The organism is Streptomyces sp. NPDC050509, from assembly GCF_044457965.1.
Lineage (GTDB): Bacteria > Actinomycetota > Actinomycetes > Streptomycetales > Streptomycetaceae > Streptomyces.
Map to the genome: position 1 here is coordinate 165,980 of NZ_JBITHL010000012.1, position 57,671 is coordinate 223,650.

Annotated in this window: 44 protein-coding genes and 1 pseudogene (2 of these 45 running past the window's edge); 18 read left to right on the top strand and 27 right to left on the bottom strand. The window is 71.5% G+C overall.

The window, feature by feature from the left end:
• From whiA to ACIBJC_RS30970, 6 genes are all read right to left on the bottom strand, one after another.
• On the bottom strand, window positions 1-58 hold the 5' portion of the coding sequence (whiA, locus tag ACIBJC_RS30945; protein WP_329826148.1) for a DNA-binding protein WhiA. Its footprint begins 932 nt before the window's first position; 58 of the gene's 990 nt are visible here — the first part of the coding sequence; its start codon is at window positions 56-58; the stop codon falls past the left edge of the window.
• A complete protein-coding gene (yvcK, locus tag ACIBJC_RS30950) occupies window positions 49-1,083 on the bottom strand; it encodes a uridine diphosphate-N-acetylglucosamine-binding protein YvcK (protein WP_399298126.1) in 1,035 nt (344 codons plus the stop codon). Before yvcK ends, whiA begins: the two co-directional genes overlap by 10 nt.
• Window positions 1,080-2,018 (bottom strand): RNase adapter RapZ, encoded by a 939-nt coding sequence (gene rapZ, locus ACIBJC_RS30955; RefSeq protein WP_399298128.1) that lies wholly within the window; start codon window positions 2,016-2,018, stop codon window positions 1,080-1,082. The genes yvcK and rapZ overlap by 4 nt, the downstream gene beginning before the upstream one ends.
• The gene (gene uvrC, locus ACIBJC_RS30960) at window positions 2,011-4,131 is read right to left on the bottom strand and encodes an excinuclease ABC subunit UvrC (RefSeq protein ID WP_399298130.1); all 2,121 of its coding nucleotides are present in this window, start codon (window positions 4,129-4,131) and stop codon (window positions 2,011-2,013) included. Before uvrC ends, rapZ begins: the two co-directional genes overlap by 8 nt.
• A 153-nt stretch (window positions 4,132-4,284) precedes the next feature.
• Window positions 4,285-4,713 carry a Rieske (2Fe-2S) protein gene (locus tag ACIBJC_RS30965; RefSeq protein WP_399298132.1) on the bottom strand — a complete coding sequence of 143 codons (429 nt, stop codon included), beginning with the start codon at window positions 4,711-4,713 and terminating at the stop codon, window positions 4,285-4,287.
• A gap of 116 nt (window positions 4,714-4,829) precedes the next feature.
• The gene (locus ACIBJC_RS30970) at window positions 4,830-5,423 is read right to left on the bottom strand and encodes a MarR family winged helix-turn-helix transcriptional regulator (RefSeq protein ID WP_399298134.1); all 594 of its coding nucleotides are present in this window, start codon (window positions 5,421-5,423) and stop codon (window positions 4,830-4,832) included.
• Window positions 5,424-5,647: 224 nt separating this feature from the next.
• Between ACIBJC_RS30970 and ACIBJC_RS30975 the strand changes: the two genes are divergently transcribed.
• Window positions 5,648-6,877 (top strand): cytochrome P450, encoded by a 1,230-nt coding sequence (locus tag ACIBJC_RS30975; RefSeq protein ID WP_399298136.1) that lies wholly within the window; start codon window positions 5,648-5,650, stop codon window positions 6,875-6,877.
• 86 nt (window positions 6,878-6,963) lie between these two features.
• Here ACIBJC_RS30975 and uvrA read toward each other — a convergent pair whose 3' ends face one another.
• Window positions 6,964-9,996: an excinuclease ABC subunit UvrA gene (gene uvrA, locus ACIBJC_RS30980; protein ID WP_399298138.1), complete on the bottom strand. Its 3,033-nt coding sequence runs from the start codon at window positions 9,994-9,996 to the stop codon at window positions 6,964-6,966.
• A 229-nt stretch (window positions 9,997-10,225) separates the two neighbouring features.
• Between uvrA and ACIBJC_RS30985 the strand changes: the two genes are divergently transcribed.
• Entirely contained in the window at window positions 10,226-10,912 is a 687-nt protein-coding gene (locus ACIBJC_RS30985) for a maleylpyruvate isomerase family mycothiol-dependent enzyme (RefSeq protein WP_399298140.1), read from the top strand.
• A gap of 271 nt (window positions 10,913-11,183) precedes the next feature.
• Window positions 11,184-11,837 (top strand): MBL fold metallo-hydrolase, encoded by a 654-nt coding sequence (locus tag ACIBJC_RS30990; RefSeq protein WP_399298142.1) that lies wholly within the window; start codon window positions 11,184-11,186, stop codon window positions 11,835-11,837.
• A gap of 104 nt (window positions 11,838-11,941) precedes the next feature.
• On the opposite strand, the gene ACIBJC_RS30995 is transcribed toward ACIBJC_RS30990, so the two are convergent.
• The 5 genes from ACIBJC_RS30995 to ACIBJC_RS31015 form a co-directional block, all read right to left on the bottom strand.
• Window positions 11,942-12,940 carry a TerC/Alx family metal homeostasis membrane protein gene (locus ACIBJC_RS30995; RefSeq protein ID WP_399298144.1) on the bottom strand — a complete coding sequence of 333 codons (999 nt, stop codon included), beginning with the start codon at window positions 12,938-12,940 and terminating at the stop codon, window positions 11,942-11,944.
• Window positions 12,941-13,193: 253 nt separating this feature from the next.
• Entirely contained in the window at window positions 13,194-15,119 is a 1,926-nt protein-coding gene (locus tag ACIBJC_RS31000; RefSeq protein WP_399298234.1) for a TerD family protein, read from the bottom strand.
• Between the two features lie 291 nt (window positions 15,120-15,410).
• On the bottom strand, window positions 15,411-15,977 hold the full coding sequence (locus ACIBJC_RS31005) for a TerD family protein (RefSeq protein WP_329826330.1): 567 nt from the start codon (window positions 15,975-15,977) through the stop codon (window positions 15,411-15,413).
• 191 nt (window positions 15,978-16,168) lie between these two features.
• On the bottom strand, window positions 16,169-18,295 hold the full coding sequence (gene uvrB, locus ACIBJC_RS31010) for an excinuclease ABC subunit UvrB (protein ID WP_399298146.1): 2,127 nt from the start codon (window positions 18,293-18,295) through the stop codon (window positions 16,169-16,171).
• A gap of 86 nt (window positions 18,296-18,381) precedes the next feature.
• Window positions 18,382-19,272: an MHYT domain-containing protein gene (locus ACIBJC_RS31015; protein WP_399298148.1), complete on the bottom strand. Its 891-nt coding sequence runs from the start codon at window positions 19,270-19,272 to the stop codon at window positions 18,382-18,384.
• A gap of 302 nt (window positions 19,273-19,574) precedes the next feature.
• Here ACIBJC_RS31015 and ACIBJC_RS31020 point away from each other — a divergent pair, with 302 nt between their 5' ends.
• From ACIBJC_RS31020 to ACIBJC_RS31035, 4 genes are all read left to right on the top strand, one after another.
• The gene (locus tag ACIBJC_RS31020; protein WP_399298150.1) at window positions 19,575-20,480 is read left to right on the top strand and encodes a glycerophosphodiester phosphodiesterase; all 906 of its coding nucleotides are present in this window, start codon (window positions 19,575-19,577) and stop codon (window positions 20,478-20,480) included.
• A 65-nt stretch (window positions 20,481-20,545) separates the two neighbouring features.
• A complete protein-coding gene (locus tag ACIBJC_RS31025) occupies window positions 20,546-21,100 on the top strand; it encodes a methylated-DNA--[protein]-cysteine S-methyltransferase (protein WP_399298152.1) in 555 nt (184 codons plus the stop codon).
• Window positions 21,101-21,229: 129 nt separating this feature from the next.
• Window positions 21,230-22,210 carry a pseudouridine-5'-phosphate glycosidase gene (locus ACIBJC_RS31030; RefSeq protein ID WP_399298154.1) on the top strand — a complete coding sequence of 327 codons (981 nt, stop codon included), beginning with the start codon at window positions 21,230-21,232 and terminating at the stop codon, window positions 22,208-22,210.
• Window positions 22,207-23,121, top strand: coding sequence for a carbohydrate kinase family protein (locus ACIBJC_RS31035; RefSeq protein ID WP_399298156.1), 915 nt, complete (start codon window positions 22,207-22,209; stop codon window positions 23,119-23,121). The genes ACIBJC_RS31030 and ACIBJC_RS31035 overlap by 4 nt, the downstream gene beginning before the upstream one ends.
• 45 nt (window positions 23,122-23,166) lie before the next feature.
• On the opposite strand, the gene ACIBJC_RS31040 is transcribed toward ACIBJC_RS31035, so the two are convergent.
• Window positions 23,167-23,811, bottom strand: coding sequence for a uridine kinase (locus ACIBJC_RS31040; RefSeq protein ID WP_399298158.1), 645 nt, complete (start codon window positions 23,809-23,811; stop codon window positions 23,167-23,169).
• Between the two features lie 122 nt (window positions 23,812-23,933).
• A complete protein-coding gene (locus ACIBJC_RS31045; protein WP_399298160.1) occupies window positions 23,934-24,614 on the bottom strand; it encodes a winged helix-turn-helix transcriptional regulator in 681 nt (226 codons plus the stop codon).
• A gap of 69 nt (window positions 24,615-24,683) precedes the next feature.
• Here ACIBJC_RS31045 and ACIBJC_RS31050 point away from each other — a divergent pair, with 69 nt between their 5' ends.
• Entirely contained in the window at window positions 24,684-25,895 is a 1,212-nt protein-coding gene (locus tag ACIBJC_RS31050) for a pyridoxal phosphate-dependent aminotransferase (protein WP_399298162.1), read from the top strand.
• A gap of 538 nt (window positions 25,896-26,433) precedes the next feature.
• Here ACIBJC_RS31050 and ACIBJC_RS31055 read toward each other — a convergent pair.
• Window positions 26,434-27,165, bottom strand: a complete 732-nt coding sequence (locus tag ACIBJC_RS31055) for a hypothetical protein (RefSeq protein ID WP_399298164.1) — start codon at window positions 27,163-27,165, stop codon at window positions 26,434-26,436.
• Between the two features lie 215 nt (window positions 27,166-27,380).
• Here ACIBJC_RS31055 and ACIBJC_RS31060 point away from each other — a divergent pair, with 215 nt between their 5' ends.
• Window positions 27,381-28,538, top strand: coding sequence for a S1 family peptidase (locus tag ACIBJC_RS31060; protein ID WP_399298166.1), 1,158 nt, complete (start codon window positions 27,381-27,383; stop codon window positions 28,536-28,538).
• Window positions 28,539-28,631: 93 nt separating this feature from the next.
• Here ACIBJC_RS31060 and ACIBJC_RS31065 read toward each other — a convergent pair whose 3' ends face one another.
• From ACIBJC_RS31065 to ACIBJC_RS31085, 5 genes are all read right to left on the bottom strand, one after another.
• Window positions 28,632-29,075, bottom strand: coding sequence for a hypothetical protein (locus ACIBJC_RS31065; RefSeq protein ID WP_399298168.1), 444 nt, complete (start codon window positions 29,073-29,075; stop codon window positions 28,632-28,634).
• 67 nt (window positions 29,076-29,142) lie between these two features.
• Window positions 29,143-30,390 (bottom strand): SWIM zinc finger family protein, encoded by a 1,248-nt coding sequence (locus ACIBJC_RS31070; RefSeq protein WP_399298169.1) that lies wholly within the window; start codon window positions 30,388-30,390, stop codon window positions 29,143-29,145.
• On the bottom strand, window positions 30,387-33,335 hold the full coding sequence (locus ACIBJC_RS31075) for a DEAD/DEAH box helicase (RefSeq protein ID WP_399298171.1): 2,949 nt from the start codon (window positions 33,333-33,335) through the stop codon (window positions 30,387-30,389). Before ACIBJC_RS31075 ends, ACIBJC_RS31070 begins: the two co-directional genes overlap by 4 nt.
• A gap of 101 nt (window positions 33,336-33,436) precedes the next feature.
• Window positions 33,437-34,912 (bottom strand): carboxylesterase/lipase family protein, encoded by a 1,476-nt coding sequence (locus ACIBJC_RS31080; protein WP_399298173.1) that lies wholly within the window; start codon window positions 34,910-34,912, stop codon window positions 33,437-33,439.
• Window positions 34,913-34,922: 10 nt separating this feature from the next.
• Window positions 34,923-36,008, bottom strand: a complete 1,086-nt coding sequence (locus ACIBJC_RS31085) for a slipin family protein (RefSeq protein ID WP_399298175.1) — start codon at window positions 36,006-36,008, stop codon at window positions 34,923-34,925.
• A gap of 283 nt (window positions 36,009-36,291) precedes the next feature.
• Between ACIBJC_RS31085 and ACIBJC_RS31090 the strand changes: the two genes are divergently transcribed.
• Window positions 36,292-36,633 carry a hypothetical protein gene (locus tag ACIBJC_RS31090; RefSeq protein ID WP_399298177.1) on the top strand — a complete coding sequence of 114 codons (342 nt, stop codon included), beginning with the start codon at window positions 36,292-36,294 and terminating at the stop codon, window positions 36,631-36,633.
• A 102-nt stretch (window positions 36,634-36,735) separates the two neighbouring features.
• Window positions 36,736-36,987, top strand: a pseudogene (locus ACIBJC_RS31095) (DUF6343 family protein); the annotation flags it as partial.
• A gap of 165 nt (window positions 36,988-37,152) precedes the next feature.
• Here ACIBJC_RS31095 and ACIBJC_RS31100 read toward each other — a convergent pair.
• From ACIBJC_RS31100 to rpsA, 5 genes are all read right to left on the bottom strand, one after another.
• Window positions 37,153-37,527 carry a tetratricopeptide repeat protein gene (locus ACIBJC_RS31100; RefSeq protein ID WP_329826119.1) on the bottom strand — a complete coding sequence of 125 codons (375 nt, stop codon included), beginning with the start codon at window positions 37,525-37,527 and terminating at the stop codon, window positions 37,153-37,155.
• 107 nt (window positions 37,528-37,634) lie between these two features.
• Entirely contained in the window at window positions 37,635-38,240 is a 606-nt protein-coding gene (gene coaE, locus ACIBJC_RS31105; RefSeq protein WP_399298180.1) for a dephospho-CoA kinase, read from the bottom strand.
• A 113-nt stretch (window positions 38,241-38,353) separates the two neighbouring features.
• Window positions 38,354-39,298: a PAC2 family protein gene (locus tag ACIBJC_RS31110; protein WP_399298182.1), complete on the bottom strand. Its 945-nt coding sequence runs from the start codon at window positions 39,296-39,298 to the stop codon at window positions 38,354-38,356.
• Window positions 39,299-39,429: 131 nt separating this feature from the next.
• Window positions 39,430-40,953 (bottom strand): flavin monoamine oxidase family protein, encoded by a 1,524-nt coding sequence (locus tag ACIBJC_RS31115; RefSeq protein ID WP_399298236.1) that lies wholly within the window; start codon window positions 40,951-40,953, stop codon window positions 39,430-39,432.
• 299 nt (window positions 40,954-41,252) lie between these two features.
• Window positions 41,253-42,764, bottom strand: a complete 1,512-nt coding sequence (rpsA, locus tag ACIBJC_RS31120; RefSeq protein ID WP_399298184.1) for a 30S ribosomal protein S1 — start codon at window positions 42,762-42,764, stop codon at window positions 41,253-41,255.
• A gap of 337 nt (window positions 42,765-43,101) precedes the next feature.
• On the opposite strand from rpsA, the gene ACIBJC_RS31125 reads away from it, so the two are divergent.
• Window positions 43,102-44,004, top strand: a complete 903-nt coding sequence (locus ACIBJC_RS31125; RefSeq protein WP_399298238.1) for a class I SAM-dependent methyltransferase — start codon at window positions 43,102-43,104, stop codon at window positions 44,002-44,004.
• A gap of 78 nt (window positions 44,005-44,082) precedes the next feature.
• Complete coding sequence (hrpB, locus tag ACIBJC_RS31130) at window positions 44,083-46,620, top strand: ATP-dependent helicase HrpB (RefSeq protein WP_399298186.1); 2,538 nt, start codon at window positions 44,083-44,085, stop codon at window positions 46,618-46,620.
• Window positions 46,621-46,697: 77 nt separating this feature from the next.
• On the opposite strand, the gene ACIBJC_RS31135 is transcribed toward hrpB, so the two are convergent.
• Together ACIBJC_RS31135 and polA are read right to left on the bottom strand one after the other, a co-directional pair.
• The gene (locus tag ACIBJC_RS31135; protein ID WP_399298188.1) at window positions 46,698-48,443 is read right to left on the bottom strand and encodes a lytic murein transglycosylase; all 1,746 of its coding nucleotides are present in this window, start codon (window positions 48,441-48,443) and stop codon (window positions 46,698-46,700) included.
• A gap of 213 nt (window positions 48,444-48,656) precedes the next feature.
• Window positions 48,657-51,365 carry a DNA polymerase I gene (gene polA, locus ACIBJC_RS31140; RefSeq protein WP_399298190.1) on the bottom strand — a complete coding sequence of 903 codons (2,709 nt, stop codon included), beginning with the start codon at window positions 51,363-51,365 and terminating at the stop codon, window positions 48,657-48,659.
• A 235-nt stretch (window positions 51,366-51,600) separates the two neighbouring features.
• Between polA and ACIBJC_RS31145 the strand changes: the two genes are divergently transcribed.
• From ACIBJC_RS31145 to ACIBJC_RS31165, 5 genes are all read left to right on the top strand, one after another.
• Window positions 51,601-53,880, top strand: a complete 2,280-nt coding sequence (locus ACIBJC_RS31145; RefSeq protein ID WP_399298192.1) for an FdhF/YdeP family oxidoreductase — start codon at window positions 51,601-51,603, stop codon at window positions 53,878-53,880.
• Window positions 53,881-54,039: 159 nt separating this feature from the next.
• Window positions 54,040-54,558, top strand: a complete 519-nt coding sequence (locus tag ACIBJC_RS31150) for a PaaI family thioesterase (RefSeq protein ID WP_399298194.1) — start codon at window positions 54,040-54,042, stop codon at window positions 54,556-54,558.
• 50 nt (window positions 54,559-54,608) lie between these two features.
• Window positions 54,609-55,085: a hypothetical protein gene (locus ACIBJC_RS31155; RefSeq protein ID WP_399298196.1), complete on the top strand. Its 477-nt coding sequence runs from the start codon at window positions 54,609-54,611 to the stop codon at window positions 55,083-55,085.
• 447 nt (window positions 55,086-55,532) lie between these two features.
• On the top strand, window positions 55,533-56,762 hold the full coding sequence (locus ACIBJC_RS31160; RefSeq protein ID WP_399298198.1) for a branched-chain amino acid ABC transporter substrate-binding protein: 1,230 nt from the start codon (window positions 55,533-55,535) through the stop codon (window positions 56,760-56,762).
• Window positions 56,763-56,858: 96 nt separating this feature from the next.
• On the top strand, window positions 56,859-57,671 hold the 5' portion of the coding sequence (locus ACIBJC_RS31165) for a branched-chain amino acid ABC transporter permease (RefSeq protein WP_399298201.1). 120 nt of this gene lie beyond the right edge of the window; the window shows 813 of its 933 coding nt (coding positions 1-813); its start codon is at window positions 56,859-56,861; its stop codon lies beyond the right edge, outside the window.

A 57,671-nucleotide genomic window follows, 5' to 3' on the forward strand; every position in this document is an offset into this window, starting at 1 on the left:
ACGTCCGGGTGACGGGGAGGCGGGCGATCTCGTCCTTCACCGCTGGCGTCATCGCCATGGGCCGATCCTTCCATGCATCCGAAAAATACGGTCGTACGCGGCTGCCAGCAGCTCCGGGTCATGCTTGGGGGAACTGCCGGTCGCTGCCACCGGCGCCAGCTCGACGGCGGCACCGAACCGTTTGGCGGCATCGGAGAGAGAATCGCTGTCGGGCACGGCGGCCTCGTCGGCCAGCACCACGTCCAAGGCGAGTTTAGGGGCGTGTCGCCCCAAAACCTCCAAATGACGCTGCGGTGAGAAGCCATCGGTTTCGCCGGGTTGCGGTACGAGGTTCAGCGAGAGGACCCGGCGGGCCTTCGTCTCGACGAGCGCGTCGAGCAGTTCGGGCACCAGGAGATGCGGGATCACGGAGGAGAACCAGGACCCCGGGCCGAGCACCACCCAGTCGGCGTCCAGGACGGCGGCGACCGCCTCCGGGACGGCCGGCGGATCGTTGGGCACGAGGTGGACGGACTGCACCTCGCCGCGGGTGAGCGCGACGGTCGCCTGGCCGCGCACCGTGGAGATCTCGTCCGGGCGCGCCGGGTCGTGGCCCCGTACGAGGGCCTGGAGCTCCAGCGGTACGGCGGACATCGGCAGCACCCTGCCGTGTGCGCCGAGGAGCTTGCCGACCAGGTCCAGGGCCTGGACATGGTCGCCGAGCTGCTCCCAGAGCGCGACGATCAGCAGATTGCCGACCGCGTGCTCGTGCAGGTCGCCCTGGGACTGGAAGCGGTGCTGGATCACCCTGGCCCAGGTCTGGCCCCAGTCGTCGTCGCCGCAGAGTGCGGCGAGGGCCTTGCGCAGGTCGCCCGGGGGCAGGACACCCAGCTCATCGCGGAGCCGGCCGCTGGAGCCGCCGTCGTCGGCCACCGTGACGACCGCCGTGAGGTCGCCGGTGATCCGGCGGAGCGCGGCGAGGGAGGCGGAGAGCCCCATGCCGCCGCCGAGCGCGACGACCTTGGGCTGGGCGGCCGGTCCGCGCCCCGACAGCGGGGGGATGCCCCGGCGCAGCCGGCGCATCCGGAAGGTGCGTCCGGTCACTCGCGCCCCATGTCCCGGTGGACGACGACGGTCTCCATGCCCTCGGAGACGAGACGGGCGGCGAGCTTCTCGGACATGGCGACCGAGCGGTGCTTGCCGCCGGTACAGCCCACGGCGACCGTCACGTAGCGCTTGCCCTCGCGCCGGTATCCGGCGGCGATGAGCTGGAGCAGCTCGGTGTAGCGGTCGAGGAACTCCTTGGCGCCCGGCTGGTTGAAGACGTACGCGGAGACCTCGTCGTTGAGCCCGGTGAAGGGGCGCAGCTCGGGGACCCAGTGCGGATTGGGCAGGAAGCGGCAGTCCACCACGAGGTCGGCGTCGACCGGCAGGCCGTACTTGTAGCCGAACGACATGACGGTGGCCCGCAGCTCCGGCTTCTCGTCGCCGGCGAACTGGGCGTCCATCTTGGCGCGCAGCTCGTGGACGTTGAGGCTGGAGGTGTCGATCACGAGGTCGGCGTCGCCGCGCAACTCCCTGAGCAGGTCGCGCTCCGCCTCGATGCCGTCGACGATCCGGCCGTCGCCCTGGAGGGGGTGCGGGCGGCGTACGGACTCGAAGCGGCGCACCAGCGCCTCGTCGGAGGACTCCAGGAAGACGATCCGCCGGGTGACCTCCTTCGCGTCGAGGTCCGCCAGCGACTCGCGGAGGTTGTCGAAGAAGCGCCGGCCGCGGACGTCCACGACGACCGCGATCCGTGCCACATTGCCCTGCGAGCGGGCGCCCAGCTCCACCATGGTGGGGATCAGCGCGGGCGGCAGGTTGTCCACGACGAACCAGCCGAGGTCCTCCAGGCACTTCGCCGCGGTACTGCGGCCCGCGCCCGACATGCCGGAGATGATCACCAGCTCGGGGATGGCCGCCTCGCCGGCCTCGCCGTTCTCCTTCGTGGTGCCCGTACTCACGTGCCCTGCTCCGTCCCGGTCGTGCTCAGTCATGCGTGGTGCCCCCGTTGTCTTCCATGATCTCTCCTGTCGCCGTGTTCACGGCGGGTGCCGCCGGAGCCGCCGCGGCCAGGGCCACGGCGACGGACTCGGCCGTCTTGCGGCCCACTCCCGGCACCTCGCAGATCTGGTCGATTGTCGCCTGCCGGAGCCGCTTCACCGAGCCGAAATGCTTGATGAGTGCCTGTTTACGGGACTCGCCGAGGCCCGCGACCTCGTCCAGCGGGCTCGCCCGGACCCGTTTGGCCCGCTTCGCCCGCTGATAGGTGATGGCGAAGCGGTGCGCCTCGTCCCGTACCCGCTGGAGCAGGTACAGGCCCTCACTGGAGCGGGGCAGCACCACGGGGTCGCTCTCGTCGGGCAGCCAGACCTCTTCGAGGCGCTTGGCGAGCCCGCAGACGGCGACGTCGTCGATGCCCAGCTCGTCCAGGGCCCGCTTGGCCGCCGCGACCTGGGGCTGCCCTCCGTCGACCACCAGAAGCTGGGGCGGGTAGGCGAAGCGCTTGGGCCTGCCGTCGTCCTCGCCCAGGGGTTCCGGCTGTTCCCCGGGCTGCGGGGGGCCTGGCCGCTCGCCGGACGGCGGCTGTCCCGGCTGCTCCGGTCCCGACCGCTCCGGTCCCGGCTGCTCCCCGGACTGCTGTTCGGCCTGTTCCGCCCACTCCCCGGTCTTCTCCTTCTCCAGGAGATAGCGGCGGAAGCGACGGCTGATCACCTCGTGCATGGACCGGACGTCGTCCTGGCCCTCGCCGTGCCAGACCTGGGTGTCCCCGACCCGGCCCTTGATCTGGAAGCGGCGGTATTCGCTCTTACGGGCGAGGCCGTCCTCGAAGACCACCATGGAGGCCACGACGTCGTCGCCCTGGAAGTGGGAGATGTCGTAGCACTCGATACGCAGCGGCGCACTGTCCAGGCCGAGCGCCTCGGAGATCTCCTCCAGGGCGCGGGAGCGGGTGGTGAGATCGCTGGCCCGCTTGGTCTTGTGCAGGACGAGGGACTGCTGGGCGTTGCGCCCGACGGTCGCCATCAGGTCCTTCTTGTCGCCGCGCTGCGGGATCCGCAGCGAGACCTGGGCGCCGCGGCGCTCGCTCAGCCACTGGGCGAGGGCCTCGGTGTCGGTGGGGTCAGCGGGCAGCGCGGGAACCAGCACCTCCTTGGGGACGGCGTCGCCGCGCTCCTCCCCGTAGAGCTGCTGGAGGGCGTGTTCGACGAGGCCCGCGGTGTCCACGGCCTCGACCTTGTCGGTGACCCAGCCGCGCTGGCCTCGGACCCGGCCGCCGCGTACGTGGAAGATCTGGACAGCGGCCTCCAGCTCGTCCTCGGCGACCGCGATCAGATCGGCGTCGGTGGCGTCGGCGAGCACGACGGCGTTCTTCTCCATCGCGCGGCGCAGCGCGCCTATGTCGTCACGGAGCCGGGCCGCCCGCTCGTACTCCATCTCCTCGGCCGCGTCCGTCATCCGCTGCTCCAGGCGGCGGATGTACGTGCCGGTACGGCCGGCCATGAAGTCGCAGAACTCCTCGGCCAGTTCGCGGTGCTCCTCGGGGGTGACCCGGCCGACGCAGGGCGCCGAGCACTTGCCGATGTAGCCGAGGAGGCAGGGGCGGCCGGTGCGCGCCGCGTTCTTGAACACCCCGGCGGAGCACGTCCGTACGGGAAAGACACGGAGCATCAGGTCGACGGTCTCGCGGATGGCCCAGGCGTGTCCGTACGGGCCGAAGTAGCGCACGCCCTTCTTCTTGGCGCCCCGCATCACCTGGACGCGCGGGAACTCCTCGTTGAGCGTGACGGCGAGCGACGGATAGCTCTTGTCGTCGCGGTACTTGACGTTGAAGCGGGGGTCGAACTCCTTGATCCAGGAGTATTCGAGCTGAAGCGCCTCGACCTCGGTGGAGACGACGGTCCACTCGACGGAGGCCGCGGTGGTGACCATCGTGCGGGTACGCGGATGCAGACCCGCCAGGTCCTGGAAGTAGCTGGCGAGCCGCTGCCGGAGGCTCTTCGCCTTCCCGACGTAGATCACCCGGCGGTGGTCGTCGCGGAATTTGTAGACCCCCGGCGAGTCGGGGATCTGTCCCGGCTTGGGGCGGTAGCTGGAGGGGTCGGCCATGCACTCCACCCTACTGTCGGGCACCGACAGCGGACCTCGGCGCGGCCTCCCGACCCGTCCCGGTGCGGCCGTCCCGACCCTTCCCGGTGCGGCCCTCCCGAACCGTCCCGGCACGGCCCTCCCGAGCCTCCCGCCCCGGGGCCGGAGGGCGGCTCAGGCCTTGGGGCCCGCGACGAGCTTTCCGCCCTGCTCCGCGACGGGCACCTCGGACAGCGGCACGGTGGCCGGGCCGTGCAGCACCTGGCCCGTCGTGACGTCGAACTTGCTGCCGTGGCACGGGCAGTCACCCACGGTGCCCTCCAGTGAGCCCAGCAGACAGCCCGCGTGGGTGCACTGCGCGCTGAACGCCTTGTACTGCCCCTTCGCCGGGCAGCTCACCACGACGCGCTCCTCCTTGTAGAGCTTGGCGCCGCCGACCGGCACGTCGGACGCCGCGCCCAGCTCGACCGGGGTGGTGGGCGTGGGGGTCTCGGCGTGGCCGAGCTTCGAATCGGTGGAGCAGGCCGCCGCTCCCAGCCCGGCGACACCGGCGAGCGCGGCGCCCTTCAGCACGGTACGGCGAGGGGCGGGCGAGCCGGCCATGGTGTCTCCACTGGTCTGGGGGTCCGACGATCCGGGGGTCCGAACAGGCTGCCGACGACATCCGGACGAGGGGTCGGCGACATACGTGACGATACCGGGGCCGTTCCGGCGGCCGTTCAGGGGCCGTCGTACGGTCTCCCGGCGCTGCCCGGCACTCCTCGGGCGTCCGCCGCCCCCGACGTTCCGCGGCTTCCCGGCCCTCCGCCGCTCACCGTTCCTCCTCCGCCCCCGGACAGCTCGCCCTGGCGACGGGCGCCGGAGATCCGGCGCAGCACCTCGATCGCGTGACCGATCCGGTCGGCGGCCACGCCCTCCAGGTTCTGGGCGAGCAGCGCCTGGGCCGCCCGGTCGAGCCGTGCGAGGGTGTCGAACCCCTTGCCGGTGGGCGCGACCCGCTGCGCCCTGCGGTCGGCCGCCTCCTCCACCCGTACGACGAGACCCTGCCGCTCCAACTCCCTGACCTGCCGCGTGACATGCGGGGCGCGGACGCCCAGCCGCTCCGCGATCCGGCCGATGCGCAGCGGCTCCCGCTCGTCCGCCAGCACGCGCAGCAGTGCGACGCCCGCCCGGTCGATCGGGGCTCCGGCCATGCTCACGAGCAGTTCGTGGGAGCGGGGCCGGGTGATGTCGTACGCGAGGGCGCTCAGCAGAACCTGCAGTTCGGCGATGCGGGCAGCGGCATCGCGCTCGCGGGCAGGGGAACCGTCCATCCGCCCCATCATGCCGGTTCCGGATGGCCGAAGAAGCACTTGCCCCATACACGCATCCGGACTAGAAAATACTTCGGGTAACTAACATCCAAGAGATGCGGGCCCCGCCCCCGGGCCCGCGAGGAGGGTTCCATGCCCATCCAGACCATCCAGATCGACCAGACCGACCGGACCGACCGGAGCGGCCGGAACAGGTGCCGCACCAGCGCTCCGGAGGACGCCTCATGACCGGGACCGCCGTTCCCGCCGCCGTCCCCGCCTTTCCGTACCGCCGTGCGACCGGCTGTCCCTTCGACCCGCCGCCGCAGTACGCGGAGCTGCGTGAGGAAGCGCCCGTCTCCCCGATCCGGCTGTGGAACGGCGCCGTGGCCTGGCTCCTCACCCGTTACGAGGACCAGCGCGCCGTGCTCGCCGACCCGCGGTTCAGCGCGGACGTCACCCGGCCGGGCCACCCCGTCCAGAGCGCGGGTGTCCACGCCCGGCGCGACCCCGCGCACCTGCCCTTCCTCGTCCAGGACGACCCCGAGCACCACCACACGCGGCGCATGTTCACCGCCCACTTCACCGTCAAACGCGTCGCGACCATGAAGCCCCGTATCCAGGAGGTCATCGACCACCTGCTGGACGCCATGGAAGCGGCCGGTCCGCCGGCCGACCTGGTCAGCGCGTTCGCCCTGCCCATGCCCTCGCTCGTCATCGGCGAACTCCTCGGGGTCCCCCACGGGGATCACGCCCTCTTCCAGCGCGCCGCGCGCACCCTGGTCACGCTCGACAGCACACCGGAACAGGCCAGGGCCGCCGCCGGGGAGCTCGCCGGGTATCTCGACGACCTGATCACCGTCAAGGACCGCGATCCGGCCGATGATCTGCTCAGCACTCTGGTCGTGGAGCGGGTACGCACCGGTGAGCTCGACCGGGCGCAGCTCGTCGAGAACGCGGTCCTGCTGCTCGCCGCCGGGCACGAGACCACCGCGAACATGACCGCCCTGGGCGCCCTCGCCCTGCTCCACCACCCCGAACAGCTCGCCACGGTCCGGGACAGCGACGACCCCGCCCGTGTGGCCAACGCCGTGGAGGAGCTGCTGCGCTACCTCACCATCACCCACAGCGGGCGCCGCCGCGTGGCCACCGAGGACGTGGAGATCGCGGGCACGCTCGTCCGCGCGGGCGAGGGTGTCGTCCTGGCCAACGACGCCGGGAACCGGGACGGGACCGTCTTCCCCGACCCGGACCGGCTCGACATCGACCGCGTGGGGGTACGGCGCCACATCGCGTTCGGCCACGGCACCCACCAGTGCCTGGGCCAGAACCTGGCCCGCGCCGAGCTGCAACTCGCCTATCCGGCGCTGCTGCGGCGCTTCCCCGGTCTGCGCACCACCGTCCCCGACAGCGAGATCCGCTTCAAGGAGGACATGCTCGTGTACGGCGTCCACGAACTGCCCGTCGCCTGGTGAGGGCCGGCCGGCCGGTGACGGGGGACGGGGGCGCGGCTCGGCCGGCGCCTCCGCCGCCCGTCACCGGCCGGCCGGCGGACCGCCCGTCAGGAGCGGCGCGAGCCGGTGGCGGACTTCTTGGCCGGCGCCTTCTTGGCCGCCGCTGTCGTCTTGGCCGCCGTAGTCTTGGCTGTGGCCGTCTTGGCTGTGGCCGTCTTCTTGGCGGGCGTCGCCTTCTTCGCGGCCGTCTTCCTCGCCGGGGCCTTCGTCGCCGGGGCCGACGCGTCGCTGATCCGCTCGGCGTCCAGGATCTCCCGCAGGAACTTGCCGGTGTGGCTGGCCGGGACCCCTGCCACCTGCTCCGGGGTGCCCTCCGCGATGACCAGCCCGCCGCCGTTGCCCCCCTCGGGGCCCATGTCCACCACCCAGTCCGCCGTCTTGATGACGTCCAGGTTGTGCTCGATGACGATCACCGTGTTGCCCTTCTCGACCAGACCCGAGAGCACGGTGATCAGCTTGCTGATGTCCTCGAAGTGCAGACCCGTCGTGGGCTCGTCCAGGACGTAGACCGTACGGCCCGTGGAACGCTTCTGCAGTTCGCTCGACAGCTTCACCCGCTGCGCCTCACCGCCGGAGAGGGTCGGCGCGGACTGACCGAGCCGGACATAGCCGAGGCCGACCTCGTTGAGGGTCTTGAGGTGGCGCGAGATCGTCGGCACGGCCTCGAAGAAGTCCAGCGCCTCCTCGATCGGCATGTTCAGCACCTCGGCGATGGACTTGCCCTTGTAGTGGACCTCCAGCGTCTCCCGGTTGTAGCGGTCGCCGTGGCAGACCTCGCAGGGGACGTAGACGTCCGGCAGGAAGTTCATCTCGATCTTGATCGTGCCGTCGCCCGAGCAGTTCTCGCAGCGACCGCCCTTGACGTTGAAGGAGAAACGGCCCGGGAGGTAGCCGCGGACCTTCGCCTCCATCGTCTCCGCGAAGAGCCTGCGGACATGGTCGAAGACGCCGGTGTACGTGGCCGGGTTGGAGCGGGGCGTACGGCCGATGGGCGACTGGTCGACATGGACGACCTTGTCGACCAGATCGTCACCGTCGACCCGGGTGTGCCGTCCGGGCACCGACTTCGCGCCGTTCAGCTCACGCGCGAGATGCGTGTACAGGATGTCGTTGACCAGCGTCGACTTGCCGGAGCCCGAGACACCGGTGACCGCCGTGAACACGCCCAGCGGGAACGACACGTCGATGTCCCGGAGGTTGTTCTCCCGGGCGCCGTGCACCGTGAGCCGCCGTCCCGGGGCGACGGGCCGGCGCACGTCCGGGGTCGGGATGACCCGCTTGCCCGAGAGGTATTGGCCGGTCACCGACTCCTTGTTGGCCAGCATCCCCTTCAACGGCCCCGAGTGCACGACCTTGCCGCCGTGCTCGCCCGCGCCGGGGCCGATGTCGACCACCCAGTCGGCCACCTTGATCGTGTCCTCGTCGTGCTCCACGACGATCAGGGTGTTGCCCATGTCGCGCAGCCGGACCAGGGTCTCGATCAGCCGGTGGTTGTCCCGCTGGTGCAGTCCGATGGACGGCTCGTCCAGCACGTACAGCACACCGACCAGACCGGAGCCGATCTGGGTGGCGAGCCGGATGCGCTGCGCCTCACCGCCGGAGAGGGTCCCCGCGGCGCGGTTCAGCGAGAGATAGTCGAGGCCGACGTCGACCAGGAACCTCAGCCGTTCGTTGACCTCCTTGAGGACCCGCTCGGCGATCTGCTTGTCGCGCGCGTTGAGCGTGAGCCGGGCCAGGAAGTCGGCGCAGTCGCTGATCGACAGGGCGGAGACCTCGGCGATGGACTTGTCCATGACCGTGACGGCCAGGACGATCGGCTTGAGCCGGGTGCCCTCGCAGGTCGGGCAGGGCACCTCGCGCATGTAGCCCTCGAAGCGCTCCCTGCTGGTGTCGCTCTCGGCCTCGGTGTGACGCCGCTTGACGAAGGAGACGGCCCCTTCGAAGGCGGGGGTGGTGTAGGCGCGCTCCCGGCCGTACCGGTTGCGGTAGCGGACCTCGACCTGGGTCTTGTGGCCGTGGAGCAGGGCCTTCTTGGCGCGCTGCGGCAGGCCGGCCCAGGGGATGTCCGTACGGAACCCGACGGCCTTGGCGAGGCCGCCGATCATCCGGCCGAAGTACTCCTTGGTGTGGCCGTGGGACCAGGGGTGGATCGCGCCCTCGTCGAGGGACTTGTCCTCGTCGGGGACGATCAGCTCCGGGTCGACCTCCATGCGCGTACCGATGCCGGTGCAGTCGGGGCAGGCGCCGAAGGGCGAGTTGAAGGAGAAGGAGCGGGGCTCCAGCTCCTCGAAGGACAGATCGTCGTACGGGCAGTACAGGTGCTCCGAGTACATCCGCTCGCGCTCGGGGTCGTCCTCGGGGAGGTCCACGAAGTCGAGCACGACCATGCCGCCGGAGAGCCCGAGCGCGGTCTCGACCGAGTCGGTCAGGCGGCGCTTGGCGCTGTCCTTCACCGTGAGGCGGTCGACGACCACCTCGATGGTGTGCTTCTCCTGCTTCTTGAGCGTGGGCGGCTCGGTGAGCTGGATCGTCCGCCCGTCGACCCTGGCCCTGCTGTACCCCTTGGTCTGGAGGTCCGCGAAGAGGTCCACGAACTCGCCCTTGCGCTCACGCACGAGCGGGGAGAGGACCTGGAAGCGGCTGCCCTCGGGCAGTTCGAGCACCCGGTCCACGATGGCCTGCGGCGACTGCCGGGAGATCGGCCGGGAGCACTCGGGGCAGTGCGGCTTGCCGATCCGGGCGAAGAGCAGCCGGAGGTAGTCGTAGACCTCGGTGATCGTGCCGACCGTCGAGCGCGGGTTGCGCGAGGTCGACTTCTGGTCGATGGAGACGGCCGGGGAGAGACCCTCGATGAAGTCGACGTCCGGCTTGTCCATCTGGCCGAGGAACTGCCGGGCGTACGAGGAGAGCGACTCCACGTACCGGCGCTGCCCCTCGGCGAAGATCGTGTCGAACGCGAGGGAGGACTTACCCGATCCCGAGAGCCCGGTGAAGACGATGAGTGAGTCACGGGGCAGGTCGAGCGAGACGTTCTTGAGATTGTGCTCGCGCGCGCCACGGACGATGAGACGGTCGGCCACGCCGGTCCGCACCTTTCTGGAGAGAAGCAGGGGCTGAGCCCCCGACCCAGGGTACGGGGGGCCGCCAAAACGGTGAATTCTGCGAGATACGGAACACCGGGCGCGGTCGTGCCACGCGGGGATTCCTCTTGGCCAGGATGCCTCTACCGAGCTTATAGCACGCGCATTCGATTTACGGCGGGTCTCGGCCGTCTTCACCCGATCGAGTGGCGACGCTATCGTCGGCGCCATGATCGACCACGTGCGCGACCTGGAAGCAGTACGCGAAGCGACCGAACGGCTCCTCAGCGCAGCCGCCGCACTGGACAACGCGGCGCTCGCCGCGCCGTCACGGCTCCCGGAGTGGAGCCGCGGTCACGTCCTGGCGCATATCGCCAGGAACGCGGACGCACTGGTCAATGTCCTCGAAGGCCGGCCCATGTACCGGGACGCCGCGACCCGGGACGCGGACATCGGGCGGGACGCCCCGAGGCCGCTCGCCGTCCAGCTCGCCGACGTACGGGACTCGGGCGACCGCTTCCTGCGGGCCGCCGAGGGCCCCGCCGACTGGACGCGCGTGATCACGATGCGCAACGGCGTCACGGACGTGGCGGCCCGGGTGCCGTTCCGGCGGCTGGGCGAGGTCGAGCTGCACCATGTCGACCTGGGTCTCGGCCGGGCGCTCGAAGACCTGCCCGAGGAGTTCACCGAGCGGGAGACCGACTTCCTGGTGGAGCGCTTCGCCGGCCATGCCGAGGTTCCGCCGCTGGCCCTGAGCACGCCGGACGGACGCCGCTGGCGCACCGGGCGCCAGGAGGGCACCCCGCTCCCCGTGACCGGCCCGGCTCCGGAGCTGATGGGCTGGCTCGCGGGCCGCCGCGACGGCGCGGCCCTGACCTGCCCGGCCGGCGCCCTGCCCGTACTGCCGCCGCTCTAGACGAGTCATTCCGAAGTCCCGTCTGCGGGGAGGTGCCATGCACGCACATCCGCGGCGTTGTCGTCGGTCAACGACGCTCCGCGTCGCTTCCCTCCTCCGCCTTGCGGCTGCACGCACCTGACACCTCCCCGCCCGCCCCAAGGGGCGGACGACGCTACTTCGGAATGACTCGTCTAGGTCCAGGTCCCGACCCAGGCCCGGGCCCGGACTCAGATCCTGCCCAGGCCCAGATCCTGTCCGACACCGCCCGCCGGGCCCTAGGGTGATCCGTATGACATACAGCGGAACCGTGACGGTCGGCGGACCGGCGGACGTGCATGAACTGCCCGCCCTGATGATCTCCAAGGTCGCCGTCGGGCCGATGGAGAACAACGCCTATCTGCTGCGCTGCCGGGCCACCGGCGAGCAGCTCCTGATCGACGCGGCCAACGATGCCGCGACCCTGCTGACGCTGGTGGGTGACGGGGGCATCACCTCCGTCGTCACCACCCACCGGCACGGCGACCACTGGCAGGCCCTCGCGGAGGTCGTGGCGGCCACCGGGGCGCGGACGTACGCGGGCCGGTACGACGCGGAGGGCATCCCCGTACCGACCGATGTGCTCGTCGACGACGGGGCCACGGTCCGGGTCGGCGAGATCACGCTCACCGCCGTCCATCTCGTGGGGCACACCCCGGGCTCGATCGCCCTCGTGTACGACGACCCGCACGACCACGCGCATGTCTTCACCGGCGACTGCCTCTTCCCCGGCGGCCCCGGCAGGACCGCGGAGCCGGCGGACTTCGCCTCGTTGATGGACGGCCTCGAAACGAAGATCTTCGGGAAGCTGTCCGACGAGACCTGGATCTACCCCGGCCACGGCGACGACTCCACCCTGGGCGCGGAGCGCCCGCATCTCGCGGAGTGGCGGGCGCGGGGCTGGTAGCCGCAGGCGGCGCCCCGGCGCGGGGCGGGGCGCACCGTACACAGCAGTGAGCGGGGCGGGTGGCAGTATCGCCACCCGCCCCGCTGCCGCGCCGACGCGCGGGATCAGGCTTCTATGCTGTCCTTCGCCTTGCCGTCGCCCGCCTCGGCGGCCTCGCGCTCCGCCTGCTTCTTGGAGGCGATGAGGCTGGTGATCGTGGTGATGATCAGGACACCGCAGATGACGCCCAGCGAGACCGGGATGGAGATCACGGGGACGTGCACCCCGAGCTCGTGCAGGGCGTGCAGCACGAGCTTCACGCCGATGAAGCCCAGGATGGCCGACAGGCCGTAGCTGAGGTGCACCAGCTTCTTCAGCAGACCGCCGAGGAGGAAGTAGAGCTGGCGCAGCCCCATCAGGGCGAAGGCGTTGGCCGTGAAGACGATGTACGGGTCCTGGGTCAGGCCGAAGATCGCGGGGATGGAGTCCAGCGCGAACAGCACATCGGTGGTGCCGATGGCGAGCATGACCACCATGAGCGGGGTCAGGATCCGCTTGCCGTTCTGACGGATGAAGAGCTTCGTGCCGTGGTAGCGGTCAGCGACCCCGAAGCGCTCCTCGACGGACTTGAGGAGACGGTTCTCCTCCCACTCCTCCTCGTCGTCGTCCGAGCGCGCCTCCTGGATGAGCTTCCAGGCGGTGTAGATCAGGAACGCGCCGAAGATGAAGAAGACCCACGAGAAGCTGGAGATGATCGCGGCGCCCGCCGCGATGAAGATCGCGCGGAGCACCAGCGCTATCAGCACACCGATGAGCAGCACGCGCTGCTGGAGGTGTGAGGGCACCGAGAACTTCGCCATGATCAGGATGAAGACGAAGAGATTGTCGACACTGAGCGACTTCTCGGTGACGAACCCGGCGAAGAACTCACCGGACGCCTGGGCCGAGCCGAACCACAGCAGGCCGACACCGAACAACGCGGCGAGGGCGATCCAGACGATCGTCCATATGCCGGCTTCCTTCGTCGACACGTCATGGGGCTTGCGCCCGATGAAGAAATCGACGGCGATGAGGGCGCTGAGACCAAGAATGGTCAGCACCCACAGGTTCATGGAGACGTCCACTGTTCCTCCGGCTTCGTACGGCTACTGATCAGCGTCGTCGCTGCCGGAGGTCTCTTCCACCCGGGCGGCACTGCCGCTCCACGGGCCGACGCCCCGGGACCGATGGCGGTCCGTATTGACGGGCACGTCGCGATGTGGGAGTACTCCCCTCCGCTGCCAGGAACAGTACAGGAAAGACCAAGGAAAGGTAAAGAGAGCTCCAAGTGATCTTCAAGTGTGCTGCTCGGGGCCCTCTCCCCCGGCTGGACGCCGGTCAGCGTCCTCCCGTCCGCCGGGCCTCCGCGACCTGATCCAGCACCCGGCGCAGCACCCGGCTGCCCGGCGGGACCGCCGGGGGCTCGTACGTCCAGGCGTGGCCGACCCAGGGGTCGGCGAGATGGTCGTCGGGCACCGGGCTGATCCGGAGCAGCGAGCGCCAGAGCGGGTCGAGGACCGGTCCGTACGCGCTCGCGTCCTCGCGGTTCGCGACCATCAGCAGATGCACGCCGACCGCCGGGCCCTCGTCGGCGAGGTAGCGGAGCTGGGTCACGGCGCGGTCGTCGAAGCCGTGCGGGAAATCGTTGACGATCAGAAGCTGCTCGGCGGTGTCCAGGTCCGGCGGCAGTGACTCGGCGGCCCCGCCCCGTACCGCCATCTGGACGAGGTCCACCCGCTGGGTGAGGCGCGCGAGGACTGCGGAGACTCCCCCGGCTCCGGCGGCGGGCGGTTGGTCGAGCACGCCGGACGTGACCAGCGGGGCGAGCGGGACAGCGGCGGAACCGGCCGGGTCGATCACCTGGACGGTGAACTCGCCGGGCGGATGGACCGCGAGGAGCCGGGCGGCGAGGGTCACCGCGGTGTCCATGGCCGCTCCGCGGAGCCGCGCGTCGTCCATCATCAGGGCGGCGTCGGAGCCGGTCCTGCCGCTGTCGATCCACAGCCCGCGCTCCAGCGGCAGCCGGACGAGCATCGGGATCCGCAGATCGGGGCGCTCGGGCAGATGGACGTCACCGAGGCGCAGCGCCATCGGGATCTCCATCGGGACGCGGTAGGCGTGCCAGACGGGGCTGTCCCAGCGGGCGTACGCGGGCGGCAGCGCGGGCTCGACCACCTCGCACTCCGCGGCAAGTTGGGTGAGGTCGCGGTCGAGGACCTCGCGGGCCTGGGCGGCGAGCCCGTCGTGCTTGGCGCGGGCCGCCGCGCGGGCGGCGTCACCCGCGCCGCCGATGCGCTGCCGGGGGTCGGAGAGGACGCGGTCGAGCTCCTGGTCCATCCGGGACTCCGCGAAGTCCATGGCGCTGCGGTAGGCGGCCACGGTGCGGGCCAGGTCCTCGAACATCCCCCAGACCTGGTTGTAGAGGCGCTCGTCCAGGGACCAGCCCGTGGCGTCCCCGGCGACCGGTCGGGGCGGCTGTCCCGGCGGGGTGGGCGGCGCGGCCGGTGGCGGGGTGGGCGGCGCGGCGGTCCCACGGCCCGGATGCGTGTAGTTGACCGCGCCGGCGGCGCCTCCCGTACCGCCCGTGCCGCCCGAAGCGGGTGCGGCTGCTCCTCCGGGTACGGCGGGCGGGTCGGTGGGGTGCGGCTGCGGGGCGGCGGACGGCGGACGGCTCTCGCCGCCAGGGGTGAGGGGGGTTTGTACGGCGCCGGCGAGATGCCGGGCCACGGCCTCCTGGACGGCTGCGGCGAACCCCGCGGCCTGCGGCAAACCACGGTCGCCGAGGAGCTCCGCGAGGCCGCCCGCGTACCCCTGGCCGACGGCGCGGACCTTCCAGGCGCCCTGGCGGCGGTAGAGCTCCAGCGCCACCACGGCGGACTCGGTGTCCAGTCCGGTGAGGGTGAAGCTGGCGATCTCGGTGCCGTCGGTCGCGGTGACGGCGGCGAAGGGCGCCGCGGTGGCGCCGAACCGGTCGGGGCCGCCGACGCCCTCGGGGAGCGCGAGCAGCACCTGCACGAGGTGCGCCTGCTCGGACAGGGCTCCCAGATCGATGTGGAAGCGGAGCGAGACCGCGGCCTGGCGGGACACCTCGATGCCGGGGAGGCGGGGCGAGCCGGGGTGGACGATCCACTCGGGGCCGCGTACGGCGCCCTGGGCGTCGCCCAGCGTGGCACAGGCCATCACCGGGGCGCCGGCCGTCACCCGGATCTCCAGTCGAGTGTGGGGCAAGGGGTGGTTCTGCCCCCGGACCAGCTCGGCCGTCATCGCCTCTGTCCCCTCGTCGGTCACGCGTCGTTCTTCAGGTGTGGGTGGTACGGGCGCGGTCCTCGGGCCCGTACGTCCGGCGCGGATCCCCGGACGCGCCCTTCGAAGCGCCCTTCGGGTACGCCGGAGCAGCCGCGCAGCCCCCGGCGGCCCGGACGATGCCGGGCCTCCGGGAGCTGCGCGTACGTCGGCGGTCCGCCGTGGTCACGGATCCGTCATGATCACGGATCCGCAGTGGTCACGGATCCGTCGTGGTCACAGGGCCCGCCATGGTCGCGGGACCCGTCGTGGTCACAGGTGCGGCAGGATCGACGGCATCAGGTCCTGGAACGTACGGCCGTTGGCCGGGTTGCCGAGGGCCGTCATCTGCCAGCCGGCGCCCACCCGGTGGACCTTCGCCATGATCTGGGCGGTGTACTGCCCGCCGCCGTCGAGCGTGTAGCGCGCCAGTTCCTGGCCGTTGGTCTCGTCGACGATGCGGCAGAAGGCGTTCTGAACCTCCTGGAACGTCTGGCCGGTGAACGAGTTCACCGTGAAGACGATCTGGTCGATGTGGACCGGCACCCGCGCCAGATCGACGAGGACCGCCTCGTCGTCGCCGCCCTGTCCCGCGCCGCCGACCAGATTGTCCCCGGTGTGCCGGACCGAGCCGTCGTCGCTGACGAGGTGGCGGAAGAAGACCACGTCGACCGGCTGCTTGTCGGCGAAGAGCACCGCCGAGGCGTCCAGGTCGATCTCGCGCGTACGGGAGCCGAACAGACCGCGGCGCGGGGCGGCCTGCCAGCCGAGGCCCATGCGCACCGCGGTCAGCGAGCCGCCGTCCTTCTTCTGCAGGCTGATGGCCTGTCCCTTGGTCAGATTGACCCCAGGGCCCCCGGGCGCGCCGCCCTTGGATACGTCCACCACGCGCTGTCCCCTCTCGAATGGTTTCCCCCGCAACCGTCCGAATACGGTTACGCGTACGCGGCACCCTACGCAGTCACCCGGACGGCGCAGGAGGCTTGGACCGTTTTTGTGTCGGTCTTGCAACACACCAGGTGTCCGGCGTGTCAGGCGAGTCCCGCCTCCCTCATCTGCCGCAATTCCTTCTTCAGTTCGCCCACTTCGTCGCGGAGCCGGGCGGCGATCTCGAACTGCAGCTCGGCCGCCGCCGCCCGCATCCGCTCGGTCATCTCCTCGATGATTCCGGCGAGTTCGGCGGCGGGCCGGTCGGTGACCACCGCGCCGGTGGCGCCCGCCTTGCCGCGCTTCGCCGGCTGCGCGCCGAGCGAGGGCACCGGTGCCTTCGCCTTGCCGTCCTTGGACTGCCGGAACCCCGTGCCGAGCAGGGCCTCGGTGTCGACCTCCTCGCGCGCGATGGTCGCGACGATGTCGTTGATCTTCTTGCGGAGCGGCTGCGGGTCGATACCGCGCTCGGTGTTGTACGCGGTCTGCTTCTCCCGGCGGCGGTTCGTCTCGTCGATGGCCTTCTCCATCGCCGGGGTGACCTTGTCCGCGTACATGTGGACCTGGCCGGACACGTTGCGCGCCGCCCGGCCGATGGTCTGGATGAGCGAGGTGCCGGAGCGCAGGAAGCCCTGCTTGTCGGCGTCGAGGATCGCCACGAGGGAGACCTCCGGCAGGTCGAGCCCCTCACGCAGCAGGTTGATGCCGACGAGGACGTCGTACTCCCCGGCGCGCAGCTCGCGCAGCAGCTCGACGCGGCGGAGCGTGTCCACGTCGCTGTGCAGATACCGCACCTGGATGCCCAGCTCCAGGAAGTAGTCGGTGAGGTCCTCCGCCATCTTCTTGGTGAGGGTGGTCACCAGGACGCGCTCGTCCTTCGCGGTGCGCTCGCGGATCTCGTGCACCAGGTCGTCGATCTGGCCCTCGGTGGGCTTGACGACGACCTCCGGGTCGACGAGTCCGGTGGGGCGGATGATCTGTTCCACGAACCCGTCGGAGCGGGAGAGTTCGTACGCGCCGGGCGTGGCCGAGAGGTAGACCGTCTGGTCGATCCGCTCCTGGAACTCCTCCCACTTCAGCGGCCGGTTGTCGAGCGCGGACGGGAGCCGGAACCCGTGGTCGACCAGGGTGCGCTTGCGGGACGCGTCGCCCTCGTACATCGCGCCGATCTGCGGCACGGTGACATGCGACTCGTCGATGACCAGCAGGAAATCCTCGGGGAAGTAGTCGAGGAGGGTGTTGGGCGCGCTGCCGGGGCCCCGGTCGTCGAAGTGCATCGAGTAGTTCTCGATACCGGAGCAGGAGCCGATCTGGCGCATCATCTCGATGTCGTACGTCGTCCGCATCCGCAAGCGCTGGGACTCCAGGAGCTTGCCCTGCTTGTCCAGCTCGGCCAGGCGCGTCTCCAGCTCCCGCTCGATGCCGTTGACCGCCTTCTCCATGCGCTCGGGTCCCGCCACGTAGTGGCTGGCCGGGAAGATGTACAGCTCCTCGTCGTCGCTGATGACCTCGCCGGTGAGCGGGTGCAGCGTGGAGAGCGCCTCGATCTCGTCGCCGAACATCTCGATGCGGACGGCCAGTTCCTCGTAGACCGGGAAGATCTCGATGGTGTCGCCGCGGACACGGAAGGTGCCGCGGGTGAACGCCAGGTCGTTGCGCGTGTACTGGATGTCGACGAAGCGGCGCAGGAGCTGGTCGCGGTCCAGCTCCTCGCCGACCTTCAGCGGCACCATGCGGTCCACGTACTCCTGGGGCGTGCCGAGGCCGTAGATGCAGGAGACGGAGGCGACCACGACCACGTCGCGCCGGGTGAGGAGGGAGTTGGTCGCGGAGTGCCGCAGCCGCTCGACCTCCTCGTTGACCGAGGAGTCCTTCTCGATGTAGGTGTCCGACTGGGGGACGTACGCCTCGGGCTGGTAGTAGTCGTAGTACGAGACGAAGTACTCGACGGCGTTGTTGGGCAGCAGCTCGCGGAATTCGTTGGCGAGCTGGGCGGCGAGGGTCTTGTTCGGCGCCATCACCAGGGTGGGGCGCTGAAGCTTCTCGATCATCCAGGCGGTGGTCGCCGACTTTCCCGTGCCGGTCGCGCCGAGGAGGACGACGTCCTTCTCCCCCGCGCGCACACGCCGCTCCAGGTCGGCGATGGCCGTGGGCTGGTCGCCGCTGGGCTGGTAGGAGCTGACGACCTCGAAAGGCGCCACCGTACGTTCGATCTTGGAAACGGGCCGCATGAATCCACCGTACGACCCCGCACTGACAGTGGGGTCCCGAGCGGCTCCCGGGACCGCGGTGGATCATGCGCGCGGCGTGGCCGGGGTCACCAGTCGTGGAGGTCCGGGGGGCTGCGGCGCGGGGACCGGGCGGCGGTCCTCCCGGCCGGGTCACGGTAGGCCGGGCGCGGCCGGATGCGCTGCGCCGGCACCCCGGAGTGTCCGCACGGCCCGCCCGCGGAGCCCGTGGGCCGCTCCCGGCCGCCGCCCGTCACCAGCAGCGGGTCGACCACGACCGCCACGCTCGCCAGCAGCAGGAAGACCGCGGGGCCGATCAGCATCGGGACGAGCAGCTCGGTGGCCCGCTCGCCGGTCGCGAGGCCGGCGGTGTCCTCCAGATGGACATGGACGGCGGCCATCGCCGTGTAGTGCATCCCGGTCGACGCGGCGCCCATGATCAGGCTGGCGGCCAGACTGGCCAGGAACCCCCGGCGCGAGACGACGACCCACAGGGCGCCCGTGGCGGCGATGACGGCGATCAGCACGGAGAGGGCGACCGTCACGGTGTCGTAGTCGATGTTCCCCCCGTCGAGCCGCAGCCCCGCCATGCCGAGGTAGTGCATGGTGGCGAAGCCCAGTCCGGTGATGGTCCCGCCGGTGAGCAGGGCCATCGGGGTCGACGCGCGGTAGCCCACGATGAAGATCCCGACGCCGACCATGAGGATGCCCACCACCAGGCTGGCGAAGGTCGTCAGCCTGTCGTAGCCGACCGGCGCCTCGATGACGACGAACCCCGTCATCGCGATGAAGTGCATGGTCCATACACCGGAGCCGATCGAGGCGGCGCCGAGCGCCAGCCCGCCCGGTTTCCAGGCGCGCCGGGTCCGCAGGCATCTCATGGTGCAGCGCAGGCCCAGCGCCGAGCCGAGGCAGGCCATGAGAAAGGCCACCACGGGTGTGACGAGACCGTAGCTGAATCCATCGATGGTGCCCCGCATGTTGGTTTGCCCTTCGCCCCTTCTGCTCACTGTACGGATGCGCTGGTTACGGGAGGGTAGGACGGTCGGCTTGGATTCAAACAGGTACTCGGTGATTTATCGACAGGGGTCGTCCCGAACCGACACATCCACAACTCCCGGACAGCTCTCCCCCGGCGTGTCTTCACGATGCCACCCCACGCTGTGACTTCATGTTGTGGCCAGCCTTCGCCTGTCTCCCGTTGGCCCAAGGCTGTCACCCTCGGGCAGACCGTCCCACCGCACACCCCCTTCACGACCACCTCACGACGCGAGGAGTCCACGTGTACGCACGCACCTCAGTCACCACGGCCGCCGCTCTGCTCGGGGTCTCGGCGCTGATCCTCCCGGGCACCGCCACCGCCGCCACCTCCTCCGCCGCCGCCACCTCCGCCGCGGCCCCGGCGGCACGGTGCGCCGGCCCGCTCGTGATCGCGCACCGCGGCGCCTCCGCCTACGCACCGGAGAACACCCTCCCGGCCGTCGACGCGGCCGAGGCCCTGGGCATCGACTGGGTGGAGAACGACGTCCAGCGGACCAAGGACGGACGGCTCGTCGTGATCCACGACGACAACCTCGTGCGCACCACGGACGCGGAGCAGGTCTTCCCGGACCGCGCGCCCTGGAAGGTCAAGGACTTCACCGCCGCGGAGATCGCCCGGCTGGACGCGGGAAGCTGGTTCGGCGAGCGGTGGGCGGGCGCCCGCGTACCGACCCTGGAGCAGTATCTGCGCGCGGTCGAGGCCAACCAGCAGAAGCTGCTCCTGGAGATCAAGGCCCCTGAGCTGTATCCGGACATCGAGAAGGACATCCTGCGGGTGCTGCGGCACGAAGGGTGGCTGGACCGGGAGCACGTCAGGAACAAGCTGGTGATCCAGAGCTTCGGCGCGGACAGCGTCCGTGCGGTGCATCAGGGGCGGCCCGACATCACGACGGGCTTCCTCGGCACGCCCCCGGTGGCCGAACTGCCGTCGTACGCGGCGTTCACGGACCAGATCAACCCGACACACACCTCGCTGACCAGCGAGTACGTGGCGGCCGTGCACCGTTTGAAGGGCCCGCACGGCAAGCCGCTGACGGTGAGCACATGGACGGTCAACGACGCGGCGGGCGCCGTACGGGTCAGGGACCTGGGCGTGGACGGGATCATCACCAACAACCCCGACGTGGTGCGGGACGCGGTCGGCTGAGCCCGGCCCGGCTCCGTCGTCGCAGGTGAGGCCCGTTGTCAGTGGTGGCCCGTACCGTGGTTCACATGAACGAGTACGGGCGGTCGCCGGTGTCGCCGGTGGAGTGGACCGTCATGGAGAGCGGCATCGGGCCGCTGCTGCTGGTCGCGACGGACCAGGGGCTGGTGAGCGTCGTCTTCCACGCGGGGCCGCGCGTACGGGAGAGGGCGCTCGCCCGGATCGGGGACCGGCTGGGCGTCGAGCCGGTCGAGTCCGCCTCCGGGCTGCTCACCGGGGCGATACGCGAGCTGTCGGCGTACTTCGCCGGTGAGCTGCGGGAGTTCGGCCTGCCCCTGGACTGGACGCTCTCCTCCGGCTTCAACCGGCAGGTGCTGCGCGAACTGGCGACGGGTGTCCCGTACGGCACGGTGGTCGGTTACGGGGACCTGGCCGGGCGGGTGGGACAGCCGGCGGCGGCGCAGGCCGTCGGCGCGGCGATGGGCTCCAACCCGCTGCCGGTGGTCGTGCCGTGCCATCGCGTGGTGGAGAGCCATGGCGGGCTGGGCGGTTTCGGAGGCGGGCTGGAGACGAAGCGCCGACTGCTGGCCCTGGAGGGCGTGCTTCCCGAGCCGCTGTTCTAGGGCCTCTCGGCAGGCTTTGCCCCGACGCGGCACCAGCCTGGCGGCAGAGGGGCGTGTTCCGGCCGTCGGGGCCGCCGGTGGGCGTGCCCGCACGTTTGCGTGAGCCTCGCACGTGCCAGGGATGGGGACATGCCAGACAGAGCAGGCACCACACCGCAGGTCTCCCCCGAGGTAGGGGAGGCGCTGGCCACGGGCCGTCCCGTGGTCGCCCTGGAATCGACGATCATCGCGCACGGTCTGCCGCGGCCCCGGAATCTCGCGGTCGCGCAGGAGCTGGAAGGGCTCGTACGGTCCGGCGGCGCCGTCCCCGCGACCGTGGCCGTCCTGGACGGCCGGCCCCGTCTCGGCCTGGACAGGGGCGAGTTGGAGCGGGTCGCGCGGGACGACTCCGTACGGAAGCTGGGCCATCGCGATCTCGCGCCGGCGATCGCGGCGGGCGCCAGCGGGGCGACGACCGTGTCCGCCACCGCGTTTCTCGCCGCGCGCGCCGGGATCCGGGTCTTCGCGACCGGCGGCCTGGGCGGGGTGCATCGCGGCTGGACCGAGACCCAGGACGAGTCGGCCGATCTGCGGCTGCTGGCCAGGACCCGGATCACGGTGGTCTGCGCGGGGGTCAAGTCGATCCTGGACGTCCCGGCGACCCTCCAGCGGCTGGAGACGCTGGGCGTCTCCCTCCTCGGCTACGGGACGGATCGTTTCCCCGGCTTCTGGCTGTCCTCCTCCGGCGAGCCGGTCGACTGGACGGTGCGTACACCCGAGGAGGTCGCCGCGGTGATGGGCGCGCAGGACGCGCTGGGCGGCCCGGAGGCCGCGCTCGTCGTGGCCAACCCCGTACCGGAGGCGGACCAGCTCGATCCGGAGCTGCACGACCGGGTGGTCGCGGAGGCGCTCGCCGCCTGCGCCGAGCGGGGCATCGGCGGCCAGGCCGTCACCCCGTTCCTGCTGGACCTGCTGACGCGGCGGACCGGAGGCGCCTCGCTGGAGGCCAATCTCGCGGCGGTACGGGGCAATGTGCGGCTCGCGGCACGGATCGCGGCGGCGTGGACGGCCGCGCCCGCGCCGAGCGCGCCCGGGGAGCCGGCGGCCTCGCGGAAGAAAGCGGCCGAGTGACGGCCCGCCACGGTCGCCCGGGGCCGGGGCTGCTGGTGATCGGTGACGTGGTCACCGATGTGGTGGCGCGGTACCGCACCCCGCTCGCCCACGGGACCGACACCGCCGCCGAGATCCGTACGCTCCCCGGCGGAGCCGGGGCGAACGCGGCCTGCTGGGCGGCGCACACCGGCTGCGCGGATGTCCGGCTGCTGGCCGGGGTGGGCGCGGACGCCCGTGACTGGCACGCGGAGCGGCTGCGGCTCGCGGGGGTACGGGCCCGCCTCGTGGTCGACGCGCGGGCGCCGACGGCCACGGTCATCTGCCTGGTCGACGCGTCCACCGAGCGCACGCTGCTCACCGACAGCGGCGCCGCGCTGCGCATGTCACCCGCCGAGTGGTCGCCGGATCTGCTCGACGGGGTCGGCCGGCTCCATCTCTCCGGCTATCTCTTCTTCGCCGACACCAGCCGTCCGCTGGCTCTCGCCGCCTTGGGCTCGGCAGTGGAACGAGGCGTTCCGGTGAGTGTGGACCCCGCCTCCGCCGGGTTCCTCAAGGAGTGGGGGGCGGATCGTTTCCTCGCGGCGGTCGAGGGCGCCGAGACCCTGCTCCCCAACGCGGACGAGGCCCGGCTGCTCACCGGTCTGCCGAACCCGGCGGACGCCGCGGCCGAACTGAGCAGGCGCGTACCGGTCGCGGTGGTGACCCTGGGCGGCGACGGCGCGCTGGTGGCCGAGCGGGGCGCGGTGACGGCCCGGGTACCGCCGCTCCCCGCGCGGGCCGTGGACTCGACGGGCGCGGGGGACGCCTTCACCGGCGCCTTCCTGGCGGCGCGCCTCAGAGGAGCGGGGCCGGCGCGGGCGGCGGAGGCCGGCTGCCGGGCGGGCGCGCGGGCGGTGGAGATCCCGGGCGGACGACCGGCGGCGGGGTGAGTGCCGGAGGCGGGGTGAGTGCCACAGCAGCGGGCCGGGCGTCGGTCAGCCAGAAGTCAGGCCGCTCCAGGCCGGGTGGCGCGGGTCGTCGGCCCGTACGACCACGTCGGCGGTCTCGGCCGGGTCCACCTCCGCCTCGTACCGTTCGAAGGCGGGGAGCGTCCAGCGCTCGCCCGGGTCCGTACGGCGCCGGAGCGCGCCCGGTGACAGCCGCAGATGCACCGTGAGGTCGAACGGGAACCAGTGCCCCATCAGCAGGGGCCCGTGCACCACCAGCACCCCGCCCGGGGCGAGTTCGCGGTGCGGGGAGCGGGTGGCCCGGTCGGTGGCCGGGTCCCAGAGGTCGGGCAGGACCCGCCCCGTACCGCCGGGGTCCAGCGGCCCGAGTACCTCGCGCCAGAGCGCCCCGGTGTCGAACCATCCGCTGTAGTACGTGTCGGGGTCCTCGCGCCCGTACTCGTACCGCAGCGACGCCGGGCGCAGAAAGCCGCCGGCCCCGACCACCAGCACCGCGCGGCCGCGTACGCGCAGCGCCTGGGCGAGCGCGGCGGCCGGCTGGTCCGGGCGGGCGGCCGGGGCGCCGTCGAAGGCGACGCGCAGCCAGGGGCCGCCGTCGGCCGGCGGGGTCTCCAGGAGCCGGTCGGCGAGGGCCTCGGTCAGCCGTTCCCAGGTGATCGCTTCGAGTCGCACCGGTCCATCATCGTCCAGCGGCCGGGGTAGCGGAGCGGCACGGTGTTGACGTGGAGCACTCACCTCCGGGCCCATCAGCCACCTCCGCCGCAACACCCCCGCCGCAACAGCCCGGCCGTAACTCACTCGCCGCGCAGGATCTTCGCGAGCGTCCCCTCCCCCGTCACCGCGATCCGTCCGTCCCGCACCCCGTCAGCGACCGTCAGCGCGCCCGCGCTCAGCGCGCGGCAGGTGTCGGAGTCCAGGGTGAGGCAGGCGTCAGGGCCGGGCGCTGGACCGTCGCCGTACGCCGGACGGTCGGCGTCCCGTAGCGCTCCGTCGCCCCCGAGCCGCAGGTGGAACACGCCCTCGTCGAGCCGGACTTCCACCACCCCCTCGGTGCCTGGGGCACCGGACGGCCCCGACAGCGCCCGCAGCAGCGGTACCGCGAACCAGTGGGCCCGTACCGCGTCCGTCGGCCGACGCTCGTCCAGCGCCGGAGCGCCCCATTCCGCCAGCGCGGTGAGGACCGGCAGCAGCCCTTGTCCACGCTCCGTCAGTTCGTAGACGTACGCGGCGGCCGGCGGGGGCAGCCTGCGCCGCGTGGCCAGTTCGTCGCGCTCCATGTCCTTCAGCCGGGACGCGAGCACATCCGTGCTGACGCCGGGCAGATCCGCGTGCAGGTCGGTGTAGCGGCGCGGACCCGCCAGCAGTTCACGGACGATCAGCAGGGTCCAGCGGTCGCCCACGGCATCGAGGGCGCGGGCGGCGGCACAGTACTGGTCATAGCTTCGGCGACGTGGCATGCGACGCAGTCTAGACATGTCGTTGGACTTTCCAAGCTCACACTTGGTAAAACCAAGTATCGCATTCAAGGTCGGGGAGGCCACCGCATGGAATTCCGGCAGTCGAGCAAGCTCAGTGAGGTCTGCTACGAGATCCGCGGCCCGGTGATCGAACACGCGGACGCGCTGGAGGAGGCGGGCCACAGCGTGCTGCGCCTCAACACCGGCAACCCCGCGCTCTTCGGGTTCGAGGCGCCGGACGAGATCCTCCAGGACATGATCCGGATGCTGCCGCAGGCGCACGGCTACACGGACTCGCGGGGCATCCTCTCCGCGCGCCGCGCCGTGGCCCAGCGCTACCAGGCCCTCGGGCTGAACGATGTCACGGTCGATGACGTCTTCCTCGGCAACGGCGTCTCGGAGCTGGTCTCCATGGCCGTACAGGCTCTGCTGGAGAACGGCGACGAAGTCCTGATCCCGGCCCCCGACTTCCCGCTCTGGACCGCCGTCACCACCCTGGCGGGCGGGCGGCCCGTGCACTATCTCTGCGACGAGTCCGCGGAGTGGTACCCGGATCTGGACGACATGGCGTCGAAGATCACCGACCGCACCAAGGCCGTGGTGATCATCAACCCCAACAACCCCACCGGCGCGGTCTATCCGCGGGAGATCGTCGAGGGCATCCTCGATCTCGCCCGCCGCCATCAGCTCATGGTGTTCGCCGACGAGATCTACGACCAGATCGTCTACGACGACGCGGTCCACCACACCGCCGCCTCCCTCGCCCCCGACCTGGTCGTCCTCACCTTCAGCGGGCTCTCGAAGACGTACCGCGTGGCCGGTTTCCGCTCCGGCTGGCTCCTCGTCACCGGTCCGAAGCAGCACGCGCGCAGCTATCTCGAAGGGCTCACGATGCTCGCCTCGATGCGCCTGTGCCCCAACGCGCCCGCCCAGTACGCCATTCAGGCCGCCCTCGGCGGGCGGCAGTCCATCAAGGAGCTGACCGCGCCGGGAGGCAGGCTGTACGAGCAGCGCGACCGCGCGTGGGAGAAGCTCAACGAGATCCCCGGTGTGTCGTGCGTCAGGCCGAAGGGCGCGCTGTACGCGTTCCCCCGGCTCGACCCCAAGGTGCACAAGATCCACGACGACGAGCGCTTCGTCCTCGATCTGCTGCTGCGCGAGAAGATCCAGGTCGTCCAGGGGACGGGCTTCAACTGGCCGCGCCCCGACCACTTCCGGATCCTCACCCTCCCGTACGCCGACGATCTCGACGCGGCCATCAGCCGTATCGGACGCTTCCTGGGCGGATACCGCCAGTAACGGAGCCCCGCGTACACGGAAAGCCGGTAACGGAGACCCGCGTCCACGGAAAACCGGTGACGGAGGCCCGCGCACGCGGAAAAAGGAGCGGACCCGGGGGCATAGCCAACCTCCCGGGCCCTGAGATGCCACCCATCTGGCACGCCGGCACGTTTAAGAACCCAGGTCATTCATGAAGTCGCCGCGTCCTGCCTTTGGACCACCGCGCATCGAGCTGCGCAGGCCGGAGTTGAACCGGCATTTCGACGTCCGGGGCCTGGGCCCGTTCGATCCGGCGATCGGCGGCGAATGCTGAGTCTGGAGCAATAGTCTGAGATTGATCGCGGTCTGCCTCTGCCTGTTGGGCTACCGCGGCCCGTCCATCCGTACGGATGTGCCGCGGGGAGGACTCGAACCTCCACTGGAACCGCGCCGTCACGACAAGCTTCAGTTTCAGCTTGCGCTCCTCGCGCACCCCGGCACACACCGGAACAGGGCTCAAGCCCTGCCCCGACGGCCGGGGAATCATGGGGAACTGCTCTGCTTTACCCGAGCGAGACTACCCGAACAGGTAGCCGAATACGGTGTCACCCACCCGCTCGTCGGTGACCTCGGCGCCGTTGGCCTCCTCGCGGGCGAACTTCACCGCCTGCTGAAGCTTCTCCACCCGGTCGAGCAGTTCGTTGACCCGGCGGGCCGGCAGTGACCCGCTGAATTTCACCGTGGTCCAGTAACCGACGGGAATGTCCTCGTAGTACACCTCGACCTGCGCCGGGTGCTTCTCCGTGGCCTCGGCCTTCACATGGTTGCGCGGCACCTTCTTCGTACGGAGGGTGCGCACCGCCTCCGTCTTCCACGCGTCCGTGGACGGGTCCTGGCTCCAGGACTCCGCCGCGTCCAGCACGGGCAGCTTGCGCACAAAGGTGTTGAGGTCGGTGAGCTGCTTCTCCAGGAAGAGCAGGTACGACACCGGCGCGTCGCTCACCAGCACCCGTCCGTCGACGGTGACATCGGCGCGCGCCACGCAGTTCGCCCAGTCCTTGGTGGCGGTCACGTCGAACAGGCGCGTCAGGGTCTTCGCGGTCTCGCGCAGGACGTCCTCGGCCTTGACCTGGACCCGGGTGGACTCGGGCGGAAGCTGCTCGCCCTCCTCGTCCTTCGGCTGGTAGGTACGGGAGATGCCGGCCAGCAGCGCCGGCTTCTGGAGACCGTGATGAGCCGCCGTCAGGTCCTGGTGCGCCTTGGACTTAACACCCTTTTCGACCGCGATTATCTGATTGAGTTTCGCCACGTCGTCGACCCTAACAAGCCAACAACCCGCGATCGAAGGATTAAACGACCGGGCGGAGAGGTGACAGGGAGACCGGTGGAGTGGTGGCCGACGGACAACCGTTGGTATGGACCTGTCACGCATCCTCGGTTACGCTCCGGCTGGCATCGCCTGGAAGCGCTCTCAGGCGCTGCTGTTCCACCCCCACGCTGCTGGAACACAGAAGGGCAACTCCCTTGAGACGTACGACAGTTGTTCGCACCGGTCTCTCCGCGCTCCTCATCCTCGGAACCTGGGTGACCGCCGGGATCTCCCCCGCCGCCGCCACCCCCTCCCCCGCCTCCGATGCCAAGGCCCCGGCCTCCTCGGGCATGCTCACGGCGATGCAGAAGGACCTCGGCCTGACGAAGAGCCAGGCCGTGGCCCGGCTGGCCGCGGAGAAGACCGCGACCGCCGTCGAGACCAAGGCGAAGCGCGCCGCGGGAGCGTCGTACGGCGGCTCCTGGTTCAACCCGGACAGCGGCACGCTGACCGTCGCTGTCACCGACACGGGCAAGGCCGAAGCGATACGGGCGACCGGCGCGACCGTACGCCTGGTCAAGCACAGCGAGCGGCAGCTCGACGCGGCGAAGGACCGCATCGACGCGCTCGCCGACGACGCGCCGGCGGGTGTCAGTGGCTGGCGCGTCGACACCAAGTCCAACCAGGTCGTGGTGGACGTCGTGACCGCGCGGAAGAACGACAACGATGTCCGATCCTTCGTGGCCCAGGCCCGCGAGGCCGGCCCCGTCACGGTCGAGGAGACCGCCGAGGGCGCGAAGACCTTCGCGGCGGGCACGGTCGGCGGCGACCCGTACTACACGGGCAACGTCCGCTGTTCCATCGGCTTCTCGGTGCACGGCGGCTTCGTCACCGCCGGCCACTGCGGCGGGACCGGCTCCCAGGTCAGGGGCTGGGACAACTCGTACATCGGCAACTTCCAGGGCTCGACCTTCCCCGGCAACGACTACGCGTGGGTGAACGTCGGCAGCGGCTGGTGGACCGTTCCGGTCGTCCTCGGCTGGGGCACCGTCTCCGACCAGCTCGTCCGCGGCTCCAACGAGGCCCCCATCGGCGCCTCGATCTGCCGCTCCGGCTCCACGACACACTGGCGCTGCGGCAACGTCCAGGCCAAGAACGTCACGGTCAACTACGCCCAGGGCGCCGTGTACTCCATGACCCAGACCAGCGTCTGCGCCGAGGGCGGCGACTCCGGCGGCTCGTACATCAGCGGTGACCAGGCCCAGGGTGTCACCTCGGGCGGTTCGGGCAACTGCACCAGCGGCGGTACGACCTTCTACCAGCCGATCAAGCCGATCCTCAACCGTTACGGCCTCACCCTGCACACCGCCTGACGTTCCTCGTAAGGCACACGGAAGCCTGTCGCACGGACCGGGCCGGGAAGACCACCCCGGCCCCCGGGCGGCAGGCTTTCCGGCGCGCTCCCATCACGGCGCGCCTTCCCGTCCACCGGAGCCGAAGTGCAGGCTGCCGATCGTGCCGCTCTGGACGACCGCACCGTGATGTGTGCCGCCAGTGACGTTGTTGTGGACCCCGCCGACCTGCTGGGTCGGCAGCCTCGGGTTCAACTCATCCAGCAGCGCCCGCAGTTCAGCCGCCGCCTCCGGGTCCGCGCGCAGGGTGCGGCGCAGTCGGCCGCGCCATTCCGCGTGGAGGTCGTCGACGGCTTCCGTGTCGTCCTCCCGCTGGGCCGCCGTCAGTTCGGCCCGGGTCGCCTCCAGGTCGGCGCCGACGGACTCCGCGGATCCCCAGCCGCGCGCGACGAGGAATCCGGCCACCCGGTCGCGCGCCGCGGTCCAGCCGTCCGTCGCCATCTGCTGGACGAGTGCTGTCGCCCCTGCCGTCGCCAGTGCCACCAACTCGGCTTCCACCGGTCCCCCTTCAACCGCTACGAAATGTGTCCGCTTACCGAAGTACGGGAGTGAACGAGCTTACCGGTCACCGCCCCAGCAGGGCGGTGAGCGCGCCCACCGGGTCGGTGTCCGGGGTGCCACGCGGCCACCAGTCCTCCCGGTCCCGGTCCGACTCGTAGCCGTACCAGAGGCCGTCGCGGCCGAAGCGGAGTTGCAGGGTGCCGGTGGAGAGCTGGTTGCGCCGGGGGCGGAAGTGCGGGAAGTCCGCGGCTATGAGGGCGGGGCGGGCCCGGTCGAAGGGGCCGGCCGGCGGGTCCCAGGGCTCTTCCAGTACGGCCAGTCCCGCCAGGCCGCCCTGGCGCCAGGCGGCGACGGCGCGCGCCAGGTCGGTGGGCGTGCGCGTGAGCGCGGCGGCCAGGTCCCGGTAGAGGGCGCGGGTGGAGGCCGTCAGCCCCGAGCCGGGGTGGGCGGCGGCCAGGCGCACCGCGTCCTGCCAGGGGGTGAGGGCGCCGATCGGGTCGAGGCCCGTGGTAAGGAAGGTGTGCGCGCGGGCCGCGGCCTCGGTGGCGAGGAGGTCGAGGGCGAGCGGATCGGGCGCGCCGGGTGACTGGGGATAGACGGGCGGGCGGCCGGGGTGCGCGGGGACGGGGAACGGCGGCGGGAGCGGTGGGAGCGTGCGCGGGGCGAGGGCGGTCCGCGCGTCGACCGTGGGCATCGGCGGTGCGGTCGTGGTCCGTTCGGCCGCGGAGCGGGCGGCGTTCCGGCGGGTCAGATCGGCGAGGACTTCCTGTTCGCCGCGGCCTCGGAGCAGGAAGAGGACGAACGGGTCCTCGTCCAGGAGCCGGGCCGTCTGGTAGCAGAGGGCCGCCGCGTGTTTGCAGGGGTAGCCGTCGTCGGGGCAGGAGCAGTCCGGGGTGAGGTCGCCCGCGGTGGGCAGCAGATCGGCGGAGGCCGCGAGGGTGTGCGGCATGGCCTTGTCGAGCAGGGCGGCGATGTGGTCGGGGCGGGCCGCGGCGGCGTCGAGAAGGTCCTCCCAGTCGGTGTCGCCGAGGGTGCGGAGCCGGATCTCCGTACGGTACGGGCGCGGCCGGGAGCCGTGGACGTACGCCATGACCCGGCCGGGGGTGACGGTGATCGCGTCGACCTGGCCGCTGCCCGCGTACGTACGGCCGCGCTGGAGCCTGGCGGTGTCGAGGGCGGTGTCCTCCATGGACTCCACCCAGGCGTTGCCCCACCAGGTCTCGGCGAAGTCGCCGTGGTTGCCGGGGCGAGCGGGCAGGGCGGGGAACGTGCGGCGGCGGTCGTCGTGCCGGGGCGGTCGCGTGGGGGTCATGACGGCCTCCGCAGGGAGACCAGATCGCCCAGCTCACGGTCGGTCAGCTCGGTGAGCGCCGTCTCGCCGGAGCCGAGGACGGCGTCGGCCAGGGCCTTCTTGGAGGCGATCATCTCGGCGATCCGGTCCTCGACCGTGCCCTCGGCGATGAGCCGGTGGACCTGTACGGGCTGGGTCTGGCCGATGCGGTAGGCGCGGTCGGTGGCCTGTTCCTCCACGGCCGGGTTCCACCAGCGGTCGAAGTGGACGACGTGGCCGGCCCTGGTCAGGTTGAGCCCCGTGCCCGCCGCCTTCAGCGAGAGGACGAAGACGGGCACCTCACCGGACTGGAACCGGTCGACCATGCGCTCGCGCTCCGGGACGGGCGTACCGCCGTGGAGCAACTGGGACGGGATCGCGCGGGCCGCGAGATGGGCGGAGAGCAGCCGCGCCATCGACACGTACTGGGTGAAGATCAGGACCGAGCCGTCCTCCGTGAGGATGGTGTCGAGCAGTTCGTCGAGCAGGGCGAGCTTGCCGGAGCGGCCGGTCAGCCGGGCGGCGTCCTCCTTCAGGAACTGCGCCGGGTGGTTGCAGATCTGTTTGAGGGAGGTGAGCAGCTTCATCACGAGGCCGCGGCGCGCGATGCCCTCGGAAGCCTCGATCGCGGCCATCGTCTCGCGCACGACCGCCTCGTACAGCGACGCCTGTTCCCGGGTGAGGGCGACGGGGTGGTCGCTCTCGGTCTTGGGCGGCAGTTCGGGCACGATCCCCGGGTCGGACTTCTTCCTGCGCAGCAGGAACGGCCGGACCAGCCGGGCCAGTCGCTCCACCGCCTCCTCGTTGGCGACGTCCTTGAGGTCGGCGCTCTTCGCGTTCTCCACGTTCTCCACGATCCGCGCGTGGCGTGCTCGGAACGCCTTGAGGGGCCCGAGCAGCCCGGGGGTGGTCCAGTCGAGGAGGGCCCACAGCTCGGAGAGGTTGTTCTCCACGGGGGTGCCGGTCAGCGCGACCCTGGCGGGCGCGGGGATCGTACGGAGCGCCTTGGCGGTGGACGAGAAGGGGTTCTTGACGTGCTGCGCCTCGTCGGCGACGACCATGCCCCAGGGGTGCGCGGCCAGGGTCTCGGCGCTGCCGCGCATCGTGCCGTACGTGGTGAGGACGAAGCCGTCCGTCACCTCGTCCAGGGTGCGGCCCGCGCCGTGGAAGCGGTGTACGGGGACGCCGGGGGCGAAGCGGGTGATCTCGCGCTGCCAGTTGCCGAGGAGCGAGGCGGGGCAGACGACCAGCGTCGGGAGGGGGCGGGCGCGGTGCAGATGGAGGGCGATGACCGTGACGGTCTTGCCGAGGCCCATGTCGTCAGCGAGACAGCCGCCGAGACCGAGCGAGGTCATCAGGTCCAGCCAGGCCAGGCCGCGCAGTTGGTAGTCGCGCAGGGTGGCGGCGAGCGCCGCGGGCTGGGGGACCGTCCCCGGTCCTGAGAGGAGCCGGTCGCGCAGCGCCGCCAGCGCGCCCGTGGGAACGGCCTCCACCGTCTCGCCGTCCACGTCGGCCGTGCCGGTGAGGGCGACGGCCAGCGCGTCGACGGGCTCCAGCAGGCCCAGCTCCCGCTTGCGCGCCTTCCGTACGAGGGTGGGATCGATGACCACCCACTGGTCGCGCAGGCGGACGATCGGCCGGTGCGACTCCGCGAGAGCGTCCATCTCCTGCTCGGAGAGCGGGTCGCCGTCGAGCGCCAACTGCCAGTTGAACTTGAGCAGTTCCACACTGTCGAAGAACGGGGTGCCGTCGGTGGCCGAGCCGGGCGCGGGGCGGACGACCGCCGCCGCCGTGAGCGTGCGCGCCAGCTCCCGGGGCCAGTGCACCGCGACGCCCGCTTCCGCGAGGCGGGTCGCCCCGGGCCCGAGCAGCTCGTACAGCTCGTCCTCGGAGAGCGGCAGCGCGTCGGGGACGTCGCGCTCCAGGAGCCGGGCGAGCGGCGTCCAGACGCGGGCGGCGCGGCGCAGCGCCAGCATGGCGTCGATCCGGGCGCGCGGTCCGAAGCTCTCGGCGCCGTCGCCCGCCCAGAGTCCGGCCGCGTCGATGACCAGGGTCGGGTCGGCGAGGCTGTGGATCTGGACGAGCGCGGTCCCGGCGCGGCGCATGTCGGCACCGGTGGTGTCACGGTCACCCGTGATGACGCGGTCCGTGGTGGTGCCGTGGTCGGCCCGGACGGCGGGCGCCGGCTCCGTGTGGTCGAACAGCTCGTACGCCGAGAGGTCGAGGCGCAGCGAGACCCGCACCCCCGCGTCCATGCCGGCCGCCGCCTCGGCCGCCCAGGTCCTGGCGCCCGGCAGGTGCTGCGCGGCCCGCGCGGCGAACGGCGCCCCCGCCGCGTACGCGGCCGCCGGGGTACGGGGCAGGGAGTCGGCCACCGCGTCGAGGAACGCCCGCACCAGCGCTTCCGGTTCGGGCAGCAGGAGCGGTCCGCCGCCCGGCAGCGGTACGGGGTGCGCCTCGGGCGGCATGGCCGCGGCGATGGCGCGCAACTGCGCGATGTCGTCGGCGTCGAGCGGGCCGGCCCGCCAGGCGTCGTGGTCGGAGGCGGTGAGCCCGGGGAGCAGCCGGCCGCGCGCGGCCAACTGGAGCGCGTGGAGCGCGGCGGCGCCCCAGCAGGCCGACGCCGGGTGGGCCGTCCTGTCGCGCCGGGCACGGACCAGCAGCGGGACCGCGTCGGCGACGGACATCAGCACCACGGGAACCGTGACCGTACGGACACCGGCACCGCCGGCCTCGTCCCCGCCGCCACCCAGGCCACCGGCGTCCCCGTCCCCGCCGTCGCGCCGTACGACCGTCAGCTCGTCCCCCGGCGCTTCGGGCAGCTCCCCGTCCGGGGCCCAGAAGGCGACCCGGCCCTCACGCGGCAGCCCCGCGGGCAGGAATACGGCCGCGTAGCGCACCAGCCCCGCAGTCCCGTGCACGGTCATGGTCCTTCCCCCTCCCGCTCCGCATCGGCCAGGATCCGATTTACTTCTGCGAGTCTAGGCGGGGGGTCTGACACTGCCCCTCGGCAGAGCCTTTCCGCAGGTCAGCGCAGCCCGTCCCAGAGTTCGCGCTCCCGCGCCCGGGGGTCGCACACGGGCGCGGAGACGGCGCCGGGACCACCGCCGAACACCATCGTCGTCCGGGTGTCCCGGTCGTACGGCTCCCAGCCCGGGTCGCCGGTCCGCGCGAACGCCACCCACGCCCGGTGCATCGCGTCCGCGAGGTGCCCGGGCGGCCGGTCGCCGAGCATCGGGGCGTACGCCGGGTGGCCGGGGCGGTCGAAGACGAACCCCAGCTCCGCGCCGTGGCAGGCGCCGAGCAGGCCGCCGTGGCGCGGGGAGCGCCAGGCGAACTCGTACAGATACGAGCCGGGCACGGACTCGGCGAGGCGGATCGCGGGGATCCGGTAGAACCAGTCCGTGGCCAGGGCGTCGAACACCTCGCCCGGGCCCGCGCCGGGCCGTGCCGCCCGGTAGAGGTCCAACGCCGGGCCGGGGTCGAGCCCGTACGCGGCGGCGGTCGCGCGCAGCTTGGCCTCCGGAAGCGCGTCCAGCCGCCCGGTGGGCACGAGGAAGAGCCGGTACTCCTCGCGGTTGCTGCCGGCCAGCAGCCGGACACCGTTTCCGGGGCCCGGCAGGGGCAGCTCCGTGAGGACCGGTTCGAACGGCATCATGTTGAGCGCCGCCTCACCCCACAGCGCGGGGTCGGAACGCGCGCCGATCTCCGCGCGCAACTCGCTCTGCGCGGACAGCAGCCGGGCCTGGGGGACGGCGGCGAAGGCGTCGGCGGTGGGCGGTACGGAGAGTTTCCGGGCCAGCCGGGCCGTGATCAGCCGTGCCGACGCGGGGCGCAGGAAGTGATGGGCCGCGCCGCTCTGAAGGATCGCGCCGTGGAAGAGCCCTCGCGCGCGCTCCATGGTGAGCAGGACACCGATGCTCATCGCTCCGGCCGACTGTCCGAAGAGGGTGACCCGGTCCGGGTCACCTCCGAAGGAGGCGATGTTCTCCCGTACCCACTCCAGAGCGGCGATCTGGTCGAGCAGCCCCCTGTTGTCCGGTACGCCGTCGAGATGGAGGAAGCCTTCGACGCCGAGCCGGTAGTTGATCGTCACGCACACCACGCCGTCGCGGGCGAACGTTCCGCCGTCGTACCCGGGCAGCGACCCCGAACCGTTCACGAAGGCCCCGCCGTGCACCCACACCATGACCGGAAGCCGGGCCTCCGGGTCGGGCGCGGGGGTCCAGACATTCAGATTGAGGCAGCTCTCCCCCGGCCCGCCCGGGACGGTGTGCTGCGGCAGGAGGGCGTCGAGGGGCGGCGCGTACGGGGCCTGCGGCGCCGTCGGACCGTAGGTGAGCGCCGACCGGATGCCCTCCCAGGGTTCGACGGCCACCGGCGGGCCGAAGCGCGGGGCGCTCGCGTACGGCATCCCCAGGAAGGCCACCACCGGCGGAGTCGGGGCCGGGCGCCCGCGCACCCTGCCCTGCCGGGTCGCGCGGACCGGACCCTGGAGCACCATGCCCCGCGGGTCAGACGTGCGGCTGGACGTGGGGCCTGGCCGGTGGCGACGTGTCGGGGGCGGCAAGACGCTCCCTCAGCGCGTCCGGCTCCGGATCGTCCACCGGTCCCGGTCCAGGTCCCGGTCCAGGTCCCGGTCCCGGTCCAGGTCCAGGTCCAGGTCCAGGTTCCGGATCCTCGACGGCCTCGTACGGCTCGGTCGAAGGCGTTGGAGGCTCCGGCGCGGCAGGGGTGACAGGCGCGGCAGGGGTCTCCGGGGCGGCGGGGGCGGCGGTCTCTGCGGCTCCGGAAGCCTCGGCGACCCCGGAGACCGCCTGTACCGCCTGTACGGCCTCGGCGGGCGTGGCGCGCTCCAGGAAGCGCAGCAGTTCGACGGGGAAGGGCAGGACGAGGGTGGAGTTCTTCTCCGCGGCGACGGCCACGACCGTCTGGAGCAGCCTGAGCTGCAGCGCCGCGGGCTGCCCGGACATCTGCTTGGCGGCCTCGGAGAGCTTCTTGGACGCCTGGAGCTCCGCGTCCGCGTTGATGACCCGCGCCCGCCGCTCCCGGTCGGCCTCCGCCTGGCGTGCCATCGACCGCTTCATCGTCTCCGGCAGCGACACGTCCTTGATCTCGACCCGGTCGATCTGGACGCCCCAGCCGATCGAAGGGCTGTCGATCATCAGCTCCAGGCCCTGGTTGAGCTTCTCCCGGTTCGACAGCAGGTCGTCCAGGTCGCTCTTGCCGATGATCGAGCGGAGCGAGGTCTGGGCCATCTGCGAGACCGCGAACCGGTAGTCCTCGACCCTGATCACCGCGTCGGCCGCGTCGACCACCTTGAAATAGATCACGGCGTCCACGCGCACGGTGACGTTGTCGCGGGTGATGCCGTCCTGGGCGGGCACCGGCATCGTCACGATCTGCATGTTGACCTTGTGGAGCTTGTCCACGAAGGGGACGACCGTGGTGAATCCGGGGCCCCTGATTCCTTCTCTCAGCCGGCCGAGACGGAGGACCACACCCCGTTCGTACTGTTTGACGACCCGGGCCGCCGCCATGGCGTACAGCCCGCACGCGCAGATGACGGCTATGACCGCGATGACCAGTTCCTCGACCATGATGGGCCCCCTGACGCCAGACGCCGGACCGAGGTGCTAATAACCACGGTATGCCCTGTATGACCCGGTGGTCGAGACACGCGGAGCAGGAAGATACCGGCGCGTAGCCCGACCGGCCGCGCTCACGGTGCCGCGGCGGCGTCCATCCGGCAGGGTGACCAGCACATGCCCGCTTCCGGTCGGTCTCCCGCCCGTTTCCCGCCTTCCCTCCGCCCGCTTCCCGCCGCCCGCTTCCCGCCCTCTTCCGCCCTCCTTCCGCAGCTTCCGAGACGAGGACCCGCCCATGTCCGTGACCGATCACCGGCGCCTCGGCATCGCCGCCGGGGCCGCGCTCCTGACCCTCGCCGTCGCGGGCTGTTCCGGTTTCGGCCGGGCGGCGGTGGGGACCATCACGTACGACACCGGCCGCAAGGTCCATGTCCAGGTGACCACCCCGTCGGTCACGGGCTGCCACAAGCTGAGGCCCGTCGGTGCCGTGTCGATCACGAACCGCACCGTGCTCGATCTCGTCGCGTACCCGACGGCCGACTGCACCGGCACGAGCACGACCTACATCGCCACGACGCTGTCCGATGTGATCGCTCCCGGCGCGGGCCCGTGGCGGAGCTACGCCATCGTGCACTGACATCGCCCGTGCACCCCCGTACAACGGGGCCACGGCGACGTTCACCGGTGCGCGTTCCCGGGTACACCAGGGATGAGGGCCGGAACGGGAGGTGCGAGAGCCATGCGCACCGGTAGTGAACCTGTCACCGCGCGCAGTGCGCTGCGGATGCGGTTCTGGCTGAGTCTGTGGGGGCTGGTCTGGACCGCCCTCGGTACGGCGGCGTTCGCCGTGGCCGGGAGACCTGGCTGGGCGGCGGCGTGCGGCGTGCTGGTGCTGATCGTCGCGACCGATCTGGCCGTGGTCCTGGTACGGATCCGGCAGGGGGCGCGCTTCCAGCCGGGCCGGGATGTCCCCCCGTACCCACCGGATCACGCCCCCTACCCGACGCTCACGCAGGACCGGGAGCGCATCCGGGACCTGGAGCGTCATCGGATGCGCCGGCGCCACCGCATCGGCCACCGCACCACGTGACCTCTTCGGACGTACCTGACCTCGTTGTCAGACGTACCCGACCTGGTTGATCCACGTGTGGTTGATCTACGTGTCCGACGCGTTCGAGTCGAAGCGGGCCGCCTGCAGATACTCCGGCTTGGGGTCCAGCGCCGCCGCGAGCCTGAAGTGGCGCTTCGCCTGCTCGGGCCGCCCCGACCGCTCGAACGTCCGGGCCAGCGCGAAGTGCGCGAACGCGTTGTCCGGCTCCCGCTCCAGGACGAGTTCGAATTCCAGCTCGGCGGGGCGCAGTTGGGCGGCGGCGAAGAACGCACGGGCCCGCAGCAGCCGGGCCGCGGTGTTCTCGGGATGGGACGCGATCACCGAGTCCAGCAGTTTGACGGCCCCGCGCGGGTCGCGCGCGGCGAGAAGCTGCTCCGCCGCGCGGTAGTCGATGATGTGGGTCTCCGGGCTCTCTGGCACGTTCGCATCCTTCCCTGACTTCGCGCTCTCAACGCCGCACGCGGCGACGCTATTCCTCACACCGTTCCCCCCGCGCACCGGCGCCCGCTCCCCGGCGTGCACCCGGGTCAGCCGTGCGCCGCGGCGCGTTCGGTCGCGGTCCGCCAGACCTCGCGGACCTGCGGCTCCAGCCGCTCCAGCGGACCGTCGTTGTCGATGACGAGGTCGGCGACGGCGCGGCGCGCCTCGCGGGTGGCCTGGGCCGCCATCCGCTCGCGCGCCTCGCGCTCCGTCATCCCGCGCAGCCGTACGAGCCGGTCGAGCTGGGTCTCGGGGGTGGCGTCGACGATCACGACGAGGTCGTACAGGGCCGCCATGCCGTTCTCGACGAGCAGGGGTACGTCGTGGACCACGATCGCGTCCGGGCCCGCCGCCGCCTCCAGCTCGGCCGAGCGCGCCCGCACCAGGGGGTGCACGATCGCGTTCAGCGCCCGCAGCCGCTCCGGGTCGCCGAAGACGATCCGGCCCAGTCCCGGCCGGTCGAGAGCGCCTTCGGCAGTGCGGACGTCCGGACCGAACTCGGCAATCACGGCCGCCAGCCCCGGTGTTCCCGGCGCCACCACCTCCCGTGCGATCCGGTCGGAGTCGATCAGCACCGCCCCGTATCCGGTCAGCAGACGGGAGACCTCGCTCTTTCCCGAACCGATTCCGCCGGTAAGTCCCAACCTCAGCATGGAGCCAGCCTAGAGCCTCGCGAAAAACCCCAGGCCGGCTCCACACCGACCGGTCCTCCACACCGACCGGTCGAAGGCGGCCGGGCGTCACACTCCGCCAAGGCGGCCTGGCGTCACGCTCCGGCGTCGCCCTCCCGCTCCGCGAGGAACTTCTCGAACTCGCGGCCGATCTCGTCGGCCGACGGCAGCTCCGCCGGCTCGGCGACCAGGCTGCCCCGGGTCTCGGCGCCCGCCATCGCGTCGTACTGGTGCTCAAGCCCCTGCACCATCGTGACCAGTTCCTCGTCCCCCTCGCCGAGCTGCCGCTCGATCTCGGTCTGGGTGCGCTGCGCCTCCGTACGCAGGGAGTGCGCGACGCTCGGCAGCACCAGCCCCGTCGCGGCCGTGATCGCCTCCAGGGCGGTCAGCGCCGCGTCCGGGTACGAGGACCTGGCGACGTAGTGCGGGACGTGCGCGGCGACGCCGAGCACGTCGTGCTCCGTCTCCATCAGCCGGTACTCGACCAGCGATTCGGCACTGCCCGGTACCTGGGCCTCGTCGAACGGGCCACGGTGGCCCGGCATGAGGTCGGTGCGGTTGCCGTGCGGGGTGATGCCGACGGGGCGCGTGTGCGGCACACCCATCGGGATGCCGTGGAAGTTGACGGACAGCCGTACGCCGAGGCGTTCGACGATCTGCCGCACGGCCACCGCGAAGCGCTCCCACTCCACGTCAGGCTCGGGGCCCGACAGCAGCAGGAACGGGGCGCCCGTGGCGTCCTGGACCAGCCGTACGTCGAGCGTGGGCGTCTCGTAGTCCGTCCAGCGGTCCCGCCGGAACGTCAGGAGCGGGCGCCGCGCGCGGTAGTCGACCAGCCTGTCGTGGTCGAAACGGGCCACCACCTGGTGGGGCAGCGACTCCAGCAGGTTCTCGACGATCTGGTCGCCGGTCTCCCCCGCGTCGATGTAGCCGTCGAAGTGGTACAGCATGACCAGGCCCGCCGACTCCTGCGCCAGCGCCATGTCGACGACGGCGAGGCCCTTGGGCTCCCACTCGTACAAACCCTGCGGATCAAGCACGGTTACCGCTCCTCCTCGTGTTCATAACGAAGAACGCGTCATGGGGCGCAGGCATTCCCCACGCCCCACCCCGCTAACCCATCCGACCCGTCCAACCCGTCCGACGCGTCGACCCGTCCGACCCGCCACGGTCAGGCGAGCACCCGCGTGTGCAGCGCCATGACGGCCCGGCGGGCGGAGGTGAAGGCACCGTGCTGCCAGGCGTCGGCGTACGAGAGGTAGTCACCGGCGAAGTAGACATGTCCCGTCGGCTTGTTGAGCGGGTCGAAGACCGGTGCGTCGGGGCCCCCGGCCAGGGAGTGCCAGGAGGCCTCCAGATAGGGGGTTTGCCGCCAGTGGTGCGAGAAGGAGGACACCAGCTCGCTGCGGTACTTCTCCCCGTGGATCTTCACGCCCTGGGCCACTGCGCGCGCCTCGCGCCCGCTCGGGGTGAGCCGTGCGTACGCGTCGGCCTGGGCGCCCGTGTTGTAGTAGCCGACGATCACGCCGCGTCGGCCGTGGTGCCCGTGCGACGGGTACCAGACATGGGCCAGATCGAGATCGGTCTCGGTGATGCCGCCGTATATCCGGTGGTCGGTCTCCCACCAGCGGTTGCGGTACTCCAGGCCGATCTTCCCGGCCGAGGAGGGCGTGCACGCCTCCAGCGCGCTCTGGACGCCCGCGCCCAGGTTGTGCGCGGTCGTGGCGAGGATGTTGGGCGGCAGCGCGGCGACGCAGTAGTCGGCGTCGAGGGTACGGGTGCGGCCGTCGCTCCGGTACGTGACGGTCACGCCGCGGGCCTTGTCGGTGATGTCCCGGACGACGGCGCCGGTCTGGATACGCCGCTCGCCGACCGCGCGGGTCAGCGCCGCCGGTATGCGGTCCATGCCGCCGACGGGCTGGAACATCAGCATCGCCTGGTCGTAACCGAATTCGAACGAGAAGTACCGGCCGACCCCGCTGGCGAAGACCTCGGACGCGGTGGGTACGGAGCCGAGTTCGACCCCGGGGGTGCCCGCGGCGGCCGGGTCCACGCGGTAGCCGCGCCGCTCGCTGCCGCCGTAGGAGAGTTCGGCGCCGATGTCCCCGAAGCTCCTGAGGAATTCGAGCAGCCGCTCCCGGTCCTCGGCGGTCAGCTCCGTGTCGAGCGCGCCCTTTCCGGTGGCCTTGGCGAGCAGTTCGGAGACATAGCCGTACACGTCGGCCTTGGCGGTGCGGTAGCGGACGGGGGCCGTCATGCCGGCCTTCTCGTTGAAGAGGTACGCGTTGGCGTTGGTGTTGGTGAACACCTCTATGGGGACACCCAGTTCACGGCAGTAGTCCAGGGTGACCATCCACTGCGGGATCCGGGCGGGCCCCGCGTTCAGGTACTGCCCGTCGCCGAACCGCGCCGTCTGGCGGTTGCCGTACACGTCGACGCTGGAATCCCCGCCGCGTACGGTGAAGTTACGCCCGCCGGTGCGGTCCCTGGCCTCCAGGACCGTACAGTCGTACCCCGCCTTGCCCAGTTCGTAGGCGGCGGTCAGACCGGCTATGCCGCCGCCGACGATGACGACCGAGGCGGCGCCTCTGCCGGTGAGGGTGAAGTCCCCGGTGCGGGGCGCGCGGAAGACGGGTTCGCGGCTCGCGGCCTCGGCGGTGGGGGCGAGCCCCAGGGCCCCCATGGTGGCGAGCATCGCGCCCGCTCCCCCGGTGACGCCTACCTGTTGCAGAAAGGTGCGACGGCTGGTGCCCGTGGTGGTGTGCGGCGCATGCCTCATGTCCCGGTACCCCTTCCGATCCTCAGGTGTGCCGGGATCCTGGCAAGGGTGTGTTACGGGCCGTCGGACGGTCCTGTGTCCCCCTCGTTGCGGACATCGAACGGCCGATACCGGTCGGTGGGCATCCTGCGCCGGACATGCGTAAGGCCCGCTCCCCGAGAGGAACGGGCCTTACGTTCAAGCGGTCCTGCTACCTACCACACACTGCCGGAGCGTCAGCTCTGGCCGCCGGCCAGCTTCTCGCGCAGCGCGGCCAGGGCCTCGTCCGACGCCAGGGCGCCGGAGTTGTCCGCCGACTCCGAGGAGTACGAGCCACCGCCACCGGAGGCGGCCGGAGCGCTGCCCCCGCCGGCGGGCGCGGCAGCACCCTCGGCAGCGGCGGCCTCGTCGGCCTCGCGGGACTTGATGACCTGGGCCTGGTGCTGCTCGAAGCGCGACTGCGCCTCGGCGTACTGGCCCTCCCACGCCTCGCGCTGGGTCTCGAAGCCTTCGAGCCAGTCGTTGGTCTCGGGGTCGAAGCCCTCGGGGTAGATGTAGTTGCCCTGGTCGTCGTAGGACGCGGCCATGCCGTAGAGCGTCGGGTCGAACTCGACCGAGGCCGGGTCGCCGCCGAAGGACTCGTTGGCCTGCTTCAGCGAGAGGCTGATGCGGCGGCGCTCCAGGTCGATGTCGATGACCTTGACGAAGATCTCGTCGTTGACCTGGACGACCTGCTCCGGGATCTCCACGTGGCGCTCGGCCAGCTCGGAGATGTGGACCAGACCCTCGATGCCCTCGTCGACGCGCACGAACGCACCGAAGGGAACGAGCTTGGTGACCTTGCCGGGAACGACCTGGCCGATCTGGTGCGTCCGGGCGAACTGCTGCCACGGGTCTTCCTGCGTCGCCTTGAGCGACAGGGAGACACGCTCGCGGTCCATGTCCACGTCGAGAACCTCGACGGTGACTTCCTGGCCGACCTCGACAACCTCGGAGGGGTGGTCGATGTGCTTCCAGGACAGCTCGGAGACGTGCACGAGACCGTCGACGCCGCCGAGGTCCACGAACGCACCGAAGTTGACGATCGAGGAGACGACGCCGGAGCGGACCTGGCCCTTCTGCAGGGTCGTGAGGAAGGTCTGGCGGACCTCGCTCTGGGTCTGCTCCAGCCAGGCACGGCGGGACAGGACCACGTTGTTGCGGTTCTTGTCCAGCTCGATGATCTTGGCCTCGAGCTCCTTGCCCACGTAGGGCTGGAGGTCGCGGACGCGGCGCATCTCGACGAGGGAGGCCGGCAGGAAGCCACGGAGGCCGATGTCGAGGATGAGACCACCCTTGACGACCTCGATGACGGTACCGGTGACGATCCCGTCCTCTTCCTTGATCTTCTCGATCGTGCCCCAGGCGCGCTCGTACTGCGCACGCTTCTTGGACAGGATGAGACGGCCTTCCTTGTCCTCCTTCTGGAGAACCAGGGCCTCGATCTCATCGCCCACGGCGACGACCTCATTGGGGTCGACGTCGTGCTTGATGGAAAGCTCGCGGGACGGGATGACGCCTTCGGTCTTGTAACCGATGTCGAGCAGGACCTCGTCCCGGTCGACCTTCACGATGACGCCGTCGACGATGTCGCCGTCGTTGAAGTACTTGATCGTCTCGTCGATCGCGGCGAGGAAGGCTTCCTCGTTACCGATGTCGTTGACCGCAACCTGCGGGGTGGTGGCGGTGGTCTCGGTGCTGCTCGTCATGTGGGAAAGGGCTCCGGTGCGGACAGTGAGTCGTAGGTACTGCTACGCCGGGAGCCCGTATCGCCACCTGCAAGAACCCGGACAGCCAAGTTCGCGCCGCCCCCGAAAAACCGGGGAAAGCGCCTCGCCGACCGAGGAAAACGTACTTACAGAGTGCGAGCGCGGCTGCTACGTCTGAGGCGCGCAAGCCCGCAGCGCAACCTTTAGCATACGGGGGCATCCGGGCACGGTCAATGCGCGAAGGCGCACACCCGGGGCGGAACGCCCCATACCCGGCACAAACTGCGTTTGATGAGGCCACAAGGGCCTCCGCCCGCACCCTACGACGACGGACATGATGATCCAAGAAGAGCGCGAACAGGCCGAGCAGGCAGCCGAGCCGACAGCCGTACAGGCGGCGGCACCGGAGGCGGCACCCGGCACCGGCGGGCCGGAGACCGAACCCGAGGCCACCCGCCGTGACTCCGGGGAGACGGAGAGCAGCCGCGCCAACCGGGGCTGGTGGGACAGGAACGCCGACGACTACCAGGTCGAGCACGGCAGCTTCCTCGGCGACGACCGCTTCGTCTGGTGCCCCGAAGGGCTCGACGAGGTGGAGGCCGAGTTGCTGGGCCCGGCCGAGGAACTGCGCGGCCGGGACGTCCTGGAGATCGGGGCGGGCGCCGCGCAGTGCTCGCGCTGGCTGGCGGCGCAGGGCGCGCACCCGGTGGCGCTGGACCTCTCCCACCGCCAGCTCCAGCACGCGCTGCGCATCGGGGAGGACCATTCCCTCACCTTCCCGCTGGTGCAGGCCGACGCGGGGACGCTGCCGTTCCGGGACGGCTCCTTCGACCTGGCCTGCTCGGCGTACGGCGCGATCCCCTTCGTCGCCGACCCGGTGAAGGTGTTCCAGGAGGTACGGCGCGTCCTGCGGCCGGGCGGGCGCTGGGTCTTCTCGGTGACGCACCCGGTGCGCTGGGCGTTCCCCGACGAGCCGGGGCCCGAGGGCCTGACGGCCACGGCGTCGTACTTCGACCGCACCCCGTACGTGGAGCAGGACGAGGCGGGGCACGCGGTCTACGTGGAGCACCACAGGACCCTCGGCGACCGGGTGCGCGACGTGGTGAGCGGCGGCTTCCGGCTGGTCGACGTGGTGGAGCCGGAGTGGCCGGTGTGGAACACGCAGGAGTGGGGCGGCTGGTCCCCGCTGCGCGGCGCGCTGATCCCGGGCACGGCGATCTTCGTCTGCGAGCGCGACTGAGGGCCGAGGACTGAGGTACGCCGCCGAGGTAAGAGGTACGAGGCGGAAGCGACGGGCGGCACCGGCGACACTGGGCGGGTGATCCGCGACGACATCCTCGGCAGCCTGCCCGTACGTACCGCCGTCCCCGCGCTGGAGCGCGCCCTCGACACGCACGGCTGCGCGGTGCTGTGCGCGCCACCGGGCACGGGCAAGACGACGCTGGTGCCCCTGGTCCTGGCCGGGCTGCTCGGGGAGGGCCCCGTACGCCGGGTGATCGTCGCGGAGCCCCGGCGGATCGCGGCACGCGCGGCGGCCCGCCGGATGGCCTGGCTGCTGGGCGAGCGGGTCGGGGAGCGCGTCGGTTTCACCGTGCGCGGGGAGCGCGCGGTGGGGCGCGGCATGGTGGTGGAGGTGGTGACCACCGGGGTGCTGCTGCAACGCCTCCAGCGCGATCAGGAGCTGGCCGGGGTCGACGCGGTGATCCTCGACGAGTGCCATGAGCGTCATCTCGACGCGGACACCGTGGCGGCCTTCCTGCTGGACGTACGGGCCGCGCTCCGCCCCGAGCTGCGGCTGGTGGCGGCCTCCGCGACCACCGACGCGCAGGGGTGGGCGCGGCTGCTGGGGGACGCGCCGGTGGTGACGGCGAGCGGTGTGTCGCACCCGGTGGAGACGGTGTGGGCGCCGCCCTCGGCCCCCGTACGGCCGCCGCACGGGATGCGGGTCGATCCGGCGCTGCTGACGCATGTGGCGTCGGTGGTGCGCCGGGCGCTGGCCGAGCGCGACGGCGACGTGCTGTGTTTCCTGCCCGGGGTGGGCGAGATCGGCCGGGTGGCCGGGCTGCTCGGGGAGTGCGGCGCCGAGGTGCTCCAGGTGCACGGCCGGGCGCCCGCCGCCGTGCAGGACGCGGTGCTGGCGGGCTCGTCGGCGGGGCGCCGGGTGGTGCTGGCCACGGCGGTGGCCGAGTCGAGCCTGACGGTGCCGGGGGTACGGGTGGTCGTGGACGCCGGGCTGGCGCGCGAGCCCCGTACGGATCACGCGCGGGGGCTGAGCGCGCTGACGACGGTACGGGTGTCGCAGGCGGGCGCCGGGCAGCGCGCGGGGCGGGCCGGGCGCGAGGCCCCCGGGACGGTCTACCGCTGCTGGTCCCAGGCCGAGGACGGCCGGCTGACGCGCTTCCCCTCCCCCGAGATCAAGGTCGCGGATCTGGCGGCGTTCGCGCTCCAGGCGGCGTGCTGGGGCGACCCGTCGGCGGAGGGGCTCGCACTGCTGGACGCGCCACCCGCGGGGGCGCTGGCGGCGGCGCGCTCCGTACTGGCCGCGATCGGCGCGGTGGACGGGGACGGCCGGGCCACGGAGCGGGGCGTACGCATGGCGGGGCTCGGTCTGCACCCCCGGCTCGCGCGGGCGCTTCTGGACGGCGCGCGGCAGGTGGGCGCGCGCCGGGCGGCGGAGGTGGTGGCGCTGCTGAGCGAGGAGCCGCCGAGGGCATACGGGGACGACCTGGCGGCAGCGTGGCGTACGGCGCGGAGGGGCGCCGGGAGCGGGGCCGGCAGCGGGGGTTCGAACGGGGACGCGTACGCGGCGCGCTGGCGCCAGGAGGTGCGGCGGCTGTCCTCCTCGGTGACAGACGCGCGTCCAAAAGCCGGGGCCGGGTCCGACGATGCCGCCGCCGGGCTGGTCACCGCGCTCGCCTTCCCCGAGCGGGTCGCGCGGGCGCGGGGCGAGGGGGCGTTCCTGATGGTCTCGGGTACGGGGGCCGAACTGGGCCAGGGGTCGGGGCTGCGGAGTGCGGGCTGGCTGGCGGTGGCGGTCGCGGACCGGCCCGCCACGGCGGCGTCTGCGCGGGTACGGCTGGCCGCCGTCATCGACGAGGACACCGCGCGGGAAGCGGCGGGCCACGCGTACGCGGAGGGCGAGGAGGTCGGCTGGGAGGGCGGCGAGGTGGTGGCCAGGCGGGTGGCGCGGCTGGGCGCGGTGGAGTTGTCCGTACGCCCGTTGCGGCAGCCGGACCCCGGTCTCGTACGGCAGGCCCTGCTGGCCGGTCTGGAGCGGGAGGGGCTGGGGCTGCTGCGCTGGACGCGCGACGCCGAGGGGCTGCGCGAGCGGCTGGGGTTCCTCCACCGGGAGCTGGGCGGCGGCTGGCCGGACGTCTCGGACGGGGCGCTGCTGGGGCGGGCGGACGCGTGGCTGGAGCCGGAGCTGTCCCGGGCCCGGCGCCGCGCGGATCTGGGGCGGCTGGACGCGGGGCAGGCGCTGCGGCGGCTGCTGCCGTGGGCGAGCGGGGAGGCGGCGCGCCTGGACGAGCTGGCGCCGGAGCGGATCGAGGTGCCGAGCGGTTCGCGCGTACGGGTGGAGTACGGGGGGCCGCAGCCCGTGCTGGCGGTGAAGCTCCAGGAGTTGTTCGGGCTGCGGGACACGCCCCGGGTGGCCGGGGAGGCGGGCGTTCCGGTGCTGGTGCACCTGCTCTCGCCGGCGGGGCGGCCCGCGGCGGTGACGGCGGACCTGGCGTCGTTCTGGCAGGACGGCTACCGGGCGGTGCGGGCGGAGTTGCGGGGCCGCTATCCGCGCCATCCCTGGCCGGAGGACCCGTCGACGGCGGTGGCGACGCGCCGTCTGAACAACCGGCGCTGAGGGACGGCGGCGCCCCGGGCAGCCGGAAGGCCGGTGAGCGGAGTCCTCCGCTCACCGGCCCGGGCCCGTGCGGTGGGTCAGGCGACCGTCAGCTCGACGGTCAGGGTGGCGCCGCCCTCGGTCCCGATACGGAGCAGGAACGTGCCTGCCGTATCGCCCGCGAAGATCTTCGGGAGCTGGAGGACACCGTTGGCGTCGGTCTTGAGCTCCGTCAGGGTGCGCAGCGGGTTGCCGTCGGCGTCCTTGAAGTAGGGGCTGTCGGCGGGGACGGTGTCGTCGGTCGCGGAGGTGACGAAGGCGGCGGTCGCGGCCACACTCGGCGCGGCGGCGCCCTGGTAGGTCGCCTTGACCTCGACCGGGGTGGTGAACTCGGCGCCGGGCGCGGCCGTCAGCGCCGTGTCGGCGGTCCTGGCCAGCTCGTCGGCCTGACGGGCCGTCACGGTCGCCTTGTAGTCGACGCCTGCGACGTCCTCGTTGTCGACGACGGTGGCGCGGATCGTGAACGCGCCGGTCACCTCGCCCGCTTGGACGACCGGGGCGGTGGCCTTGCCGTCCTTGCCGGTGACGATGGTCAGCCCGGCCTTGCCGGGTGCGAAGCGGGCGTCGGTGTCGCCGACGATCTCGAACCGTACGGACACGTCGGCGACGGGCTTGCCGGCGGCGTCCGTGGCGCGGACCGAGGCGCCTTCGGTGAACCGGCTGCCCGCCACGGCGGTGGCCGTGGCCGTGCCGGTCTTCACCAGCGTCTTGACGACGGGCTTCGGGGTGGGTGTGCCGGGGGGCTCGGTGTCGCCCGGGGAGGGGCTGGTACCGCCGCCGGGCTTGGGCGGCGTGGGGCTGCCGGTGCCGGGTCCGGTCGTCGGCGGCTTCGACGGCGTGCCGGAGGGCGTGTCCGGGGTGGCCGGCTTGCTCGGCTTCGACGCGGGGGGCGCGGGGGGCTTGGGGGTGGTGCCGGGCGTCGGGGTCTGTGTCGGGGTGGGGCTCGGCTGGGTGGTCGTGGGGCTGCCGGGGCCGCTGCCGACGGGCAGTACGCCCTGGCCGTCCGGGACTTCGTGCGTACCGTTCTTGTAGTACCGGAACCAGGTCAGGACCGTGTTCAGGTACTCCCGCGACTGGTTGTAGCCGAGGATCGCCCGGTGGAGGTCTGCCTCCACGGAGAGATCGCGGTTCCCCGCGCAGAGGTAGAAGCCCGCCGCGAGCGCCGCGTCGTAGATGTTGTTGGGGTCCTTGCGGCCGTCACCGTTGCCGTCCTGGCCCCAGGTCGCCCAGGTGGACGGGATGAACTGCATGGGGCCGACGGCGCGGTCGTGCGTGGTGTCGCCGTCGTAGAGGCCGTTGTCGGTGTCGGAGATGTTGGCGAAGCCGACGCCGTTGAGGACCGGGCCGAGGATCGGCGCGTTCGTGGTGCCGTCCGCGTCGACCTGGCCGCCGCGCGCCTGGCCCGACTCGACCTTCCCGATGGCGGCGAGGAGTTGCCACGGCAGATTGCAGCCGGGCTTGTCCTCCGTGAGCGTCTGTTCCGCCCTCTTGTACGCGGCCAGGACCGTGGCCGGTATGCCCGCTTCCGCCGGACCCGTGGCCGGCAGGTCTATCGCGGTGCCCGGCTTGTCCGGGGTGGTGAGCGGCGGAAGCTCCGTGTAGTACGGGGAGTTGCCGGTGACCGCGGTGTCGGGGGACGGCGTCGCGTCGGCGGCCTGGGCCCCGCCCGTACCCGTGGGGATGGCACCGGGCGCCTGGGACGCGGAGAGCGCCGCGATCGCGGCGGCGGCCACGGCCGTGGTGGTCGCGCCTCTGCGCAGTCGGCTGCCGAATAGCGCTGGCATAGGTCGGGCCCCTCCCCGTGGACGGCTGTTCGCGCTCCCCGCGCGAGGACTCAGGCGACCCTATGTCAACTCCTGGCCCCAGCACACCGGTCGGTCGGCCGTTTTCACCAGTTCGCCACCTCGGCTTCGCCCAGTTGTCCGTACCGCCCGCGACCGCTTGTGCTCCCTACCCGCTCCCTACCCGCTCCTTTCCCCCTTGCGCCCCCTCCGTGCTCAGTGCGCCGCGGACTCCCAGTCGGCGCCCACACCGATCGAGACGTCCAGCGGCGCGCGCAGCTCGGCCGCGCTCGCCATCTCGCGGCGCAGCAGCTCCTCCACCCGCTCCCGCTCGCCCGGGGCGATCTCCAGGACGATTTCGTCATGGACCTGGAGGAGCATCCGGGAGGTGAGACCGGCCTGCTCCATCGCCCGGTCGACCTTGAGCATGGCGACCTTCACGATGTCCGCGGCGGTGCCCTGGATGGGCGCGTTGAGCGCCATGCGCTCGGCCATCTCGCGGCGCTGGCGGTTGTCGCTGTTCAGGTCCGGGAGATACCGGCGCCGGCCGAGCATCGTCTCCGTGTAGCCCGTGGACCTGGCCTCCACGACCGCGCGGTGCAGATAGTCCCGTACGCCGCCGAAGCGCTCGAAGAACGTGTCCATCAGGCCACGCGCCTCGGCGGCCTCGATGTTGAGCTGCTGGGAGAGGCCGAACGCCGAGAGGCCGTAGGCCAGTCCGTACGACATCGCCTTGATCTTGCGGCGCATCTCGGGGTCGACCGCGGTCTTCTCCACGCCGAACACCTGGGAGGCGACGGTGGTGTGCAGGTCCTCACCGGAGGTGAACGCCTCGATCAGACCCGCGTCCTCGGAGAGGTGGGCCATCACCCGCAGCTCGATCTGGCTGTAGTCCGCCGTCATCAGCGACTCGTAGCCCTCGCCGACGACGAAGCCGCGGCGGATCGCCCGGCCCTCGTCGGTGCGGACCGGGATGTTCTGGAGGTTGGGGTCGGTGGAGGAGAGCCGGCCGGTGGCCGCCACCGTCTGGTTGAACGTGGTGTGGATCCGGCCGTCGGCCGCGATCGTCTTGATCAGTCCCTCGACCGTGACGCGCAGCTTCGCCTGCTCCCGGTGGCGCAGCATGATCACCGGCAGCTCGTGCTCGGTCTGGGCGGCGAGCCAGGCCAGCGCGTCGGCGTCCGTGGTGTAACCGGTCTTGGTCTTCTTCGTCTTGGGCAGGCCCAGCTCGCCGAAGAGGACCTCCTGGAGCTGCTTGGGCGAGCCCAGGTTGAACTCGTGGCCGACCGCGGCGTGCGCCTCCTTGACGGCCTGCTGCACCGCGCCCGCGAACTGCTGCTCCATGGACTCCAGATGCGCCCGGTCCGCGGCGATGCCGTGCCGCTCCAGACGGGACAGCAGTACGGAGGTGGGCAGCTCGACCTCGTCGAGCAGCTCGGTGGCGCCGACCTCGCCGAGCCGCTCGGTGAACGCGCCGCCCAGGTCGAGGACCGCGCGGGCCTGCGCCATCAGCGCGTCGGCCTCGGCCTGCTCGTCGGCGCCGAAGGCGAGCTGTCCGTCGGAGGACGCGGGGGCCAGCTCACGGCCCAGGTACTCGATGGCGAGGGCGTCCAGCGCGAAGGAGCGGCGGCCCGGCTTGACCAAGTAGGCGGCCAGGGCGGTGTCCATCGTGACGCCGCCGACCCGCCAGCCGTGCTCGGGGGCGACGCGCATCACGCCCTTGGCGTTGTGCATCACCTTGGGGCGGTCGGAGGCGTCCAGCCAGGCGGCAAAGGCCCGCTCGTCGGCCTCGTCGAGCTGCGTCGGGTCGAACCAGGCCGCGGCGCCGTCCGCCGCGGCGAGCGCTACCTCGGTGACGCTGCCCGTGCCCAGCGCCCAGGTGTCGGTGGTGGCGACGCCGAGCGGCTGCTCGCCGTGGGCCGCCAGCCAGGGGGCCAGCTCGCCGGAGCCCAGGACCGCACCGTCCAGCTCGACGCCCGCGGCGGGCGCCGGGGCCTCGTCCTCGACGGCCCCCGGGTCCACGGCGAGCAGCCGCTCGCGCAGGCTGGGGTTACGGATCTCCAGCACGTCGAGGACGCCCTTGAGCGCCGCACGGTCGTACGGGGCGCGCTCCAGCTCCTGCGGCGTCTTGGGCAGCTCGACGTCACGGACCATCTCCGTGAGCCGGCGGTTGAGCTTGACGGACTCCAGGTGGTCGCGGAAGTTCTGCCCGGCCTTGCCCTTGACCTCGTCGGCGCGCTCCACCAGCGCGTCGAACGAACCGAACTGGTTGATCCACTTGGTGGCGGTCTTCTCACCGACCCCCGGGATTCCGGGAAGATTGTCGGACGGGTCGCCGCGCAGGGCCGCGAAGTCCGGATACTGCGCCGGGGTCAGCCCGTACTTCTCCTCGACCTTCTCCGGGGTGAACCGCGTCAGCTCCGAGACGCCCTTCGTCGGGTACAGCACCGTCGTGTGCTCGCTGATGAGCTGGAAGGAGTCCCGGTCGCCGGTGACGATCAGCACCTCGAAGCCCGCCGCCTCCGCCTGCGTGGCCAGCGTCGCGATGACGTCGTCCGCCTCGAAGCCGTCGATCGCGAACCGGTCCGCGTGCATCGCGTCCAGCAGCTCACCGATCAGCTCGACCTGCCCCTTGAACTCGTCGGGCGTCTTCGAGCGGTTCGCCTTGTACTCCGGGAACTCCTCGGAGCGCCAGGTCTTGCGGGACACGTCGAACGCCACCGCGAAGTGCGTGGGTGCCTCATCACGCAACGTGTTCGCCAGCATCGACGCGAAGCCGTAGATGGCGTTCGTCGGCTGGCCCGTCGCGGTCGTGAAATTCTCCGCGGGCAGCGCGAAGAACGCCCGGTACGCCAGGGAGTGCCCGTCCATGAGGAGCAGGCGGGGACGGTTGTCTGCGGTCTTCTTCGATGCTGTCTCAGCCACGGGTCCGATCCTGCCACGCCCCACTGACAATCCCGACCGGCAGGACCCGCCGACCCGCCCCCGGGGCCGCGCGTGAGCCACCCGCCGCGCCGCCGCGAAGCCGTCTCCCAACCTCCGCCGAACCTCTGCCGAAGCCCCCGCCCGGCCCCCTGCCGGGGCCTCGGCCGAAGGTTGTCGGCGGCCCGTGGCAGGATCGGAGCCGTACGCGAAAAACCCATGCCCGAGGGAGAACGCGATGGCCAGCAAGCCGCCCACAGGTGATCCGGTCCAGGACGCGCCCCAGGTCTCGGCGCCCAAACACGCGGCGGCGGGACTCCCCGCCATCGGACACACCCTGCGCATCGCCCAGCAGCAGATGGGCGTGCGGCGCACCGCGCAGACCCTCCTCAAGGTCAACCAGAAGAACGGCTTCGACTGCCCCGGCTGCGCCTGGCCCGAGGGCGACCACCGGCACACGGCGGAATTCTGCGAGAACGGCGCGAAGGCCGTCGCCGAAGAGGCCACCCTGCGCCGGGTCACCCCCGCGTTCTTCGCCGCCCACCCCGTCGCCGACCTCGCCGCCCGCAGCGGCTACTGGCTGGGACAGCAGGGCCGGATCACCGAACCGATGCTCCTCGACCGGGACGCCGAAGGCCGCTCCGCCGCCCACTACACGCCGGTGACCTGGGAACGGGCCTTCGCGATCATCGCCGAGGAGCTGACCGCGCTCGGCTCCCCCGACGAGGCCCTCTTCTACACCTCGGGCCGCACCAGCAACGAAGCGGCGTTCCTGCTCCAGCTCTTCGCCCGCGAGTTCGGCACGAACAACCTGCCGGACTGCTCCAACATGTGCCACGAGTCCTCCGGCTCCGCGCTCTCGGAGACCATCGGCATCGGCAAGGGCAGCGTCTCCCTCGAAGACATGCACCAGGCCGACCTGATCATCGTCGCCGGACAGAACCCGGGCACCAACCACCCCCGGATGCTCTCCGCCCTGGAGAAGGCCAAGGCCGCCGGCGCGAAGATCATCTCGGTGAACCCACTGCCCGAAGCCGGCACCGAACGCTTCAAGAACCCGCAGACCCCCCAGGGCATGCTCAAGGGCGCCGCCCTCAACGACCTCTTCCTCCAGATCCGCATCGGCGGCGACCAGGCCCTCTTCCGGCTGCTCAACAAGCTCGTCGTCGAGACCCCCGGCGCCGTCGACGAGGCCTTCGTCCGCGAACACACCCACGGCTACGAGGAGTTCACGGCCGCCGCGCGCGCCGCCGACTGGGACCAGACCCTGGCCGCCACCGGCCTGACGCGCGCCGAGATCGAACAGGCCCTCCACCTCGTCCTCGCCTCGAAGCGCACCATCGTCTGCTGGGCCATGGGCCTCACCCAGCACAAACACTCCGTGCCGACCATCCGCGAGGTCGTCAACTTCCTGCTGCTGCGCGGCAACATCGGCCGCCCCGGCGCCGGCGTCTGCCCCGTGCGCGGCCACTCCAACGTGCAGGGCGACCGCACCATGGGCATCTTCGAACGGCCCGCCCCGGCCTTCCTCGACGCCCTCGACCGGGAGTTCGGCATCACCTCGCCGCGCCACCACGGCTACGACGTCGTACGGTCCATCGAGGCGCTCCGCGACGGCGAAGCCAAGGTCTTCTTCGCGATGGGCGGCAACTTCGTCGCCGCCACCCCCGACACCACCGTCACCGAGGCCGCGATGCGCCGCGCGAGCCTCACCGTCCACGTCTCGACCAAACTCAACCGCTCCCACGCCGTCACCGGCGCCCGCGCACTGATCCTGCCCACCCTGGGCCGCACCGACAAGGACGTCCAGGCGGGCGGACGGCAGATCGTCACCGTCGAGGACTCCATGGGCATGGTGCACGCCTCGCGCGGCAACCTGCCGCCCGCCGGCCCGCATCTGCTCTCCGAACCGGCCATCGTCGCCCGCCTCGCCCGCGCCACCCTCGGCCCCGGGTCCCTCACCCCGTGGGAGGACTTCGAGAAGGACTACGCGACCATCCGCGACCGGATAGCCCGCGTCATACCCGGCTTCGAGGACTTCAACGCCCGCGTCGCCCACCCCGGCGGCTTCGCCCTCCCGCACGCCCCGCGCGACGAGCGCCGCTTCCCGACCGCCACCGGCAAGGCCAACTTCACCGCCGCCCCCGTGGAGTACCCGAAGCTCCCCGAAGGCCGGCTGCTGCTCCAGACCCTGCGCTCCCACGACCAGTACAACACCACGATCTACGGCCTGGACGACCGCTACCGCGGCATCAAGGGCGGTCGCAGGATCGTCATGGTCAACCCCGAGGACGCCGCCGAACTGGGCCTGGCCGACGGCTCGTACACCGACCTGGTCAGCGAGTGGAGCGACGGGGTGGAGCGCCGCGCCCCCGGCTTCCGCGTCGTCCACTACCCCACCGCCCGCGGCTGCGCCGCCGCGTACTACCCGGAGACCAATGTGCTGGTCCCCCTGGGCGCCACCGCCGACACGAGCAACACCCCGGCGAGCAAGTCCGTGGTCGTGCGCTTCGAGTGAGAGCCGTCGGGGTCCTGTCCCGTCGGACAGGACCCCGACGGGACAGGAGCGGGACGGGACGGGCAGGTCAGGGCCTAAGCGTTCGCTCAGCCATCTGATACACAGGACGGTGTACACCGCACACACAAGCGGACACCGCAGCCGATCGGAGCCTGGCCCATGGGTGAGCAGACCACTGTGAAGTTCCCGCAGCACGTCCTCGACGAATACGCCGCGCTGGGCGTCGACCTGCCCGCGCTCTTCTCCGCCGGGCACCTCGGCGACCGGATGGGCGTACAGATCGTCGAGGCGTCCGCGGAGCGCGTTGTGGGCACCATGCCCGTGGAGGGCAACACCCAGCCGTACGGCCTGCTGCACGGCGGCGCCTCCGCCGTGCTCGCCGAGACCCTCGGCTCGATCGGTTCGATGCTGCACGGCGGCGCGACCAGAATCGCCGTCGGCGTGGACCTCAACTGCACCCACCACCGCGGCGCGCGCAGCGGCCTGGTCACCGGCGTCGCCACCCCCGTCCACCGCGGTCGCTCCACCGCGACGTACGAGATCGTCATCACCGACGACCACGACAAGCGGGTCTGCACCGCCCGGCTGACCTGTCTGCTCCGTGACGCCCCGGACGGACCCGCAGGACCCGCCGCCGCAGGACCCGCCGCCGAGGCCGGCGCCGGCGCGCCGCGATAGGCCTCGAAGGACCCCTTGTACGGACCGGTAGCACCACCTACCGTGCCCCCATGGCCTCGGGCGGACGGCGCGGATCCGGTGCGGGCGGGCGGAACGCCCCCGCACGGATCCGGTCGGCCCGCGCGCCCGCACCGGCCCCGCCGATCGCCCTCGCCGCGCTGATCGCGGCCCTGGCGCTGACCGGTTGCACGGGCGGCGGCAACAGCTCCGCAACCTCGGCGCCCTCCGCCCGTAACACCCCGTCCCCGCACCGCACCACGCCCGCCGAACTCTGCGCCGCCCTCGTCTCGTACTGGGCGAAGGAGGAGCTGAACGGCGGTGAATGGGCAGGTCTCGACTGGGAGCAGAAGGGGCTGTCCAACGAGCAGTACGTGATCCACGACGCCGTCGTCGCCGCCGCCCGCCGGGAGTTGGCGCTCCACGGCGCCACCGCGGCGCGGGCCCTCGTCGACCGTACGGCGAAGCGGGAGTGCGCGGCGCGGGGCGGCGCCACCGGCAGTACGGAGAACTGGCGCGAGCCGCCGTAACCCCTCCCGGCCCCCGGTGGAGCACCCGTACGACCGGGGGCGCCACCCATCACCCTGTGTAACAACCAGGTGAACCGGGTTCCGCACGCTGCCCGCGCGGAACGCCCGGCTGCCCGTTTCCCTCTCCACCTCTGCCCGATCCGGCCGTCAGCACCAAAAAGCACCCAAGTCCCTTAGCGGAACTGCGGGTTCTCACGATGTGGTCGAAAATCGGAAAGCACGGAACATCCGGATACACGCGAAATGCACCCACCTGGTGTTGGTCTCGGCATAACAAGACAGTCACATCCTGACCCCACTGCTCCCCACCTCCCTCACCTCGGCTTAGAGTCACGCCCAGTCACCGCGCCGCCGGTGTGAGCATCAGCTCATATGTACGCACCAGTACAGTCCGGCGAACGCAACGGCACCTCAGCAGAGGAGGCCGCGCCAGGGAGAGGACTCACCGTGCGACACCGTTCCTTGCTCATGCTCACCACCGTGATCACCACGGGTGCGCTCACACTCACCGCTTGTGGCTCCCGCGACGACAGCAAGAGCAACAGCGGTAGCGACAAGACCACCGTCGTCATCGGCGTGGACGCGCCGCTCACCGGCTCGCTCTCCGCTCTCGGCCAGGGCATCAAGAACTCCGTCGACCTCGCCATCAAGACCGCGAACAAGAACAACGAGGTCCCCGGCGTCGAGTTCAAGATCGAATCCCTCGACGACCAGGCCGTCCCGGCCTCCGGTCAGGCCAACGCCACCAAGCTGGTCGGCGACAAGGACGTCCTAGGCGCCGTCGGCCCGCTGAACTCCGGCGTCGCCCAGTCGATGCAGGGCGTCTTCAACACCGCCAAGCTCGTCCAGGTGTCGCCCGCCAACACCAACCCCGCCCTCACCCAGGGCGACAACTGGGCCAAGGGCGACCTGAAGCGCCCCTTCGCCTCCTACTTCCGCACCGCCGCCACGGACGTCGTCCAGGGCAAGTTCGCCGCGCAGTACTACTACAACGACGCCAAGAAGCGGAAGGTCTTCGTCGTCGACGACAAGCAGACCTACGGCGCCGGCCTCGCGGCGATCTTCTCGGAGGAGTTCAAGCGCCTCGGCGGCAAGGTCGTCGGCACCGACCACGTCACCGTCAAGGAGACCGACTTCTCCGCCACCGCCGACAAGGTCAAGTCCACCGGCGCCGACTCCGTCTACTTCGGCGGCCAGTACCCCGAGGGCGGCCTGCTCTCCGACCAGATCAAGAAGACGGGCGCCAAGGTCCCCACCATGGGCGGCGACGGCATCTACGACCCGAACTTCATCTCCGCCTCCGGTGAGTCCAACGACGGCGACTACGCCACCTCCATCGGCTACCCCGTCGAGAAGCTGGACACCGCCAAGCAGTTCATCACCGACTACAAGGCCGGTGGCTACAAGGACCCGTACGGCGCCTACGGCGGCTACTCCTACGACGCCGCCTGGACCATCATCCAGGCCGTCAAGGCCGTCGTCGCCGACAACGACGGCAAGCTCCCGGACGACGCCCGCGAGAAGGTCCTCGCCGCCACCGGCAAGGTCACCTTCGACGGCGTGACCGGCAAGGTCGCCTTCGACCAGTACGGCGACACCACCAACAAGCAGCTCACCGTGTACGAGGTCAAGAGCGGTGCCTGGAAGGACGTCAAGAGCGCCACGTTCCAGGACTGATCACTCCGCCACACCCCACAGACGACCGAACCGCGCGAGGGCGCAACAGCGCCCTCGCGCGGTGTCATATCCGACACGCTCATCGGAGGCCCTGCGGTGAACGAACTGCCGCAACAGCTCGCCAACGGCCTTGCCCTCGGTGCCCTCTACGGCTTGATCGCCATCGGGTACACCATGGTTTACGGCATCGTGCAGCTCATCAACTTCGCCCACGGCGAAATCTTCATGATCGGGGGCTTCGGAGCCCTCACCACCTACACCTGGCTCCCCAGCGGAACCTCCCTGACGGTGGCGATACCGCTCATGATCGTAGGTGGCGCCCTCGCCTCGGTGGCCGTCGCCACCGCGGCCGAACGCTTCGCCTACCGCCCCCTGCGAGGCGCCCCACGACTGGCCCCGCTCATCACCGCGATCGGCCTCTCCATCGCCCTCCAGCAGCTCATCTGGGCGTTCTACCCCGACGCGAAGAAGGCCATCAGCTTCCCGGAATTCAAGGGTGAGTCCTTCCACATCACGGACAACCTCTACATCCAGCGCGCCGACGCCTTCCTCTTCGTCCTCGCCCCCCTGTGCATGATCGCCCTCGGCCTCTTCGTCTCCAAGAGCCGCAGCGGACGCGCCATGCAGGCCACCTCCCAGGACCGCGACACCGCGAAGCTCATGGGCATCAACACCGACCGCATCATCGTCATGGCCTTCGCGATCGGCGCCGCCTTCGCCGCCGTCGCCGCCGTCGCCTACGGGCTCGACAAGGGCCAGATCAACTTCGAGATGGGCTTCCTCCTCGGACTCAAGGCGTTCACCGCCGCGGTCCTCGGCGGCATCGGCAACATCTACGGAGCGATGGTCGGCGGAGTCGTCCTCGGCCTCGCCGAAGCCATGTCGATCGCGTACATCGAAGAAATCCCC

Bases quoted from the DNA above. Each gene is read 5' to 3' on its own strand.
- rapZ (WP_399298128.1), bottom strand. From the start codon at position 2,018: ATGACTGAGCACGACCGGGACGGAGCAGGGCACGTGAGTACGGGCACC.
- uvrC (WP_399298130.1), bottom strand. From the start codon at position 4,131: ATGGCCGACCCCTCCAGCTACCGCCCCAAGCCGGGACAGATCCCCGAC.
- ACIBJC_RS30965 (WP_399298132.1), bottom strand. From the start codon at position 4,713: ATGGCCGGCTCGCCCGCCCCTCGCCGTACCGTGCTGAAGGGCGCCGCG.
- ACIBJC_RS30970 (WP_399298134.1), bottom strand. From the start codon at position 5,423: ATGGACGGTTCCCCTGCCCGCGAGCGCGATGCCGCTGCCCGCATCGCC.
- ACIBJC_RS30975 (WP_399298136.1), top strand. From the start codon at position 5,648: ATGACCGGGACCGCCGTTCCCGCCGCCGTCCCCGCCTTTCCGTACCGC.
- ACIBJC_RS30985 (WP_399298140.1), top strand. From the start codon at position 10,226: ATGATCGACCACGTGCGCGACCTGGAAGCAGTACGCGAAGCGACCGAA.
- ACIBJC_RS30990 (WP_399298142.1), top strand. From the start codon at position 11,184: ATGACATACAGCGGAACCGTGACGGTCGGCGGACCGGCGGACGTGCAT.
- ACIBJC_RS31000 (WP_399298234.1), bottom strand. From the start codon at position 15,119: ATGACGGCCGAGCTGGTCCGGGGGCAGAACCACCCCTTGCCCCACACT.
- uvrB (WP_399298146.1), bottom strand. From the start codon at position 18,295: ATGCGGCCCGTTTCCAAGATCGAACGTACGGTGGCGCCTTTCGAGGTC.
- ACIBJC_RS31015 (WP_399298148.1), bottom strand. From the start codon at position 19,272: ATGCGGGGCACCATCGATGGATTCAGCTACGGTCTCGTCACACCCGTG.
- ACIBJC_RS31025 (WP_399298152.1), top strand. From the start codon at position 20,546: ATGAACGAGTACGGGCGGTCGCCGGTGTCGCCGGTGGAGTGGACCGTC.
- ACIBJC_RS31030 (WP_399298154.1), top strand. From the start codon at position 21,230: ATGCCAGACAGAGCAGGCACCACACCGCAGGTCTCCCCCGAGGTAGGG.
- ACIBJC_RS31045 (WP_399298160.1), bottom strand. From the start codon at position 24,614: ATGTCTAGACTGCGTCGCATGCCACGTCGCCGAAGCTATGACCAGTAC.
- ACIBJC_RS31050 (WP_399298162.1), top strand. From the start codon at position 24,684: ATGGAATTCCGGCAGTCGAGCAAGCTCAGTGAGGTCTGCTACGAGATC.
- ACIBJC_RS31070 (WP_399298169.1), bottom strand. From the start codon at position 30,390: ATGACCCCCACGCGACCGCCCCGGCACGACGACCGCCGCCGCACGTTC.
- ACIBJC_RS31075 (WP_399298171.1), bottom strand. From the start codon at position 33,335: ATGACCGTGCACGGGACTGCGGGGCTGGTGCGCTACGCGGCCGTATTC.
- ACIBJC_RS31080 (WP_399298173.1), bottom strand. From the start codon at position 34,912: ATGGTGCTCCAGGGTCCGGTCCGCGCGACCCGGCAGGGCAGGGTGCGC.
- ACIBJC_RS31085 (WP_399298175.1), bottom strand. From the start codon at position 36,008: ATGGTCGAGGAACTGGTCATCGCGGTCATAGCCGTCATCTGCGCGTGC.
- ACIBJC_RS31090 (WP_399298177.1), top strand. From the start codon at position 36,292: ATGTCCGTGACCGATCACCGGCGCCTCGGCATCGCCGCCGGGGCCGCG.
- coaE (WP_399298180.1), bottom strand. From the start codon at position 38,240: ATGCTGAGGTTGGGACTTACCGGCGGAATCGGTTCGGGAAAGAGCGAG.
- ACIBJC_RS31115 (WP_399298236.1), bottom strand. From the start codon at position 40,953: ATGCTCGCCACCATGGGGGCCCTGGGGCTCGCCCCCACCGCCGAGGCC.
- rpsA (WP_399298184.1), bottom strand. From the start codon at position 42,764: ATGACGAGCAGCACCGAGACCACCGCCACCACCCCGCAGGTTGCGGTC.
- ACIBJC_RS31125 (WP_399298238.1), top strand. From the start codon at position 43,102: ATGATCCAAGAAGAGCGCGAACAGGCCGAGCAGGCAGCCGAGCCGACA.
- ACIBJC_RS31135 (WP_399298188.1), bottom strand. From the start codon at position 48,443: ATGCCAGCGCTATTCGGCAGCCGACTGCGCAGAGGCGCGACCACCACG.
- ACIBJC_RS31145 (WP_399298192.1), top strand. From the start codon at position 51,601: ATGGCCAGCAAGCCGCCCACAGGTGATCCGGTCCAGGACGCGCCCCAG.
- ACIBJC_RS31150 (WP_399298194.1), top strand. From the start codon at position 54,040: ATGGGTGAGCAGACCACTGTGAAGTTCCCGCAGCACGTCCTCGACGAA.
- ACIBJC_RS31155 (WP_399298196.1), top strand. From the start codon at position 54,609: ATGGCCTCGGGCGGACGGCGCGGATCCGGTGCGGGCGGGCGGAACGCC.